Genomic DNA, 56477 nt, shown 5'->3' on the forward strand with positions numbered 1-56477 from the left:
ACGTTCGCCACGCCCTGACCTTTTGCTTCTTTATTCTTATTGCTATCTGTATCTGTTAAATCATCAACGATTTGTGCTGTTAAGAATGTCTCAAGTAAACCAACAACTGCTAGAGCCATTGAATATGGGAAAATAATCGCTAATGTTTCAAAGTTCAATGGAATACTTGGAATTAGGAATAATGGTAATGCTTGCGTTAATTCACCCATATCCCCAACCGTTCGAACGCCACTACTAGTTGTAATCGCAACAATTGTAATCACAACGATCGCAATGAGTGGTGATGGAACAGCTTTCGTGAATCGTGGAACGATATAAATAATTGCAAGAGCACCTGCTACCATCAAGTACATTGGCCATGATTCACCAACGAAATGCGGCAGTTGAGAAGTGAAAATCAAAATCGCAAGTGAGTTCACAAACCCAATCATAACGGAGCGTGGTACGAACTTCATAAAGCGAGCAAGCTTAAACACGCCAAGGAAGAATTGAATAACCCCTGTTAAGATCGTTGCTGCAAGTAAATATTGTAGTCCATGATCCGCTACAAGCGTCACCATTAGAAGCGCCATGGCTCCTGTTGCTGCAGAAATCATTCCTGGTCTACCACCAACAAATGAAATTACTACGGCGATACAAAAGCTCGCATATAATCCAACCATCGGATCTACGCCTGCGATAATGGAAAAGGCAATCGCTTCTGGTATTAAGGCAAGTGCGACAACGATTCCGGCGAGGGTATCGTTTTTCACATTGCCAAACCAATCTTGTTTAATAGAAGATAAGTTCAATGTTGCACCTCTTTCTAAATCTAGTATTGTGATGACTCCTAACTCTCATAGAAGTCGGGTCCGTTTACAACAAGATGAAGTTTAGCATAGAATCTATGAAAATGGAAATAAGGATGTAAGCGAAAATCATACGGTAAAAACTTTAATTTACTCTTATTTACTCTCGAATACGTGTGCGTTTAATTTTGATAATTTAATAGTAGAACACTAAAAGCGGATGATTCATTCATCTTTTGATCTAATTTAACCTAATTTGATATAACCTGTTATAATAAGTTATCGTATTAATAGAGTTTGGGTCCATAAGTGGAAGAACTTTGTTAGAATAGGGTGATAGATTGATAAGGAGCGATAACATGAGTCAGGATAATGAGCATCATGATATTATGACGATCTCTCAAGTGGCGAAATATTTTCAAATTAGTGAGATGACCACATATAAATTAGTTCAGGATGGCAAAATCCCGGCGTTTAAGATTGGCAGTCACTGGCGTATTCAAAAATCTGATCTTACCGAATTAATTAAAAAGCTTAAGAATGGTGAGCGGATATAACGGAGACGTTGCTCAAAAAGAAGACCCGCTGATCCAATGTGGATGAGCGGGTTCTGTATGCTTGTATTACGTTGAAGCTTTTCCTCGGAGGTCATTTTCAATATCTTCAAGGCTTCTTCCTTTTGTTTCTGGTACATATTTCATGACAAAGAAGAAGGCAAAGACACCGATAATGGCAAAGATTACGAATACCCATGCTGTTCCGAGCGCTGAGAGTAGAACAGGAAAGAATAAGGAAACAACTAAATTCGATGCTGATAGCAGAAGTGTAGTAAATCCTGTCGCTGCACCACGGGCTTTATTTGGGAAAAGTTCCGGTAGCATAACCCAAACAACTGGGCCCCAAGTGGCGGAGAAAAAGATGATAAAGAGCCCAAGAAAGACGACGGTTAGCCAGGCAATTGTCGTTGTAAGTTCTGCTGTAAAGAGAATCGTTGCAAGAATAATTAAGCTTAACGACATCCCGATATTTCCTAGTAGCAACAGTTTTTTTCGACCTAGCTTATCAATCGTAGCGATCGCTACAAGCGTCATCAACACATTCATGATTCCTATTCCAAGCGTTCCGAGAATAGAAGCTGAATCTCCAAGACCAGCTTTAGTGAAAATGGTTGGTGCGTAGTAGATCACCGCATTAATACCAATAAGCTGCTGGAAGATGGCGATACCGCTTCCGACAAGAAGCATTGGACGTATCCATTTGGATTTAAGTACATCCCACGTGCTTTCCTCAGTTTCCTCAATTTTTTTCATTTGCTTCATTTCTTCATCTATTTCACTTTGTTCTCGCGTTAATGCCATCACTTTTCTGGCCTCTTCTTCACGGTTGCGCTTAATGAGCCAGCGCGGACTTTCAGGCATAAAGAGAACACCGATCATTAATACGAGCGCTGGAACGGAAGCAAGACCAAGCATCCAACGCCATCCCTCAATTGGTGCAAATGCATAGTTAATGAGGTAAGCGAGCACAATTCCAATCGTGATCATTAACTGATTAAGCGATGCTAGTGCGCCCCTTGACCTTGTTGGAGCCATTTCTGATAAGTAGACTGGTACAATCGCTGTCGAACCACCAACAGCAAGTCCAAGTATGATGCGGCCTATAATGAGAACGGCTGCGTTAGGAGAAAGAGCTAAGACGAGTGAACCAATCAGGTAAATGAGTGCGATTGCAAAAACGACGCGCCTTCGTCCAAATCTATCAGATACATACCCACTCATTCCGGCACCTACAATAGCCCCGCCTAATAATGAACTAACGACAACCCCTTGTAGAAAATCGGATAGGGGAATATCTTGTTCAATAAATAATAAGGCACCGGAAATAACTCCTGTGTCATATCCGTACAGTAAGCCTCCGAGAGCCCCGAAGAAGAAAATCCATCCCTTGCTAATGTTTCTGTTCATCACAGTAACCACCTTTGCATAACATTATTCCTAAAAAATAGTTTCCACTCTTTTTTTGAAAGCAAACATTATCATTTAATAGAGTGTGCTGCTTATTTATGGAGTTCACTTTTCTTGACATGTGACACTGTGTCACATATAGTAGGTTTGGCGATATGACACGGTGTCATAATTTTAGTGGTAGGTGATTCAATGTGCCAAAAGCAACCTTTTTTAATTTGAAAGAAGAGAAAAAGCAAATACTAATTGATGCAGCAAAAAAAGAGTTTTCTAGAGTATCGCTCTATGATGCATCGATTTCAAATATCTTGAAAACCGCAGGTATACCAAGAGGGAGCTTTTATCAATATTTTGAGGATAAAGAAGATGCTTTCTTTTATTTATTAAATGAACATGCAAGAGAACGTCATGAACATTTAATTGCCAATCTAAAGAAGTTTGAAGGAGATCTCTTCAAAGCAATTAGTGAGATCTTTAGATCTACATTAGAGCATTCAGAGGATACTGGTCAGAGGGACTTTATTCGAAATGTACTGCTTAATATGAACTATAAGATTGAGAATACGTTCTCCCAGTATTTAACCGAGGATGTAACAAACCATCGCTATGATGACATTTATGACCTCGTTGATCATGAGAACTTAAATGTTTCAAGTAGGAAAGAGGTGTTTCATATTATGCAGATTTTAACAGCCGTTACGTTTCATAATTTGATTCACAGTATCTCTAATAACTTATCCATTCCAGATGCGATGGCAAAATACCAGACTGAGCTTAGACTTCTTCAATCCGGTCTACTTCGAACACCTTCCTGAAGGACATCGGGAAAATAGAGAATCATTGAGAAAGAAGGGAGAACATGAACGACACTAAACAATCATCAGAAGGAATCGGTTCTTTTAATAAAGTACCGCTCTTAATCGTGCTATTATCAGGTGCGTTTGCAGCGATTCTAAATCAAACGCTACTTGCGACGGCATTGCCACATATCATGGTCGATCTAGACTTGGAGGCAAGTACAGCCCAGTGGTTAACCTCGATTTTCATGCTAGTTAATGGCGTGATGATTCCAATTACAGCTTTTCTAATAGGTAAATTCACAACAAGAACACTATTCTTAACCGCGATGGGGCTATTTGCGGTTGGTACAGCTATTTGCGCCGTTGCCCCGAACTTTCCACTCTTGATGGTAGGGCGTATCATCCAGGCATCTGGAGCCGGGATTATCATTCCGCTTATGCAAACGATCCTCTTTTTAATTTTCCCTGTTGAAAAAAGGGGTACAGCGATGGGGATGTTTGGGCTTGTGATTTCCTTTGCACCAGCGATTGGGCCGACTTTATCAGGATGGCTTGTGGAGCAATACCCGTGGAGAAGTTTGTTTTATGTGATTTTGCCGATCGTGATTATTGACTTCTTTATTGCGTATTTGATTTTGAAAAACGTAACAGAGCAAACGAATCCGAAGCTAGATATTCTATCGATCGTTCTTTCATCGTTAGGTTTCGGTGGATTATTGTATGGATTCAGTAGTGCTGGGACAAATGGTTGGGGAAGTGAACAGGTGCTTATCGCCATGCTCATCGGTAGTGTGACATTGTGCTGGTTCATCTTACGTCAGTTAAAACTCAAGCAGCCTGTGCTTCAATTTAGAGTGTTTCAATATAAGCTATTCACATTAACAACTGTGCTTGGGATGGTTGTCTTTATTGCCATGATCGGCGCTGCGACTGTTCTGCCGCTTCTTATGCAGAATATGCTTGGATTCACCGCATTTGAATCAGGATTAATGCTATTGCCAGGGGCTCTGATTATGGGCTTTATGAACCCGATTACTGGTAGGATATTCGATAAATTTGGAGCAAAGTGGCTTGCGATCATTGGTTTGATTATCGTAACGGTGACGACATTTATGTTCACAAATTTAACAGCAGAAACGACGTTCGCTTATTTAGCTATTGTGAATGCGATCAGAATGTTTGGGGTAGCGATGGTGATGATGCCAGTTACAACGGCAGGATTAAATCAGCTTCCTGCTCACCTCATTCCACACGGCACAGCAATGAACAATACAATGCGTCAAGTTTCAGGGGCAGTTGGAACCGCGCTACTCGTAACTGTGATGTCTCAGGCAGCTCAGCCATCACGTGGAGTTGAGGGTCTTGTACATGGCGTTAACGTTTCCTTTATCGTAGCAGGTATTTCAGCTATTATTGGACTTGTTTTAGCTTTGTTTATTCGAAAACCGAAAGCTACTAATGAAGATTCTGTTCAGAAAAGCAAAGTGGCTACTGAAAATTAAAGCAAATAGCTAGCGAATTAAATTATGCAAACATTATTCTAAGAAATGAGAATGGCCCTCTAGAAGAAACTCTTCCTAATATAAATAGGAAGAGTTTCTTTTGTGAGAGGAAACCGTCTGGCTGTCCCGAAAGATGTAACCTTTTTCCCGCTCATTCGTAAAGATTAAGACAATCCCTTAATAAGGAGAGATATTTGTGAGTAAACCAAAAAGTGAAAGCAGGATGGGTTTAGGCGTTGGTCTTGGAATAGCCATTGGAGCAGGAGTAGGTGTCGCCTTGGATAATATTCCACTTGGACTTGGTGTTGGAATCGCCCTTGGGGTTGGGTTTGGTTCTACTAAAGGAAAAAAGAATGATTAAGAAAAGAGCTCAACTTCTTAAGAGGTTGAGCTCACCTGTTTGGTGATTTCTACTTGTGTTGATCAGCATACACTTTCATGGCATCTCGCATAAAAAGCGCGAGACCTTCTCCATATTGATCAATATTTTTCGTGAAGCGCTCATCGTCTACATACATTTGACCAAGTCCTTCAAACGCTTCAAGCGTATAATGGTATCCGAAATTTCCATTGAGAAATTCATACCAATCGTGAATCGCTTTCTGCGCTTCATCTGCTTCCGGTGAACCCTTTCTAAGATCAGCCAGTCTTTTATAAATGGAATCAAATGAGTGACCGAGCGCATTTTTTTCGTCCTTTGATAAGCTGTTGAGCTTTTGTTTAGAACGATTGATGGCTTCATCTCCATAACGCTCGCGTGCCTCTTGTTCATATGGGTTCTGGCTAAAATCGAATCCAGCAAATCTCTCTTGATCTGTCATTGATCTTTCTCCTTTCACGTTTTGGATCGTTTTATCAATCATGTTGATCATCTTATCCAGACGTTGTTTTTTTTCATGCAGAATTTCTTTTTGATAGTTGAGCGCTTCCATTCGATCAAAATTAGGATCCTCTAGAATGGTTTTGATTTTCTTCAGCGAGAAATCAAGTGCTCTAAAAAAGAGAATTTGCTGAAGCTTCTCAAGATCGTCCTTCGAATAAAGACGGTAACCAGTTTCTGTAGTAGCTGGTGTTAAAAGTCCGATTTCATCGTAGTAATGAAGGGTTCGAACGCTGACTCCAGTTAATTCTGCTACTTCTTTCACTCGTTTCATCAGCTAAATGCCCCTCCTTTCAAATTTAACTTTAGAGGATAACGCAACGTAAGGGTCAAGAGGTAAGAAGAATTCATTTATGATCTTTTCAATTTCAGTGTTTTCCTTCTATTCTGAGCGTTCTTTTTAATTTCATCAAATTTCCAACTAATAATGTTATTATTTAGGGGGAGATAGCAAGCTTTACTGTAGGGAAAGAAAATAATTGTTAGTGATGTTCACCTTCTCATCCATTTTGCGATAGGACAACCACAAGGAGGAGCTTATGCAGGAGAAGTCGATGGTTTTAAGTGATGGAAGAAAACTTGGCTATTGGAAGTATGGCGATCCTACTGGTATACCGATTATGCTTTTTCATGGAACACCAGGGTCACGCATCTGGTTTTTAGAAGATGATGAACTGGCCAAAGCGATGGGGATTTACTTAATTTCAACAGATCGACCGGGTTATGGGCTCTCCACTTTACAAAAAAATAGAACGATCCTTGATTGGGCTGTGGATGTAGAGGAGCTCGCTACGCATATTGGTTTAAGGCATTTCTCTGTCTTGGGTGTTTCTGGAGGAGGTCCATTCGCTGCGGCATGCGCTTATGCATTGCCTGAACGAATCCAAAATACAGCTCTTGTTTCTTCAGCTACGCCATTTAAAAAAGGTAGAGCCCCAAAGGAAATGGCGAAAGAAAATCGGATTGCCTTTTTTTTATCAAAGTATTTTCCTTGGCTCATTAAGAAAGCGAATTTAGCTCAAAAGAAAATGCTTGAAAGTCATCCACATAAGTATCGAAATGCTATGTTAGCTGGGAATCATCGTCATCTTTCTGAGTGGGACCGTGCCTTTTTGAGAGAAGAGGCTCTTGTGGAAACAGGACTATATCACGCGAAGGAAGCTTATAGACAGGGTGTAGAAGGAGTCATCTATGAAACGAATCTCTTATCGAAAGATTGGGGATTTGAGATTAGCGAGATTAAAGGGCCGTTAAGATTTTGGCACGGAGAGAAAGATACGTTATCACCTGTAAATGAAGTTCGTAAACTAGCGAAACGAGGACCTTTAATAGAGATGACCCTCATTCCGAACGGAGGTCATTTTCTAACAGAGAATGAAGATTTATGGGCGGATATGTTATTTTATTTAAAAAATTGGACTGTGAACACAACGGTTTTATCGTGAATAACCATTCTTAGAGGAGATAGGAGCGAGTTATATGAGGTCAGAAAAAGAAAAAATGATCAGGGGAGAATATTATCGACCAGAGGATGAGCAATTGCAGAAAGATCGTCTTCATGCACGCAAAATAACTAGGTTATTCAATCAAACAATTGAGACAGATATAGAAGATAGAACGCGGTTATTGAAGGGGTTCTTTGGTTCTACGAAAGAAAATCTCTATATTGAACCGACTTTTAAGTGTGATTATGGTTACAACATTCACGTAGGAGAGAACTTTTTTGCGAATTTCGACTGCGTGTTTCTCGATATTTGTGAAATACGCTTTGGTGACAATTGCATGCTAGCACCAGGTGTCCATATATATGCAGCAACACATCCGCTAGATCCGACGGAACGCAATTCGGGTCAAGAATATGGAAAGCCGGTTTTCATTGGAGACAACGTATGGATTGGTGGAGGCGCCATCATTAATCCGGGCGTTACAATCGGAAACAATGCTGTTATTGCTTCAGGTGCTGTAGTTGTGAAAGATGTGCCGGAGAATGTCGTGGTTGGGGGGAATCCAGCGAGGGTAATCAAAGAAATCGAATAGGTAAGAGTATCAGTAAAGCGCTTTATTTTTCACGTGAGAGTGGTAAGACAATCACCAATATTAAATGCATTGAATTCCTTCTAACGACTTGTTTTACACCAGTTGTAGAGCTATTCACTTTTGGCTTATATCGTTCGAATTACTTTTATAGGAAAGAAGAAGAGAGATTTTCTTTCATTGATGACGATCTTTATCCACCAATAATAGATTATCTCTCTACAATGCATCTATAAAATACCCTCTATTTACTGTTATACTTGAAAATATAACCATGAATCACCGACTAAGGCAGGAAGGGGTGAAGGAAGTATGGCTGTTCGAGAGCAACTACTAGACTATCTCGATCATAATCTTGAAAGCTACCTTATCAAATGGAAAGAAAAAATACGGATTTCTAAGACAGACATACACCGAGATAAAGTGGAAGCTAATGGTATTCTCATGTATCGTCTTGTTCAACAAAATATAAAAGAGCCAATTGCTCATGAGAAGATTGTGACACTTGCGCACAAAGTAGCGGTTGAGCGAGCGGAAGCGAATGTAAACATAGGAGATTTTATTTATAACGTGAATGCTGGAAGAAGCGTTCTCATGAAGCATATAACGTATTCTAAAGTGAATGTGAATGATCTTCAGAACACTCTTGACTCCATAAATGATTTATTTGATCTGTTTTCTTATCATGCCGTAACCGAATATACAAAGCTGAAGGAAAATGAATTGCAGGAAAAGATTTCTTTTATAGATGAAACCCATCAGGAGAAGCTTTCCATCCTGGGCCAGATGTCTTCTAGTTTCGTTCATGAGTTCAGGAATCCCCTTACAGCCATTATAGGATTTGTGAAGCTTCTACAAAGAGAGTATCCCGATATGAAATATGTTGAAGTGATCGATCATGAGCTGCAACAGCTAAACTTTCGCATTGCTCAATTTCTGCATGTCTCCAAAAAGGAGATTGATAGCGGACAGGAAGAGTGGCTGGAGGTTAAGGGTCTGTTTGACTCGATTATTGCCTTCATTTATCCGAGTATTATCGATATTGATGTGCGAATTGTTAATGAATTTCCAGCGAATCTTTCTGTATATGGACAGCAAGATAAACTACGACAAGTATTCTTGAATATTCTTATGAATTCGTTAGATGCTCTTAAAGCTGAAGGCTCTCCTCGCCAAATACGGATCGCGGGAGAACAAGCAGAAGGAATGTTAACCATTCGCATCACAAATAATGGACCAAAAATTTCAGACAAAACCCTGGATCGCATTTTTGAACCCTTTTATACGACAAAAGAACTTGGCACGGGCATCGGATTGTATGTGTGTCAAAAGATCATTCAGAATCACCACGGGGAAATTAACTGTCATTCTAGTGAAGCAGAAACGACATTCACGATTCGCTTACCGTTTGTTGAGAAAAAGGATGCGATAAAGTAACCCCTTAAAAATTGCTTTCTGATCAAGAAGCCTACTATAATGTGGGCAAGCAACATCTTGATGTAAGGAGTGAGAAGAATGATTACTAAAAACGCGGGAACGCTGAGTAAAGCCTATTTTAAATCTTATATGGAGCTCGTGATGAGTGCGAGAGAATGTTCATTGGAAGAAGCGAAAGGTTATGCGTTTGAGCAGCTTTTTCAAAATAATGAACAGGCAAATGGGCCTGAAACATACGAGAAGTTTAAAATGGCTTATGCAGAGCTGTTGGATAAAGTGTCTGCTGAGGAAACTGATACATTAAAATGAAAATGGATTGGGATTAAATAGAGGCTTAGTGAAGTCTCTTTTTTATTCCCTTTATTAATGATAGGGGGCATAGAATTGTTTGGATGGGAATACGTTCCTGATTGGTTCCCCTGGTTTGCGGGCGTTGTGGTCTTGCTGTTTGTTTTATTAAGTGAATGGTGGATTAGAAGATAATAAAAGAAAGGACAGGGGAGATTGAACTGCCCCTGTCCTTTCGGTGTTGTTTCATTAGGCTCCAGCGCTTGTCGGACCTACCGGGCGCTTGCGCTTTTCTGATCTAGCTCCAGCGCCCAGGTCCTCGAGTCGCTTCGCCTTTTACGGCGTGTTCAAATTAAAAGGCTCCAGCGCTTGTCGGACCTAACCGGGCGCTGGAGCTTTTCTTTTATTAAAGCATTTTATATTCTTCGTGTCTTACGACGATTCGTTTTGATTCGTCTTCTGAGTATTCTTCCCATTCGGCTACAATCGTATTGTTTAGTAAGCTAACGACTTTAGCTTTTCGGTTATCGATTTCGACTAGACTTCCGATTTCAGGGAGAATGATTTCCTGTTCTTCCTCCATGTAAATCCCTCTTTTCCATTTAAACTGATTTATATAATAACATAATTCATATAGGATGCCTAACGATCTGAAAAAATCAATTGTATTTTTGTTAAAAAACCACTTTGGGGTTGATAAGCCTCGATAAATACAAGGAATATCGAGCTTAATCGCTAATTTTCGCGAAATCCTCCGTTACAGTTAACATAGCTAAGAGGAAAGAAGGTTTTGTGTTTTAGCATATGAAGAGATGTATTAGCATAGAGTGATGTATAGCCTATTCTCTCCCCCCTCTTTGTGAGGGGTATTTTTGTTTTCTGAACGTTTCTCACTTTATTTGCTCAAGAATGAGGTGTAAAATGAATGAAGTAAAGAATGAATACATATTCAGGAGGTTATTTGATGTTTCGATCACTTGAAGATTTTGTACGAACATGGGAACGTGAGACGGCTCAAACAGTTAAACTAATGGATCATCTAACAGATGAATCTCTTTCACAGCAAGTAGCGCCAGATCATTTTACACTTGAAAAGCTAGGTGTTCACTTGTCACAAGCGATTACTTATATGATGTCGAGTGCTGGGCTCGATCTTCAACCGATGAAGGAACGTGAATCCTTTAAGGCAGAAGAAATCTCAGCTTTGTATAAAAAAACTGCTGAAGAGTTCGTGAGCACTCTTCAGGAGCAGTGGAATGATGAGAAGCTAACAGGAACAACCACATTCTTTGGCAGTGAGACAACTTACGGAACGATTCTTCTTCTCTTGCTCCAACATCAGACGCATCATCGAGGACAAATGACAGTGCTTATGCGCCAGGCTGGTCTTACTGTACCTGGAATGGTCGGACCATCTCGTGAAGAATGGGCAGCAATGAAAGGGTAAACCTTTAAATGAAAGAGACTTTCTTTAGTAAAAAGAAAGTCTCTTTTTCTATGATATAAAACGCTTTAAGTGAACGGTTATGATCGTTAGGGATTAGAGGAATAAAAGAAACAGACAAATGGACAGCCTCTTGTACATATACTGCCTGTGAAAAGAGGTGGGGACGTGGAGCATGAAGAGCAGCAATTTTATCACCGACTAAACTGCGCACAAACAACAGACAAGGCGCCATTATTTCGTGCTGAGGCCTTTGATCCGATTCAAAAAGAAATAAAGAGAATCACCTTAGAGGATTACCGGGAGAAATGGGTCATTCTTTTTTTCTATTCTAGCGACTTTACCTTTGTCTGACCGACAGAATTAGCAGCGGTCGCTGCTATTTATCCTGAGCTTCAGGCTATAAATACGGTAGTCTTAGGAATTAGTACAGATAGCGTTTATGCACATAAAGTATTCACCGAAGTTTCCCCGGCTGCATCTAAAGTGAATTATTTGCTTGTGAGTGATCGAAATCATAAAATCAGTCGAGATTACCGTGTATTAAATGAAAATGCGGGTGCTACCTATCGAGGAACGATTATTATTAACCCAAAAGGTGTGATCGTCTCAAAAATGGTTTATCCTGTTGAGGTAGGTAGAAATGCATATGAGATTCTAAGACTAATTCAGGCACTTCAATATAGTGAGAAGACAGGAAAAAGCGTTCAAGCCAATTGGGTACCTGGTTTGCAAGGGATCAATCGGAACGCAAATTATATAGGAAGAGTATAAAGCTACGGTTTACCGTAGTTTATTTTTTTGCGGTTTTTCTATCTAACTATTGAATTCTTGGTATCATTATAAATAGAGTTCTTTTTAAGGGTAGGAATGGTCATAACTATCGGACTTTTGATCAAGAAAGGCAGGATGATTCATTATTAATCCATCCAAACAATCAAAGATATTCGACAAGCACGCAAAGATGTATGAGAAAAGAAGAAAGAAAACAACCATAGATACAAAATTTCGAAAGAAACTTTTAGCTAAAGCGAGTGGTGATGTTTTGGAATTATCGGTGGGAACAGGAACGAATTTTCCACTATACCCTAATATTCATTCACTAACAGCAGTTGATTTTAGCGAAGAGATGGTTCGCTATGGAAGAGAGGCTGCAAAAGAAACGCAGTATCCCTGTACGATTATTGAGGAAGATGTAGAATTGGTCGATTTTAAAGAAAATACCTTTGATACGGTCGTCTCTACCTTATCTATGTGCTCCTATCCTCATCCGGACGTTGTATTGGAGCGAATGGCGAAGTGGTGTAAACCAGGTGGACAAGTATTATTGTTTGAACACGGAATAAGTTCGAATCGAGTAGTTTCACATCTTCAAAGGAAGTTTGATCCAATAGTATCAGAAAAAATCGGATGTCACCTTGATCGGAATATAGTCCAACTTGTAGAAAATTCTAGTCTTCGTGTGACAGCAGTGGAAAGCCATTTCTTGGGTATATTTCATCTCGTTTTTGCAACAATAGAATGATAAGTAAACCTCTCTCTGAGCTTCATAATGAGAGAGGTTTTTTCTATAGATTTCATTCAATTTCTCTAATTATGTCGAAAGTTGACTTCTTTTCGGATTAGCTTTCGAATTGAAAGTGGAGTGTGATTTAATAGAAGGGATCACTTCCAATTAATTTCCTAGATAAGACGAACGACTTCTTTCCACTAATTGATAACAACCTACTTCTCCTACTACCTCTCGAATAAAGAAAGCTACCGCATTTATAAATCAGATGAAACATTTAACAAGTTGAAATCGTTTAATAGATTGAATTCTTTCCGAATTAAATGACAGATACTGTCATAAATGCAGTCGATCTAACGAATTTTTATAACGATAAGGTTACGGTTAGATTACAACCATGTTACAATGGGAGTGTTAATTCAAACGAAAGTGTGGCTACAACTATGTGTGGTTTTGTTGGAGTGTTACGTACAGAACCAGGAAAATCGGACCGTTACGATCATTCGGATTTTGTGAAAAGGAATCAAATTATTACACACAGAGGACCAGATGACGAAGGTTATTATACAGATGAATCGATTTCTCTTGGTTTTAGAAGGCTTAGTATTATTGACCTTGAAAGTGGGCATCAGCCTTATCATTACGAAAATAAGCGATATTGGATGGTTTTCAATGGGGAAGTTTATAATTATGTAGAACTTCGTGAACAGTTGAAGAGAGAAGGTTACACGTTTGACACGGAATCGGATACAGAAGTGGTTCTTACGTTATTTGTACATAAAGGGGAGAAGGCGTTCGCTGACTTAAGAGGAATGTTTTCGATTCTTATTTGGGACAAGCTAGAAAAGAAATTAGTGGGCGCTCGCGATCCTTTTGGAATTAAACCCCTTTACTATATGCAGAATGATGAGGAGCTGATTTTTGCTTCTGAGAAAAAAAGTATTACAATGATAGAAGAATTCGAAGCCGTGAATCCTTCTGCTCTTCAACATTATTTAAGTTTTCAATATGTACCAGAACCGCTAACGATGACGGAAGGAATAAAGAAGCTTGAGCCTGGTCATTATTTTGTTAAAAAGCATCATGAGCCCATGGTGATGAGACGCTATTTCCATGCGACATTTAAACCGATCACGACAGAACGAAATTGGGTGAAGGACATTCAGAATGTTCTTTATGATTCCGTTAATGTTCACATGCGAAGTGATGTCCCAGTTGGCTCGTTTTTGTCTGGGGGGATAGATTCTTCCATTATCGTTTCGATGGCCAAGAAATTTAATCCTCAAATTAAAACATTTTCTGTTGGCTTTGAACGAGACGGATATTCAGAAGTTGATGTTGCCAAAGAAACAGCTGATAAGCTGGACGTTCCAAATTATTCTTACATGATTTCTGCAAAAGAGTATGTTCAAAAGTTACCAAAAATCATGTGGCATATGGATGATCCACTTGCTGATCCAGCTTGTGTTCCGCTTTATTTTGTTGCAAGAGAAGCACGGAAGCATGTAACGGTTGTCCTCTCAGGTGAAGGGGCAGACGAACTCTTTGGTGGATACAACATATACCGCGAGCCCGATGCGCTCCGTCTTTTCAAGCCTATGCCGGTAATGATGAAAAAAATGGTGAATCGCGTTGCTCAAGTTTTTCCTGAAGGAATGCGAGGAAAGAGCTTTCTTGAGCGTGGATCCACACCGCTCTCAGAGAGATATATTGGAAATGCGAAGATGTTCGAAGAAAGTGAAAAGAAAGAGCTTTTAACGACTTATTATCAAAACGAGCATTATCAAAAGATCACAAAACCGTTCTATCAGAATGTGAAGAAAGATAATCTAGTGAATCAAATGCAATATGTTGATATTCAAACGTGGTTACGAGGAGACATTCTTTTAAAAGCGGATAAGATGACAATGGCAAATGCGTTAGAACTTCGTGTGCCGTTTCTTGATAAAGAAGTGTTCCGAGTAGCACGTGAAATTCCAGTTTGTGAAAAAATTGCAGATGGCACAACAAAATCAATTCTTCGTAAGGCGGCACGAGGTGTTGTGCCAGACCATGTTCTTGACCGAAAAAAACTTGGTTTTCCTGTGCCGATACGTCATTGGCTAAGGCAAGAATTGTACGAATGGGCGAAGCAGCTTATTCATGTGAGTGAAACAGATTATTTGATTGATAAATCACTTGTGATGAGACTTCTTGAAGCGCATAAAGCTGGAAAAGGTGATTACGCAAGGAAAATTTGGACCGTGCTAATCTTTATGCTCTGGCACCAAATATTTGTTGAAGGCGTGTATTCCTTTGAAGAGCTTCAGCAGGAAGATGAAATTGTAAGCAAAGTAGCAACATATCGCTAAATGAAAAAGGTGACCTCTGGAGGTCACCTTTTTTATATGAATTTGAATTTGTATCCTTACGAGTGCCGTTGTTCAATTTGGATTAAACGTTTCTCAATGGGCTTGTAATCTTCCTGATGCCCTGTAAATACAGCGAGATCATAGAGACGCTGCAGGAGATAATCTCGATCAAGATCATAGATGAATTCTTTTGGAATGTGATCCATTGAATTTTTGGCGAAGTTCCATACAACATCCAGTTTGTCCTTACTAATGGATTGTGAAACCATGCTAAGTGCTGAAATGATTTCCGTAATGATTGGATAGTTATCACCGGCGTAGTGTCTTAAGTACCCAAATCCTCGATAAAGGTAATAACTGAAGTCTTCAGCATCCATCACAACTCTTACTTGTTTTTCATGATCGGCAAGGTACGGCGTGAAGGTAATGTCTCGTTCCACTTCAAGAAGGAGGTCAGCCATTTGATGAATAATGGTGATTGAAGTTTGGGGGTCATCGTTACCGAGTGATTTCACACCAATTTCTGATAGCTTGGTCATCCCCATCTTTAGGTCCTGAATCTCTGTTTCTTTATAACCTAATTCAATAAAGCTGCAATATTTTTCTGGGTTAACTCGTTCAGCCCCGGCACCCCAATATGAGAAGAAGCGGTTACCTTCTAGAACATAATCTCCTACTTTGTTATGGAGTTTAATAATGACTTGATCTTTCCGAGCTTCGTCGATCATCGTTTTGAAATCAATGAGCTGAATATAGCCAGATTTAGGAGCTGTAATAAGCGTTTCGGTCTCCCGTTCTTTTTCCATTAAATCTCCTGGTTCTTCAGCACGGAATTGTTCGAGATCGTTTCGAAGCGTTTCTCTTACAATGGAAATGGATTCTTCCTTCATGTTTGTAGCTATATTGTGTACTTGCATCCAACTCGTAGCGTGGTTAATAAAGAAAATAAACGTCACAACGGTTATAAATGCGAGTAGTACGGTCATGCCGGGTATGGCTACAAAATATTCGTCTTTTTTGCTCGTAATAAATAAGAAAATGACGAGAACATAAACAAAGCTACCGTGGAATATTCCAATGAAGTGCTGTGTCGTTCGGTCAGCAACGAAGTTAAGAAGCATTCTAGGTGAGAATTGCCCGCTGAACGTTGTGAGAACAACGAGTAACGAGTTGAGTGTAAAGGCGCTAAGAGTTAAAATACCGCCTATGAGGGCACTAATTAGCAATCGTGTTGGCTGAGCTGTTGTGCGAAACATCTCAGGCGCATATCTAGATAGTTCAAAAACTAAATCAAAATAAAGTGTGACAGCTACAAATACAAAGGCTCCTAAAATGTATAAGCCAGGCATATACCAAAGCGTGGCCTGAAGTTCATGCTTTCGAATGCGTTTAGACATTTCGAAATATTTTCGTAGCTGCCATGGTAATAATTTTTTTATCATGGCAAGGGGCTCCCTTCAATTTCATCACTAACACTTTAGAATTCCCCTAAGAGTGCGGCGTTAAACCGTGTGAGCAGGAATTCCTTTCTTTTTTTTATATCTGGTTCAAAGGGATAAACCCTGTCCCTCGTTCAACTGTGAATATGAAGATGGGATAGAGGAGATAGTAATAGAATAGAGGATTAAATTGAAGGTGATGAATCATGATATCAGAAGAATCAATACTGTGGATTTTAATTAGTATTGGTGTTCTTTTGTTTGCTTACAGTCTTAGAAAGCCGCCAATAAAGGAATGGCTTCTCTTCTTTTTATTAACAGGCTATTTGTCATCGATTATTGGTGTCATTGTGGTTGAAGAGAATTTGCTTTCCTATCCAGTGAACTTGTTTAATACGCATTTCGATTCCAGTTTTACATATGAATATATCTTATTTCCTGTATTAGGAATTTACTATTATCAAAGTACTTATCGATCTGGGTGGTTGGGTTTTATCGTGAAGGCTGCAGTGTTTTCTTCTATTATTACTATTATGGAATACTTTTTAGAAAGATACACAAATCTTATACACTATATAAGCTGGACTTGGATGTATACATTTATCAGTACAATCTTTGTGTTAGTGCTCATCCGCATGATTGTCAAGTTCCTGCCACCCGTTAAAAATTAGCGAAGGGATTTAACTGGTATGTGAATGATTAGAAGGAAAGGAATGAATACTATCTTCAGAGTAAACTGAATGGAGGTAGTTACTTTGTTAAATAAACTGATTGCCGTCTTAGGAATGACTTTCATACTCCTTGTTCCGATCGCACAAGTTGGAGCTGAACCACCTTCTTATGCGAAGTGGGGGAAAACAGCGATTCAAGAGACGAGTCAAAGGTATCCCGATCAACAAATTACAGACTACAGATATGATGGGAAGGTTTTTATATCCGATGTACGTGAGCAATACGATTTTGAATTTACGTTAAAGCAAAATGGACAATCAAGGGAGATCAGAGTGTATGTCCTTGTTAACCCTAAGAAGGACCAGTTAATCGATGTGAAATATGATGAGATTGAAGAATTTCAATAATCCTTATGAAAAAGTCAGCCATACCGGCTGGCTTTTTGTTGTGTTTTTAGGAAAAAAGGAATTTAGCGAGTTAAATCGAATGATATATGAATACAGAGAGGGTTATTTATTGAGAAGAGGAGAGGAAGACCATGAACATTATTAAGCGTAAAACAGATGTTGAGACGTTGTTGAAGAATTTTGAGCAAATTGCTGAATTTGACCAAATAGGTCAAAAACATTACCTCGTTTTTGACGATACAGAAAGAGAAGGACAGTGTACGGTCATGAAATACCAAGGTGCTTCATTTTCCGTGCATTGCAAAGGAGCCTTTTATTGTGATGATCAGGAAAAGTATTTAGATGATCGTGCACTAATAGGTTTCTTATGGAAGCGACGTAAGGGCGTTAACATGATTCTTCGAGAAGCACTTAAGGAAAAGGTTTCTTAACAACCGCAGCTTCAATCGTGTGGAATCATCTAGGAACTCTTTCGAATAAGCATACGTCCTGAAGAAATGCTCTCTTTCATGTAAACTGTATACGTAGATAAAATGCAGTACTGAATTGAGGGACTCTTTGTGATTGGTGTATTTATTGAAATTATTGTACCCGTGTTCATTCTCATTGGCATCGGTGTTTTACTGCATCGTATTTTTCAATTTGATTTGTACACACTTGCGAAAGTAAATATTTATTTCATTGTGCCAGGCTTTATTTTCTTGAAACTGTATGAAACAGCTTTTTCGCTATCGTTGTTTTTATCGGTGCTTACTTTTTTTAGTTTGTTAATTGTGATTTTATATGTTGTTTCTTATTTAATTAGCCGTTTATTCGGCTATAGTAGAAGTGTACGCGCATCGTTTACAAACAGCATCTTATTCTACAATTCAGGGAACTATGGCGTACCGGTAAATGATCTTGTATTTAAGCATGATCCGTTTGCTATGTCGATTCAAGTTATTATCTTAACGTTTCAAAACATTCTCACGTTCTCATGGGGAATCTTTTCTTTAAAGACGGTAGAAGGAAATAAATTAAATGCGCTTCTTGGGTATTTTAAAATGCCTGTTTTATATGCGATGGTTCTTGGAGTCGGATTTAATTTACTCCATGTAGAACTGCCTGAATTTGTATTAATACCTGCCGGGTACATTGGTGATTCGATGGTGGCGATCGCTTTGTTAACGTTAGGAGCTCAGGTGGCTCAGCTTCGGTTCGCGAAAAATTTATCTGTTGTTTATGTAAGTTTAATGCTACGTCTGTTGCTTGGACCTGCCATTGCACTGGGGATTATTTTTGTACTAGGTATTGACGGGATTACGGCCCAAGCGTTATTGATTTCATCAGCCATGCCGACAGCTGTGAACAGTGCTATTATTGCTCAGGAGTATGAAAATGAGCCGGAACTCTCTGCACAGATTGTACTTGCCTCAACCGTTCTCAGCATGATCACAGTTACGGCTGTTATTTCATTAAGTCGCTGGTTGTTTTAGATGGACTGGTACTCTTTTGTCCTACTATTGAAAGGGAGAAAGTGTACGGAACTGGAAATCGCAACCATTGATTTTTAGTAAACGAAGGTGTAGAGTATAGTCATAAGCAATACCCATTTCCTGCAACGCACGTTAACAACGGTTGTCTCAAACCGATGCTAGTTTTCCGGGAACTCTAAATCCAGTTGCTAATAACAAGCCGGCCTTCTGAGCGGGACGTTAAAGGTAGCTGTGCGGGTACCCACCTGCTTTTACGCGGGCTTTGAGACACTTATAGTGACGACGAAGCGGGGTTGGGTTTAAATTTGCTTATTTTTTCTTTTTAAATTAAATGGTGCTGTACCTATAAAAGGCATGGAAGCGACTTCGCTTCCATGCCTTTTTTGAGTAATAGTGTTTCGACAGGGTTCGAGTTAAAACGGGCGGTGCCTGTCACCGCCTAAGTCCTTACGTGAAATACTCTAGCTTTGCATTTGGAAAGAACTTATCTATATAGCTTCCGAATGTGTCTTTCATGTCCTGCTGCTGATCCTTCTGATAAACGTACTTTCCAATACCATATTTCCCCCATTTATAAAGGCGATCTTCTTCTTCCATTTCAAGCTTAGACATTGGGTAATTTTTTTGAATAACGCGCTTAGCTGGTTTTGTGAATCGATGCTGGATGAGTTCAAATGTTAAGTCCTTCGTTGCGCTCTTAGGAAGTTTGGCTTCTAACTTCTCAAATAGAGTCAGATAGCCCTGCTTCCAATCATCGTACAAATAGATAGGCGCGATGATGAAGCCCAGTGGGTAGCCTGCTTCAGCGACTTTAGCGGCTGCTTCGATGCGCTCATCAAGTCTGGAAGTTCCGGGTTCTAGAAATTTAATAACGTAATCTGCATTCATACTGAAACGGAACCGTGTTCTTCCCTGATGATCCGCATCTAGTAGATGATCCACATGTGCAAATTTCGTCACAAATCGAAGACGTCCATGATCAGATTTTCCAAAGTACTCAATCGCACGTTTTAATGTATGCGTTAAGTGATCAATGCCCACGATGTCTGATGTACAGGATGCTTCAAACCGGGTAGGTTCAGGTGCTCGTTCTTGCATATACTTTTCTGCAGCATCAAAAATATCATCTGTATTTACATACGTGCGTATGTAGGGTTTGCTGCCCATCGTTGTTTGGAGATAGCAATAATGACAGTGCCCCATACAACCAGTTGCAAAAGGGATCGCATATTCCGCGGAAGGTTTAGACGTATCAAATTTCAACGTTTTCCTTACCCCAACGACGAGAGTAGATTTAGCGACTCGATATTGCTGGAAGTGATTATCCCCAGGAAGGTTTCGTACTTGATTGTGTGATGTTGTTTCCCTAATCTCAATATCCATTTTAGAGAACTTCTCGTGTAGTTCCCTTCCAAGTGGATATTCTAACGCTCGTGGTTCCATGTAGACGAGCTGTGGTACAAAGGGTTTGACCAATGGAAGCCCTCCTATTCTATGGATCCAAAGTATGTGGCATAGGCCTGTTCAGCTTCTGCTTCTGAATGATAGATCGCCATATCAGAATCAAGCGGGTAGTATGTTTCATACAAAAATAAGGCAAGCTTACCAGGTTCATCAGGATCGTTCACAACGGCTGCTTCCTGAATGTTAGCCACGCTGTAAGTATGAGGATTGCGGTACATCACATAGACAACATCACCTGCTTGGTAGTCTTGTCCTGACTCGTAAGTGGAATCGTGCAAGTCCATTCTTTATCACTCCTTCAAGTTCTTCTTCCTCATTGTTCCACAAGAGTGACATTTCCTTTCTGGTAAATAACGCCTATTTTAGTCATGAAGTCTAAAACGAGCGCATACGATGTTCTGTTGACTTGAAAGTAAGGGAGGTGCGTGAAGGCATGATGAAATACTTGAGGAAACTATTGCCTTCACTAAGTTTTAGTGACAGAGTATTTGCCCGTTTAAAGCTATATCGAAAAATGAAAGGTGGGGTATGGTACAAAGTTTCTGATCGTGTCGCTCCGAAGAAAAGCACATGGGTGAGAAAATTAGAAAATCCAGAAGCGTATTATGTATGGAAAAGAGAAGGACATTAGAGATATTACAAAGACGCCGAATTCAACGGCGTCTTTGCTTATATACGACACAATATGACAATTAACGGGTGGTGACAGGCACCGCCTACCTATTGCAACCATCCATACAATACGTTACTCAATGGTTCGAGTATGAAATTCACGATCGTAAGTGGGGTTGGGATATGGATGTGAAGTTTATTTAGAACTAAGAAAGTAAAACTGATACATAGAAGGATGCTATATACCCAAAGGTCTTTCAATTGCTTTTTCTTTCGTAATTTGGCTGCTTCCATAACGGTAACTAGAATCGAGGCTACACCGACAGCGATAATAAACCACATCGTTTTACTCACCATCCTTTCTTTGAACAGAATCGGTGATGTTTCCGGTACGTTGAATGGTTGCGTGGATGGTGTAATCCACTTCGACGTTTTTAAATTCCTCATTCCAATGATTTTTCAACATTCGCCACTGATCTGGATGTTCGCGATGAATGAGGGCCCCAAAACCTAAGATGTCACTGTTGAATTTATCTTGACTTGCAGAAACAGCTGACTCCATTTTAGATTGAATGTCTTTTTCGACCATTGCTTCAAACATTCGTATTGTCCTTGGGTTTGTAAGATCCACATTACATTCCAAATCACCTACATTTCCATCTACTCGAACGGTTGCCTCGATATGTGGGACGTTCTTCTCCATGTGTCCCTCAATGGACAATTTTGCACTAATGATTTCAATGGAAGCATTCTTCTGTGAACAAGGGACATTTACAATAGTACTTGTGACATTGTTGATAAAATAATTAAAACCTTTACTTTCATCCTCGTTCAACCAGCCGATTAGTTTATCTCCTTTGAAGACTCCGATATGAGCAATTTGAATAGTTGTTGAGGGCTCTGTTTTTTCGAGGTTTTTGCTATTCTTGCCTACATTAGGATCGCCATTGACAACAATCCCAGTAAGTACAGCCTCAATTCCTTCATTAGACAGCTTATTTAATAATTCATCAAGCTTTACTGCATAAGTAGGGGCCCAGTTTTGTTCAGACATTTTGAGTGAGGAGACAATTTTGCTAGACGAAATTTTATCCATAGGTGTTAAAATGTTTAGGAGTTGACCGGCGCGTGTGTCTTTTGCGATAACAAGAAGGAAGTCCGTTCTCATCTCATGGTCTCTAGAAAGAAAATCAAGCGATTGGACAATGCCGCTTTTGGCTGCTTCTTCACCAAACACAATCATTTGAACATGAGAAAAATAAACCTTTCGAGGTGCTTGCACCGTTAATCTCCGAAAAGCTTCAAATAGCGTTTCGCCAGAAGAACGATATGTTGTCGTAGCCGTCCGATTTGTTGGACTATCTGAGGCGATTTCTCCTGGATTAATGATTTGAACGGTCAGCAAATAACCTTCATCGCTTTTGTCAATAGCGATGGCTGTAGCAATCGCTATTTCGTTAAGCTCTCTACTACTCCAACAGCTTGTTAACAGAAATAAACATGTTAACAAAGTGGCAAGTCGATATACGTAAGCTCTCATGTCCATGATCACCTTCTTATTATCCTCAAATTAATTTGATTCTGGTTTTGGTGGAGGAGTGGTATTTCTTGTTTCATCGCCTTTGCTAATGAACGAAGGGCGTGTCCGTAGTTTCCAAAGCGGCGCACGTAGAATACTATCTTTTTGGTCTTTCGGGATAATGGGCGCCATAGGAGACATATATGGCACGCCAAATGAGCGCAAACTGCATAAGTGAAGGACCATTGCAATAATACCGATGATAATCCCAAATAAACCAAATGTTGCAGCAAGAAACATGAACGGAAAGCGAAGCACTCGAAGAGAAATGGCTAAGTTAAATGAAGGCATAACAAAGCTACTAATAGCTGTGATTGAGACGACGATTACCATTGCAGAAGAAACGATACCTGCTTCAACTGCAGCCTGTCCAAGAACTAGTGCGCCAACAATAGATATAGCAGAGCCAACAGCGCGAGGCATACGAATACCCGCTTCACGTAACACCTCAAAGGTAAGTTCCATTAACAAAGCTTCAATCAGTGCTGGAAAAGGCGTCCCTTCTCGCTGTGCTGCTAAGCTAATGAGAAGGGAGGAAGGAAGCATCTCTTGATGAAAGGTTGTCACAGCAATATAAGCAGAAGGTGTTAATAAAGCAAGGAAAAAGGAGATATATCGCAAGAAACGAACCATTACGCTTATATCAAAACGTTGATAGTAATCTTCACTTGATTGAAAGAATTGAACAAATAAAGTTGGGACAAGAAGGACAAATGGTGTTCCGTCAACGATTATGGCTACTCGGCCTTCTAATATGCCAGCAGCAATCGTATCAGGTCGTTCAGAGTTGAAGATCGTTGGGAAGGGAGTGTAGGTATTATCCTGAATATATTCCTCAATATAGGCACTTTCCAAAATGCTATCAGTATCAATTTTCGTTAACCGATCGCGCACTTCTTTCAAGATACTCTCATCAACAACACCTTTTAAATAAACGAGGGCAACATCTGTTTTGGTCTTATGGCCGATTGGGTTCGTTTCGATCCAAAGAGAGGGATCTTTGATTTTTCGTCTAAGCAGCGCGGTGTTCGTTCGTATTGTTTCCGTAAAACCATCTTTCGGCCCTCTAATGACAGTTTGGGAAGTGGGTTCATTAACGTCGCGATCCTTCCAGTTTCTTGAACCAATAGCAAATCCTTTAGACTCACCTTGAATAAGTATGATTGTATCTCCAGAAAGGAGATGATCATATAAGGGTTGAAAACGATGAACCTCTGTTAATTCACAGGCAGCAAGAGAGAAATGCTTTAGGATCTCATAAAAACTAGCATGTTGTATGACGTTCACCGCTATATCCGTTTTTCGAATATCGAGCATCAATGGATCAATGACGCTTTCCTGGACCATTACTTTGTCTGCAAGTCCATCAATAAAAATGACAGCGATAAGTTTTGTCTCATCTGTACCAGAATGAATCTCTCTAATCGTTAAATCAGAACTTTCTCCTAGCATTTTCTTTATGTTCACTATGTTTTTTTGAAGATCCAGGCTAATGTCTTTAGAAGTACTATCGGTGGAAGAGTCCTTTTCATTACGTTTTTTGTTTTCCCTTAACCGCCTTATGCGTTTCATCACAAATCCCCCACATTATTTTCTTCATTAAGTAGGTTTTCACATCGAATGGTTTTTATCCACCTCAACGTCATAAATCGATATTGGCATAAAACTGAGCGAAAATTCCCCTATTATGCATAAACGGCTCCGAAAGATGCATACTACTTTTGTATAAATATGTAAAAATGTTTTTGCTATGGTAAGTAGCGTATCCTTATCCAAAATAAACATGATGATACGAAACACATACCGTTATGAATTAGGTGAATAACAATGAACATTGTCCTCATTATCACGCTACTGTTTTTTGTTTTTTGGAAAGGTGATTGGAGAAATTGGGAAAAATACTATCCTAGTATGCTTTATATTGCTTTAGCAGCAACCGTTTATGAAACGATATCGTATGAAGAATTTCATCTTTGGGAGTTTAAAAAAGACATTTTCTTTAGTAAATTTAATGTTCATTTACTACATAACCTCGTTGTTAATCCTTTAGTTGTTCTACTTTATCTGTCTAATTATCCAATGCATAAAAGAAGGTTTCTGTACAATGTGAAATGGATTTCAGGATTTTGGCTTGTGGAATGTATAGCTTCTAAAGCTGAGATGATTACTTATCACAATGGATGGAACCTGGCATGGTCACTATTATTTATTATTGTGATGTTTCCGATGGTGCACCTTCATCACCGGAATAAAACGATTGCACTTCCATTATCGATAGGCATCTCGATGCTTCTATTAGTCATTTTTCATTATGTATAATCGATAAGGAAGAAGTAAAACTATAAGGTTCCAGCTATCAAAAGGAGCGTCTGAGCGATGGCAAAGGAAATCATTAATACGCGTCAATTCTCATGGTTAGTTGCCTTATACATAATTGGAAGCTCCATCTTAATTATTCCTGCGGGTCTAGCTGCTGTAGCAAAACAAGATGCGTGGATTTCAGCGATCGTTTCAATTGGAGTCGGAACAATGCTCGTTGTTTTTTATGGGTATTTTATGAAGAAATTTCCTGATATGACGATTGTTGAAGCGAGTGAGAAAGTACTCGGCAAATGGATTGGTCAGATTGCATCGCTTTTATTTTTCACCTTTCTCTTTCTTCTTGCAGCTCTTGTCCTCAGAAATATTGGAGACTTTTTAACGACCCAAATCTTGATTGAAACGCCGCTATATATTATTTTCACCATCTTTATGATCGTCGTTATTATGGGCGCAAGCCTGGGGATAGAAACCATTGCAAGAGCATGTGAAATCTTTTTCCCTTGGATTTTCTGTCTGCTCATTTTGCTAACCATTCTACTTATGCCTGAAATGCAATTTGAAGCGATTAAACCGATAATGGAAAACGGTGTTAAGCCAATTATCAAGGCTTCTATTCCCTTTATTGGTTTGCCATTTCTCGAATTAGTTGCCTTTCTGATGATCTATCGACACGTAGACAAACATAATAAATTGAGCATTTCATTCTTAAAAGGAACTGCGATGGGTAGCGTCGTTTTGTTTGTTATTATTTGTGCAACAATCCTTGTATTAGGAGCGGATTTCACAGCAAGATATACGTATCCTACGTATATTCTTGCAAAGAAAATTAGCATCGGGAAAATCGTCGAACGAATTGAAGTCATCGTGGCGATTGTTTGGATGCTTTCTATTTATTTTAAGTTAGTTCTTTTGTTCTACACCTCAGCACGTACATTAACGCATATCTTTCGCGTTCAAAACTATCGACTGCTGTTATTTCCTCTTGGAATAGGGAGCTTGGTTTTAGCACAAATTAGTTATCCTGACATTATTTATATGCAGGATTTTGTATCGAAAACATGGACCCTTTATGCATCGATCTATGGAGTTGGATTCCCCATGTTATTAATTCTAGTTGCAAAAGGTAGAAAGTTGATTTAATAGAACGAATTGGAGAAGAGCGTGCTAGCCTTAGTGTAGGTTTACCGTTGGTTCTTTACCATCTCCGTCCTAAAAGAAATAAGACCTATATTCTCTCTGCAGGTGGTACCTTTAGGTATCGCCTGTTCTCTTTTTTACTGTGGAGAAAAAGTTTATGATAATGGAATAATATGGTTGGTGATTAGCGGACAACTCATAATTAAATGTTTGTATCTAAGAGTCATCTTACGACTATTTTTGAATGGAAAATCGACTTTTAAGGGGACGAAAGAGAGATTAGTTACATATAAAGAACAATAAGCAATGCTACAATCACGATTTTTCGCACTTACTGACTCAAGGATGTCATAGCATCTTGGAAGAAGGAGGATATCATTCATGGATGCTTATCAAATGATTACGTTCATTAAGGAACTTGAAAGATTAAAGGATACGACAAGAACTGCCTACATGAGAAGCGGTCGACGAGAGAGCGTGGCCGAACATTCCTGGAGGCTCGCAATGTTTGCTTTTGCTTTAAGCGATCAGTTTCCAGAGCTTGATACAAAACGAGTACTGATTATGTGCCTTGTTCACGATCTTGGAGAAGCATATGACGGGGATATCTCTGCTACGGTTCAAGTCGATCAAAAGGAGAAAGTACAAAAGGAGGAAGAGGCTGTTCAACGACTCACATCATCCCTTAGTGATAAGGGGAAAAATGACATTCTTACAATTTGTCAGGAGTATAATAGAGGCTCAACGAAAGAAGCTAAGTTTGTAAAAGCTCTTGATAAAATGGAGACGATTATACAACATACCCAGGGCACGAATCCCCCTGGTTTTGACTATGAATTTAACCTTACTTATGGGAAAGAGTACGTGAAGGATCACGCTATAATAAAATCCATACGTGATGAAATTGATAAAGAAACGATTAAGAAAATGAATGAGGAAGCATGAGCTAATAAAGGTAGGGATGGGATCAGGTGAAAATAAGTTTAATACGACAAGGAAAATCGGTCTGCGATTTTTCGAACCGGTTAACTAGTGAGGCTTATTGCCAATGGGTTAGTCAATATAATAGAGAAGGAATATGTGATGAAGCTCCGAAACTTGTTCAAGCTATTTTACAACAAGTACCGTTAGTATTAACGAGTGACTTGCCGAGGTCTCTAGAATCAGCGCAGCAGGCAACTACGATTCAAAGCGATCCGATTTTCCGAGAACTAGAACTCCCCTTTTACAACATACGCTTCCTGAAGATCAAACCTCAAATGTGGACAGTCTTTTATCGGTTGCTTTGGTTTATTGGTTTATCAAACCAAGCAGAAACTCGAAAGGAAGCGAGAAAGCGTGCTAAGTTAGCCGCTGATGTTTTAGAGGAATGTGCAATGACAAAGGAATCTCTCGTTTTAGTTGGGCATGGCTTTTTCAATCGCATTATTGGACGGGAGTTAGAGAAGCGAAGCTGGAAGTTACAGGGAGATAAAGCCTCAGCCAATTGGGCTTGTGTTACGTATTGGAAAGAATAGAACGAATCATTTTACTTTTTATTTTTTGATCAGTTTTTACTATGTTGAAATATTTTCAGTAATGTTGTTTGCTTCAATAAACACTGTGTAGTTAATATAGTATGCGAGGTTATGAGATTACTAGTTACATGAAGTGATGAATCAAATAGTAATTCGCAAGAAAGAGACGCTATCTTAGCAAAATGTAATTGGTCAATTATTAAATTAAATCTGCTAGTTTATAAAGGGTTTTCATAAAATAGAGGGGTTGTCAAAAAGAAAAAAGCAGGTAAAATGGACGCAAGGTTAAAGAAAATATTCGTTTTGCATCATAGAAAAGCATGCGAAACATATCATGGAAGTATAGAAAACAAACTGTTCCATACAGGAACTATTACAAGCTGGAAAGGGGAAAGAAACCATGAATCGTTCAGTGGTCTGTCCATGTGAGGGAGTTATCGAGAAAGTATTCGTCAAACATGCATCTCGAGTATATGAGTGGGAGCCAATGTTTGTCATTCGCAATGGACAGGGCAATACCGAGAAAATTACGCTTGGAGTAAGCGGGGAAATTTCTGAACTTCATGTGAAGGAGAATGATCGTGTAACTGGCGGTTACATTCTTGCCTCAATGAAAGAAGATGATTTTGTAACAGGAAGCGACTGATGCTCGCTCATAGCTGAGCACTGTGCTTGATGATCATAGAAGGAGCGAGATCTGACGCAAGCATGTTACGGTTTACCGTAGCGCTTGCGTCTTTCGTTTTTTTGATCCGATATGAGAATAATATCCAACTTATCCATATAATACTTTGTTGATCAAACTTTCTTATTTGTTTCTAACGAATATGTCTTGCAGGATGACTCTTTTTTTAGTAAAGTACACATATATTACACCTGAGATGGACAAATGTTTTTGTATGGAGGACACTATGAAGAAAATTGGACTGTTGCCACGTATTCTTATTGCCATTGCCCTTGGAATTGTTATTGGAGCTTATTTCCCTGAATGGACCGTACGATTATTTGCTACATTCAATGGGATTTTTGGAAACTTTCTAGGTTTCGCGATTCCTCTCATTATTATTGGATTTATTGCACCGGGAATTGGTGAAATTGGGAAGGGTGCAGGGAAGTTAATTGGGGTTACAACGTCAGTTGCGTACCTTTCTACATTTCTAGCTGGTTTGCTAGCTTTCTTTGCTGCACGAAATTTATATCCTTTATTCCTTGAAACCGGGGGAGCCGCTTCAGAGATGGCGAATCCTGAAGAATCGTTATTAAAGCCTTTCTTCGAGGTTGAGATTCCTCCTATGATGGGCGTTATGACGGCACTCGTTCTAGCGTTTACACTTGGACTTGGCATGGCTGCGATGAAGGGGAATATGCTAAAAGGGGTTATGATTGAGTTTAGAACAATCGTTGAGAAAGTGATTAGCTACGTCATTATTCCATTACTACCGCTTCATATTCTTGGCATTTTCGCAAACATGACAAGTGCTGGACAAGTCCAAACAATCTTAAGTGTTTTTGCCAAAGTGTTCGTCATGATTATTCTTCTTCATATGACAATGCTTTTGATTCAATATAGCATTACTGGTGCAGCGACATCTCGTAATCCTTTCAAACTTCTGAAAGGAATGATGCCAGCGTATTTTACAGCGCTCGGTACTCAGTCTTCAGCGTCTACAATTCCAGTCACGCTAAGACAAACGAAAAAGAATGGTGTACGAGAGAAAATTGCTGATTTCAGCGTTCCGCTCCTTGCGACTATTCACCTTTCCGGGAGCACGATTACGATTGTCTCGTGTGCGATGGCGGTTATGCTTTTGAATGGACAGGAGCCTACATTCGCTGCGATCATTCCATTCATCCTTATGCTTGGGGTTACCATGATTGCGGCGCCTGGTGTACCAGGTGGTGCTGTTATGGCGGCGATCGGACTGTTAGAAACAATGCTTGGATTCGATTCAACGATGGTCTCACTAATGATCGCTTTATACCTTGCACAAGATAGCTTTGGTACAGCTTGTAATGTAACAGGTGATGGGGCTTTGTCAGGCCTTGTGGATCGATTAACATCGAAGAAAGCAACTTTGAAAGACACTGCAAAAGCAGGATAACATTTAGGACAGGCAGATGCCTGTCCTTTTTGATGTTCTCTCGCAATCTATTTCGTTCATAATAAGCCACCGCTGCTGTAAGGTTTGTTTGAGAAAAAGGATTCTCCTATTATCCTCTCGAAATGAAAGTAGTTGGAGGAGGAGAGGAATATGAAAAATACGATTTTGGAACAAAACAAAGGAAGTTGGAATAAAGTTGCTCATCATTTTAACGGGGTAGACGCGCTACCTGCGTATGGCCCTTTTGCTCAAACGGAGAATGAGCTCCAGCTATTTGATCAGCTTGAGAAAAGTAAAGTACTTGAGATTGGGTATGGTAGTGGGCATTCATTACGGTATATGGCGAATAATGGAGCAGAAGAACTGTGGGGCGTCGATTTATCTGAAGAACAAAAACATAAGGCTGAGGAAACGTTATCAGGTTTATCCCCCAATCTTTTTTGTGCGCCAATGGAAGAAGAGATTGGCCTTCCTAAAAACTATTTTAATCATGTGTTTTCTATTTATGCGATTGGATGGACAACAGATCTAAGGAAAACTTTCGCATTGATTTACTCTTACTTAAAGGAGGGAGGAAGCTTTGTTTTTAGCTGGGATCATCCTTTATATGTTCATTTGAAAAGTAAAGAGGGGGACGTGACACTTAACGGTTCTTACCAAAATGAAGGTCTTCATACATTTGAAGATTTCAAAGGCGAAGGCGTCACCATGACGATTCATAAACGGAAAATGGCGACTTACATAAATGAATTAATTCAGGCGGGATTTACGATAAAAAAGGTGATTGAAAGTGATGTTTCTTCTTCTATGTCTGAGGAAGACATAACTGTTTCAGATCGATATTATTCTTTGTACAAAGCAAAGAAATTTCCAACTACGATGATTATTAAAGCGGTTAAATAAGTTAGTAAGCTCTGGATTTTGAGGGAGATATTATAGTTTTTCCATCGGATGATATGGAACTTATTGTAAGCTGATCCGTACTTTAAGAGAAGCATTTCTTTCGAAGCAGAAGCCACTATCTCTTAGAGGATGTGATTAATCTGGTTGTAAAATTCTTTTTTTGCATGGGCTTTTTAATAGTAGCTGTTTCAGTAGCAGGAGCGTTAAGTAAGATTTCTGCGTTCATTGAAAAACATTTGTTAAGTAAACTTGGCTCTTTTAACCGGTATGGGTTGCTTCTCGTTGTTACGCTACTGTTTGAGAGTGGATTAGTGGCCGCCATATCGGTCATGAGCGGCTGGAATTTCATCGATTCATGGTTCGTAGGAAGTATTTTGCTTATAGCTATTATTTGGCTACCCGCTTATTTTAGACCCTTTCAAGAAAACGCAAGTCGCACTGTTGGAAAGTTTCATAGTGGTTTTGAATCAGGTGCGGTTGCCATACATAGGGGAGGATCACGTCATCCTTTTTTTGTTGGAACACTTCTTTTTACGACGGTTGGACTCTTTGTTTCTTTCGGATATTATTTTCCATATTTCATTTAACGAAACGAGCACTCTTTGAAAGCAGATAAGTAGAGATGATTACCTTAATAGGTATAGGAAACACCTGAAAAATGGTGTTTAAGAAGTAAATAGACCGTCATAACGACTATTAGGAGCTGAGTGATTGTTGAAATATTCTCTTTGTATCGGTGCTTATCCTGGTGACGATGTGATTACTCATTTGGAGAAAGTGAAAGAACACGGCTTTCATGGACTCGAATATTATGATTGGACAGAGCTCGATCTAATAGAAGTGGCTAAAGCACAACGTCGTATTGGGGTTGGAATTACAGCAACATGTACAAGGTCTTTCAATCTAGTTAATCCTGAAATGAGTGAGCTTTTTCTTAGTGGACTAACTGAAACAATTGAAGCATGCAAAAGGCTTAGAACAACTTCAATAATTACACAAACGGGGAACGTTATGATTGATGCGCCAATTAAGATGCAACAAGATGCCATGATTGATACTCTTAAGCGGAGTGCAGCGCTATGTGAAGAGTCTGGAATGGTGCTTGAAGTAGAACCTTTAAATGGCCTTGTTGATCACGAAGGGCACTTTCTTCAATATTCGGATCAAGCGGTCTCGATCATCGATCAAGTTGATAGTCCTCATGTAAAGCTTCTTTTCGACGTTTATCATCAGCAAATTACGGAAGGGAATGTGATTCGAAACGCGACGAACTATCGGAATCGTATCCATCACTATCATATCGCTGATAACCCTGGGCGAAATCAGCCAGGGACAGGTGAGTTAAATTATACGAACATCTTAAAAGCAATTAAAGAGACAGGGTTTGATGGTTTTGTTGGATTGGAATGCGGCTACACGATAGAAACGGATCGAGCTTTAGCGGAATTTAGAGAGACCATTTTAGAGCATGTTGAATAGTGGTTAGAAATCATAAAGAGCTACAAAAACCAGTGTTCCACTGGGAGTTGTAGCTCTTTATGGTATTATCCATTTAGTTTTCGTAATCCGTGAAGGTCGAGTAGACCAAATCCTACTTTCGAGAATATCGGAAGAACGATAAAGGCTAGAGTATCAATAATGCCTGCAGTTACGCCAACTCCTGATGACCCGAAAAACCATGCGGTAGGGTAAAGAACCCAAAAAGATGTTAAGTAAATCGCTACTCGCTTATAATGCTTTGCAAGTTGCTCGTTTGAACCATCCGCTATTTTCTTGAGCGGTCCCCATATAATGACTAATATGATGACGAGAGCAACTAGTCCCATTGTGTACCAAACATATTTTAGTGATTCCGATGAAAAATCTGCAATGAGACCAGTTAAAATCATGAATACATCAGCTGCAATCAAAGAAGCGATGAGTGTGCGATTGATTTTACTTTGGTAGAACATAGCAGTTAAGGCAAGTGATAGTAGTAAGAGAGGAGTCGAGACGACCCAATCTAAATAGCGTGCAAAATAAATTGTTTTTTCCGGTCTTTCTAATATTCCTTGCCCTAAAGCAATCGATAAATAAGCGACCCCAGACCATCCTGTGATTAGAATGGCAACAACATATTCATACAAGGGAACGCCTTTTGGGTTTCGACTTAGGAGATAAAAATAAATGGCGCTTGAGATCATGACGATAAAATAAAAAATGTGTAGCGAAATATCAATTGAATTCATGGTTTCACCTCTATATTCTTAACGTGATATCCATTATTGGCTTTGGGAAAGAATTTATTCATTATTAATAGAGTAATTATGGAATTTTGTTACTAAATACAAAGGCTAGTTATATTGAAACAATCAAATAGGTAGACGGATTAAGGAGAACATTTTAAGATGGAAGTATTGAGTGATAAAGGAGTTACGATATGAATTTCGTTGCACTAGATTTTGAAACGGCTAATTCGCAAAGAGGAAGCGTTTGTTCCATTGGTCTCGTAGAATACGAGAATGGGGAGCTTATTCGAGAGTACTATCGATTGGTGAGACCAAAACAAAATTATTTTGCAGGCATTAACATTAGCATTCATGGGATTACAGAAGAGGACGTAGCCGACGCGCCTGAGTTCGACGTTCTATGGAAAGAGGAAATTCGTGAGTTAGTAGAGGGGAAATTCCTTATCGCGCATAACGCTCAATTTGATATGAGCGTCTTACGCGCTGTTCTCGATCAATATAGCCTACCTTATCCGATACTTGCTTATAACTGTACGGTGAATTTATCGAAAAAAACGTGGGCATTACCCCGATATAAATTAAATGTTGTGTCTGATTACCTTGGGATCGATCTTGATCATCACCACGCGCTGGATGATGCACGTGCTTCGGCTCTGATTTTCTTGAAAGCGGCAGAGACATTAAATGCAAGCGATGTAAATGAACTTGTGGATAGAACAGGTACGGCAAACGGTGTGTTGTTCGATAATGGGTATGAACCAGCAAAGTTAAATAAAAAACGAGTGACAAAGAAAACCCCATCACCAAAAATTCGCTAACGAATTTGGTGATGGGTTTTTTTAACCTATTTTACTTCTGCAATCGTTTAGAAGAAGTGAATGAGGAAGGATAATGTATCAAGCTCTCTCGCCAAGTCAATTTGCTGTAGGTGAACGTTGGCGGGAAGTTGCAAGTAGGCCGAAGAAAAATTCATTATCCCAATAATTCCTGTCTCAGATAGTTTTTCAGAAATTAACTGTGCTGAAGCGGCAGGAATAGCGAGAATAGCAACGGTGACGGTGGGGGTTAAGCGGTCATACATTTCATCGATATGATAGACCGGAACACCAGCAATCGTTTTGCCTACTATTTTTGGGTTATTATCAAACGCCATTTTGATTTTAGGAGTCGACTTTCTTAAATGGTTATAGTGAAGAAGTGCTGTCCCAAGGCGACCGGCGCCAATTAGCGCAGCTTCAGGTTCAGTCTTCTCGTTCACGATCAGGTGAAGGTGGTTGACTAACTTTTTCACTTCATATCCAGCCCCTTTTCGTCCTGGGGCTTTTATCTTAGAAAAATCTCTCCTTACAAGGTCTGATTTATAATTAAGTGCATTTCCAATCTCTACAGATGAAATCGATTTTTGTCCCGATTTCTTAACGCTTTTTAAGTAAGAGAGGTAGAGTGGGAGCCGCTTAATGGTTGCATTTGGAAGCTTATTCTCTTCCTTTTTCATAACATTACCTCCGTCAAACTAATACGCTTTCCCTTCTATTATAATCTTAATCTAGCAAAGTGCAATTTGGAAAATAATCCAAAAGAACTAGAGGGGATAACGTGCAATAAAAAAGTTAAGTTAATCCCCAAAAAAAATCGGCCAATTAGGCCGATTTGATAGCAGCTTTATTCATTAAGTTCTTTTTTACATAAATACCAGTCGATGCATTCGAGATCATCCTCATTTTCACGTTGCTTCATTGCTTCCTGTGTCTTAGGAGGAGAAACGAGCACTTTATCTCCTGGCTCCCAATTTGCGGGAGTTGGTGAACCGTGATCATCGGTTGTTTTCAAAGCTTTAACTAATCGCATGATTTCATTCATATTCCGTCCAGTAGTAAGAGGATAATAGATAACAGCTCGAACAACCTGCTTATCATCTACGACGAATACGGCCCGACTCGTTTCAGTTTGACTTTCATCAGGCATAATCATGCCATATCGTGTTGCTACGTTGCGATCAAGATCCGCTATTACGGGGAACTCAATTTCGGTGTCAAAGTTTTTCTCGATGTTACGCACCCATGCAAGATGAGAGGAAACGCTATCTACACTGAGTCCAATTAGCTCAACGTCAAGTTTACGCAACTCAGGATAAATTTCCTGAAAAGCGACAAACTCTGTTGTGCATACAGGTGTGAAATCTGCAGGATGGGAAAATAGGACAAACCATTTACCTTTATAATCGTCTAATGAAATCTGTCCGTGAGTTGTGTTTGCGGTAAAATCGGGGGCAGGTGAACCGATCCTTGGAAGCTGGTATGTGACTTCAGTTTGTTGTTCTGACATCTCAAAACATCCTCCTTCAATTTGAATCTATGAATGGTGTTCCCTTCTCATTTTGAAATAAACAGTCGATTTTGTGACAAATGTTAAAATTAGTCTTTTTCTTATAGAAAGTAAAAGATAGAATGAGAGAGAGAAAAATGATTCCAAATTATGAGAGGGGAGTAAGGAGATGCAAATCGAATTTCTTGGCACTGGTGGCGCTATGGCGATCCCGCGCCCACTCTGTCAATGTGACGTGTGCAAGGAAGCAAGAGAAAAGGGACTTCCTTACAGTAGATCTGGTCCAAGCGTGTTTATTCATGGGCCCAATGTTTTGATTGATACACCTGAAGATAGTTACATGCAGTTAAATCGATCACGTATTTCAAACATTGATGGCGTCTTTTATTCCCATTGGCACCCCGACCATGTAATGGGGAGAAGGGTACTCGAAACAGTGAATGCCGATTGGATTAATCATCCTGCAAAAGGAACAACGACGGACGTTTATCTTCCAGAACAAGTAGCCATCGATTTTCAAACAAGATTAGGCACAGCTGAGCATCTAACTTTCTTTGAAAGTCAGAAGTACATATCGCTTCATGAACTGAGTGATGGAGACAAGGTGAGTCTTAATGGGGTAACGATTACACCGTTTCGCCTTTCAGAGGACTATGTTTATGCCTTTTTGTTTGAGGGGGAGGGCAAACGTATTCTCATTGCGCCTGACGAGTTATTTGGTTGGGAACCACCGGAGCTTGGAGAATTGGATGTTGCGGTGCTGCCTACAGGTGTTTGCGAATTTCACCCTCTTACTGGGAAACGTCAAATAAGCGCTGATCACCCTGTACTTAAAGAAGAAGCAACGTTTCGTCAGACGCTTGAAATCATTGAGAAGCTTCAAGTGAAAGAAGTCTTTCTAACACATATCGAAGAACCCGATCAATTAAGCTTTGATGATCTAAAACAAGTGGAAAACACCCTTCTACAAAATAAGAAGATATCCTTTGCATTCGATACGTTAATCGTTGATCTCACGTAAATAACATAGATGCCCAGTTTAGAATGTAAAACTAAAGGGAAACATTTTTCTAGAAATGAGGTGAACGTATGGAAATGTCATTTGGCTTTATTGTAAATGTGGTTATCGCCATTTTCTTATTTATAGATGCTAAGAAACGAGATAAGAGTTCCTTCTTTTGGGCCATTATCGGTTTGATATTTGGACCAATCGTACTTGGGGTTTATTTCATTCAAACAGGTAGAAAAGGAATCGGTTGGCTTATCGTTGTTCTTGCGGTGATCTGGTATATTATCGCCATCGTCTTTGGCATCCTGGCCGGAATTATTGGCCTCTTGTTTTAGTACGAACCTGAAGCCTTTGCTTCAGGTTTTTACATGAATTGGGATATTCTTTGAAAGTAATAATAGAAAAACAAGTGAGATATGTCTTAAACAATAGAGCACTTTCGGTGGATGGGCGTCATGGTGTAGAGAAGAAAGTGTAGTACACATTCACCTATCAGTAAGTTCTCGAGGGGGAAGTAATGGATGAGGAAGCAAAAGTGATCGATTGGATCACTTCCGAAGTCGAAACAGAATCATGCACCATGCAGGATTATCCAGTGTATCATTGGGGTAAACGAGTCATCGATCGAAGCGGAGATTATCTCATTGTTTACTTCCATCCGTTGCTTGAAAAAGTAGTCTATACATTCAAAGGCGTGGAGGATTGCTTTTTTATTGCTCATTGATAGGAGTATGTTTTTTGATGAAGAAGAGGTTGATTCCTTGAACGAAAAGGGGAGCGCGAATGTTGATTCGCGCTCCCCTTTTCGTTAGTTCGGCATGAGTTGAATGCTTTCTTCAATTTCTTTTGATGAGAGCAGAGAGAGTTGGTTAAGTAATTCAATTTGAAAATCTCCAGGCCTGTTTCCAACGAGATGAGCGGCTTTTTCACTAGCCACTCCATAGAAAGCAAGAACGCCATAGGCTGCGAGCATAGGGTCTGGTTCAACGGCTGCAAATGCCCCAAGCAGGGAAGAGAGAAGACATCCAGTGCCGGTTACTTTCGTTAAAATGGGATGACCATTTCCTAGTCTTATTGAAGTGTTGCCGTCTGAAATGGTATCAATTTCCCCAGTTACAATCACAACACAGCCAAACATCTTGGCAGCTTTTCTAGCAAGAGCTTCGCGATTTCCGTCCCCTTCGATGGAATCAACGCCTTTAATTGACCATGTTTTTCCTGCAACATTAGCGATTTCTGCGGCATTTCCTCGCAAATATTGAACGTCGACTTCTTTTAAAATGCGGCGAGCAGTTGACGTTCGATAAGGAGTAGCACCGGCTCCAACTGGGTCGAGTATAACAGGGGTGTTCAATTCATTTGCTGCTTTTCCTGCGAGTAGCATCGCTTCAACGGTTTCCTTTGTAAGTGTACCAATATTTAAGACGACAGCTCCAGCAATTCTCGCCATATCTGCCGCTTCCTCTCGTGCATACGCCATTACAGGGCTAGCTCCTGCGGCAAGTAAACCATTTGCAGTATAGTTCGTAACAACTGTATTCGTTATATTGTGAACGAGAGGAGAAGTCTCTCTTACTTTTGTAATTAGTTCTGCTGCGTGTTGCTTATCCATGGCGCACACCCTTTCTTGTGAATCAATGATAAGTGGTTTCATTTCCTCATTGTACCAATAAGAGGAAGAAGTGAAAATAAAAAAGAGGGGGAATGCTCCCTCATCTTCTATGGTTTTGAATACCGATTCCAGAAGCGCAGAATCCATGAAAATGGAAAAGGCAATCGATAGCCTGCTCTTTCAAGTTGTTTAAGAAGGTTAATAAAGGCACCGCCAACGCGTCGTTTTTGCTTGAGCTCTTCTTCATTTCCTTTCACTGTAATACGATACCCATCTTGAAGACCTTGCACTTTCACTTCAGAGCGTCCGAGCTTTTCACTTGTTTCCTTCATTACTTTTTCATCATTCATTTTTACTGCTCCTTTTTTTCCATAGTCGCTTCTCGAAGGTGCCTGCAAGAAGTATGACGAGTAAACTGATTCCTCCAGTAATCATAGTAGGGAGGAGTAACGATTGAATTTCAAAGGCTTCACTAATAAAGAATCCGATTAGACTGAGGCAAAAAAGGATAAATCCATAATGCTTATTCCACAACATGCTTTTTGCTTTAACTTCTCGTTGCTTCATCGATTCTTCCCATTTTCGATGTTGGTTGAACTCATCAGACAATCGGTCAAGAGGGTTTTCAATGGAAGTGATTCTCGCATAAAGTTGTTTCAAAATTTTCTTAGGATCATAGCGCTTATCAGTTGATTCTTCCCGGTTGATCCATTCCTGCACAATCGGCTTTCCTTCTTCAATTAAATCAATCTCTGGGTCCAATGTGTACAGAATACCTACAATTGTTGATATCGCTCTTCCTAGAAAAGCGAATTCACTAGGGAGTTGAATGGGCTGTTTATTCACAAGGGTTTGCACTTCTGTCAGCACTTGATCTGCCGTATCTTCATCCATCATCGTTAAATCTTGTTCGACAAATAACGTGACAAGTGTCTGGATAGCTTTCTCAATCTGACGCTTGTCTGAATTAGGAAGAAGAAACCGAAGTTCTTCAAGGGCATCCGTGACATCACGATACTGACTTAGTACGATTCCAGTAATCAGCTTGCGAATCGATAGAGCATCTCTTGCTTCAATATGACCAACCATTCCAAAATCGATAAAAACAACTGTGCTATCTTCTTGGATTAGAATATTCCCTGAATGTGGGTCGGCATGAAATTGTCCCTCTTGAAGAAGCTGTTCAAGGTAGCCCTTCAAAAGTTTACGTGCGAGCTCTTGTCGGTTTATGTCTTTTTCTTTAATGTAAGAAAGATTCGTAATCCGCGCGCCTTCCATCCACTCCATGACAAGGACTTTTTTCGTTGACCATTCAGATACGTAATTCGGTACGCGATAACCTGGGCTGTCTTTGTAACGTTCCTGGAAGTGTAGTCCGTTTTTTAGTTCCTTTTTAAAATCGAGTTCATCTTCAATCACGCTTCGAACTTCATCATAAAGTCTACTAAGATCGAGCTGTTTTCCATAAGAAGTGAATGTATCCATTAACCAAAAGACAATTCGGAGCGCTTGAAAGTCAGCTCGTATGATTTTACGGATATTTGGACGACGGATTTTGATAGCAACATCTTCACCTGATTTTAACGTTGCTCTGTATACCTGACCAATAGAGGCAGAAGCAACTGGTCGTTCAGAAAGCTGCTCAATGACATCTTCGTAATCAGATGACCATTCTTCTTCAAGAGTCTTTTTTGCTTTCTCCCAAGAGAAAGAAGGGACGCGGTCAACAAGATCTTCAATTTCTTCAAGAAAAACTCTTGGAAGAATATCAGCTCTTGTAGAGAGGAACTGTCCGAGTTTCACAAGTAATCCTTCAAGACGAATCGCTTTTTCCTTATATTCTCTCGCTTGTTTCTTTAACAGCTTCTGCCAGCGTTCCTGGTCCCATGAATGCTTGCTTTTTCTTCTGAAATGCTCGAGTTGAATGAAGAACTTAACCGACATCCAAACGATCACAATGATCCGATACAGCGAATGATATTTCATATGCGACTCCTACTCCTGAATAAATGGCGTTTAGTGTTTAACATAGCCTATTTTCGTTCATTAGAAACAATTATTACAGCTAAAGAACACATTGAAAATCCCTATCTCTACAAGAGACAGGGATGAGGATTATCTTTCCTATTACTTCAAAAGATGTTACCTATTAATAAACCTTTTTAAATAACTTTGTTAGCTCATTCGAGTGAAATCTTCATTATTTTCGTCTCTTACTGAGCCACTTTTGAATAAGAAAAGCTATGACGGCTGAAACCGCCATGATAATGATCGTCACAAGAAAAGAATTCTCTGCGCTCGTATAATTTCCAAAGCTTGTATAGGAGGGGGATTCGACTAACATTGTTAAAATGATCCCCGATAGAAGTTGTAGAAAAAAGAATAATAAAATAAAACTACTTGCAAAATACATATAATTCCTCACTTGAAAAGTTCCTTTCCGTGCTCCAAACAGCATATTTAATCAAGTTTCTCTTTACATGAGTTCGAATACCCCATTCTATTATAGGGGAGAGGAAATGTTTGTCATATGGTTTTATAAAAAATCATATATAACGACTAATCTGAGAAGGATTTCTATGTATCCACCAATTTGATAAAATCCTACTGTTTCAAGGCTTAGAAAGAAGGGAACGAACTAAATAGATTTATTATTTCTGTTTTAGGGAGGACGTTGCTGTGAAGCGAGCCATGTTGATTATTAATCCATCTTCAGGGAAAGAAAAAGCGATGAAATATGAAGATGAGGCTTTAGCCATTTTAGAACAAAACCATGTAGACGTGACGGTGAAGTATACCGAAAAAGAGGGAGATGCTGTTCGTTTTGCAAGAGCTGCTTGTGAGAATCACTTTAATACAGTTGTTGCAATGGGAGGAGATGGAACGATCAATGAGGCGGTGAACGGTTTAGCGCGTGAAACAGAACGCCCTGATTTTGGTTTCGTGCCCCTTGGAACAGTGAATGACTTTGCAAGAGCACTCAACATACCGATGCAACCTAAGAAAGCGCTAGAGGTTCTATCTGAGCAGCATACAAAACCGGTTGATATTGGACGTATAAATGATCAATACTTCATGAATGTACTTGCAGTTGGCGCCATTGCAGAAGCTGTATATGACGTTACGGCTGATCAAAAATCCAAATTTGGTCCACTCGCTTATTTAATTGAAGGTGGCAAAGCATTAAAGGATAAAACACCATTCGATTTGAATATTACATATGACGGTAAGCAATGGGATGGGAAAGCTTATTTAATGCTGATCGCGTTAACAAACTCAGTTGGAGGAATACAGTCATTCGCTCAGCATGCAGAGGTGAACGATGGCTACTTTCATGTCTTTATATTAAGAGAGTTTTCTCTACCAAAAGTGTTTAAAATCATACCAGATCTCTTCATTGGAAAGTTGCAAAATAATGCTCAAGTAGAGTATTTTCCAGCCTCGAAATTAAAAGCGGAATCGGGTCATGAACTTGTTGTAAATATCGATGGCGATGAAGGCATTCACCTTCCGTTCGAAGCAGAAGTGATGCATAACGAATTAAATATTTTTGTACCAAAAGAGTAGGGAAACCTACTCTTCTTTAGAGCTTATTAATATGAAAAAGCTTTTCCTCCTAATATTCACCTATCCAATTGCCTTGCTTCTTAATTTACAGCGATGTGAATATGTTAGTTATGATAAGTATGGGGATGAGGTGAAGGAATGGGGCAAAAGGTCTTGTTTTTTGGAGATGTAGGAATCGATGACACGGTCGCGCTTTTATTTGCTTATTTATCAGAAGGCGTGGATGTTATTGGTATTGTAGCTTGCTACGGAAACGTATCAAAAAAACAAACGACCCGTAACGTTCGCTACTTACTTGAAGAAGTTGGCCGAACGGATATCCCTGTAATGGGTGGGGCAGAAAAGCCTATGACTGGAGAGGTGCCGATTTATTATCCTAATGTACATGGGCCGGAAGGATTAGGTCCTATTACGCCACCGCCAAATGAAGCTGCCCCTTTAGAGAATTTCTTTCAAGTGATTTCAATAATTGAAGAGTATGACGACCTTGTGATTGTAAATGTTGGGAGGATGACTTCTCTTGCGACGCTCTTCCTCTTGTATCCAGATACGATGAAAGGAATTAAATCATTTTATATAATGGGCGGTGCATTTAACGTACCAGGAAACGTGACGCCGAGTGCAGAAGCTAATTTTTATGCAGATCCAGTTGCGGCAAATATTGTGATGAAATATGCTGAGCATGTTTTTTTATTTCCACTAAATGTGACGGAGCATGCGATTGTAACGCCGGGAATGGTTAATTATGTTCATGCAAAAGGGAAGGCGCCTCTTATTAAGCCACTTTTAGATTACTATTATGAGGAATTTTATAAGAAAATGGTTCCAGACATTGAAGGTAGTCCTGTTCACGATGCGCTTACGTTAATGGGGGTTGAAAAGAAGGACATTTGCACATTCTACCGCACTCGCGTAGCAGTAGAAATTACCGGAGAAGCCCGGGGCCTTAGTATTGGTGATTTTAGGAAATCCTTTGAACAAGATGAATTTGATGGAAGACCCATTCATTCAGTCGCAATATCAATGAACTATTTTGCTTTCTACCAATTATTTATGAGTACGATGACCGGAGAAACTTTCTAGAGATCTGAAACATTTCCTTGTGTTCTTTCGTAAATGGTGTAGGATAGTCTTAAAAATGAGATTTCTCTCAAACAAAGATTATACCTCTTGTGTACCTAAGCTATTATATAAACTTGGTTTCTATTGCGATCCAGGCGGTTCACCCTTATACCATGCCATCTGTTGCGAATAGGTGTAAAGATAGAGATCGCGTAACAAATGCGAGAAATGAAGAGGGTGTTGTCATTTGAATGACATTGGAAGAATGGTTCAGCAAATTGAGATATCTGGAACAGAGGTTCTTCGAAAACCAGAAGAGCTGAAGCTAATCGGTAGAGGTAGAAGTGCAGTCGTATTTAGAATACCTAATGAACAAAAGGTTCTTAAGGTTTTCTATCCTGACTGTGCTCATCTTGCTATGCAGGAAGCTTCGATTTATCAAGTACTTCAAGAAAATAACCACTTTCCTTTTTATTATGAGGGAGGAGAGGGGTATGTGGTTTTAGAATACTTGGACGGCATTACATTCTACGAGTGCTTAAGACGAGGGATTATCATCACTGATGATATGCTACTGCAGGTGGATGTGGCGCTCCAGTATGCCCGTTCTAAAGGGTTGAATCCTTCCGATACACATCTCCAAAATGTGATGCTTCTCTCGAATGGAGAAGTTCGCGTCATCGATGTTGTTCGCTTCCGTCAATCAAAGGAGTGTACGCACTGGGATGACTTAAAGATGGCCTATGATCGCTACTACCGACGTCGCTTCTTTCCGAAGAAATACCCCGTTTGGTTTATCGAGATGATCATTCGTCTCTACCGTAAAGGCTTCATCAAAATGAATGAAAGGAAGTGATGATCGATCATGCAGCAATCACGATTGTTTCGATTCTTTATTTGGCTCCTCCTTATTTTTACAGTGATTTGGGTAGGGAGTAAAATCGAATTTATTTTTCGTCCACTTGTGATACTTGTAACAACTTTAGCATTCCCAATCATCGCTGCAGGGGTGTTTTATTATATTCTTAGACCTGTTATCGCCCTTTTAGAAAAGTGGAAAATTCCTAGACCGCTTGGTATTCTCCTTGTCTATCTTGCCCTTGCTGGTGGTGTGACTGGTTTAGTTCTGAGCATTGGTCCTGTTCTAGTTGATCAATTTAATAGTCTTGTCCAAGGTGCACCGACCCTTATCAATGATCTACAAAAGGCGACCAATGAATGGCAAAGCAACCCATACATAGCGAGAATTCTTCAAAGTGAAATGGTTGATATCCAGGAGTTAACGGATCGTATATCTGGTTCTATCGGAGAAATTAGCTCCTCTTTCGGAAACTACATTTTCTCCATATTAAATGTTGTGACGAATGTATTAGTAGGAATTGTGCTTCTTCCTTTTATTCTGTTTTTTATGTTGAAAGACGGGAAGAAATTGATGCCTTCTTTACTTAGCGTTGTGCCTCGAGCTCATCGAAAAGAAGGGGCGAAAATACTAGAAGACATGGATGATGCGTTAAGTGGCTTTATTCAAGGCCAGCTGATTGTAAGTATCTTTATTGGAACCTTTGTTTACATTTGGTACGTTATTATTGATCTTGATTATGCCTTAATTCTAGCGCTCATTGCCCTGTTCCTTAATGTTGTACCGTTTATCGGTCCTATCATTGGGACGGCACCTGGGGTTATTGTAGGATTAATTCAATCACCGCTTACTGCTCTATGGGTTGTTCTTGGTGTGATCGTAATTCAACAAATAGAAAGTAACCTTGTTTCACCTCTTGTGATGGGAAGAAAACTTGATATCCATCCACTAACGATTATTTTATTACTATTGGTTGCCAGCAGTCTCGCTGGATTCCTAGGACTCATTCTTGCGATTCCAACTTATGCGGTGTTAAAAGTAATCTTTACACATACGTATCGATTAATTAAACTGCAGCAGCGGGGAAAGCATGCAACGAATAAATCATAAAGAAAGAACAGGCACTCCAAATATGGAATGCCTGTTCTTTTTCTTATTCAATGACGCGTATTTTAACATCTTTTCGTCCCCAATTGAGGGCGGCTTGCTGACTTGGAATAAACACATCAATACGATTGTGATTAATATCGCCACCAATGTCTGCAGCAATGGCAGTACCATATCCTTCAACTTCCACAATGGAGCCAAGTGGAATCATATCCGGATCAACGGCGATCACTTTGGCGTCCGGGTATTTGTCTAAATTGATTCCCATCTTAGTCACACCGGAACATCCGGTGCAATCGGCTGTATATGCGGTGCTTTCTGCCGTGAATTCTTTCCCTGCAGCTGAACCTGGTGCAGCCATTTGATCTAACGCTCTACGTGTGGATGGCCCTGCAATCCCATCAGCTGAAAGGCCATTGTCTCGTTGGAATTCCTCTACAATTGTAGCTGTACCTGAACCATAAATCCCATCTGCATCGCTCTCATATCCCGCTTGATTAAGCTGGCTTTGTATATGTATGACTTGTTTTCCAATGTCTCCACGTCTTAGGACTTGAAGGGCCTGTTTTGTTTCTGGTCCTGCAATCCCATCTACTTGGAGATTGCGATTCATCTGAAAATTCTTCACGGCTTTTTCAGTGATCTCTCCGTAATAGCCTGTTGCAGTGTGGTAGGGGAATAGCCCTTTCGTCATAAGATAGTCTTGCAGTTCCTTAACTTCTCCACCTGAGTCGCCTTGTTGGTTGACAGAATCAAATGCTGCAGAAGCAAATGAAGGCGTGGCTACAAAAATGATGCTAGAAATAAGTAGCGCTGCTACGAGTTTCATTTTGTGTTTCATCTTTATTCCTCCTTGAATGATTGTCCTCTACAAGAGACAGCATTCGGAGGAAAAGGAGTCTATTCGACGATTTTGATCAAATACCCGACGATATGATTAGAAAAAGACCAAATTATGGAGCAGAAAGAGTGAAGAAAAGAAGGATGCTGTTTGAAAAGCCCTCGTCAAATTGATCGTTGACTCTTCATCAATAGAGATGGAAAATAGAATAGTTAGTGAAATCGGTTCTTTCAGAAAGGAGATACATTTCTAGTGAAAGCTCTTGAAAGAAAATGGATTCATCTTATCAATATTATTCTTGGAGTCATTATTGTTCCATACTCTATTTTAGAACTCCTCGGTGTTTTAAAGTTAGTTGAAAATAATAACTATCTGTTCGTTCCAATCGGATTATTTGTTCTTTGGATCGTTCTTTATATCCTCCAAATTAAGAAGAAAAACACTCTTCTTGTTATGAGTGCCATCTTTCTCAATGTGTTCTATTTGTTTTTCATTATCCCTCAATTGTTATATTAGAAAATTTTCTGGATTCTTCAAACCCATGAATACTTTTCTGAACATCGGGTATTGTACTAAAGTGGTCATAAAGACTAACAAGTACTTAGAAGATAAAGGAGAGGAATTCATATGACTAAAGTATTAATGGTCGTAACAAATCATACAGAAATCGATTCAGATCACAAAACAGGACTATGGCTTGAGGAGTTCGCTGTCCCTTATAACATCTTCAAGGAAAAAGGGTATGACATCAAAGTCACTTCCATTCAAGGTGGCGAAGTAGAGCTTGATCCAAATAGTATCCCAGAAGAAGATCCGAAAGAATGGGAAGACGCTCAAAACCAACTGAAAAATACAACTAAGGTAACAAAAGAAGATGCAAATAACTTTGACGTTGTCTTTCTACCGGGCGGTCACGGAACGATGTTTGACTTCCCTGATAGCGAAGTTCTTCAACATATCCTTCAGGAACAAGCTGAAGCAGATAAAATTATCGGATCCGTTTGCCACGGTCCAGCAGGACTTGTGAACGTAACTTATAAAGACGGTACACCTCTTGTAAAAGGGAAGAAAGTAAGTGCCTTTACTGATTCTGAAGAGCGAGAAATGGGGCTTGTTGAACAAATGCCATTCTTGCTTGAAACCAAATTACGTGAAAAAGGTGCTAACTTTGAGTTAGGCGAGAACTGGTCAGTTTATACCGTTCGTGACGGTAATTTAATTACAGGACAAAATCCACAATCAAGTGAAAGTGCTGCAAATAAAATTATTGAAGCGATTGAAGGCAAATAAAGAAAAGATAAAATGATTGAGCTTAATGCTTATCATTAACTGATACGAAAGAAGGGGGCGGACCAGTAAAGGTCTGCTCTTTTTCTTTATTACCCTTTCTCTTAAAGAGGAACTGAGTGATAATATGTAGAATGATAGAAGAATAGGATGATGAACTTGAAATTTATTTTATCTCACCCATTTATCAAGGTAATTCGAAAAATGGAACGTACGGAACAGAAAACGCTAGAGCAGGAGCACGATTTAGAACTATATGAAGATCGGATAGTTGTTGGACATAAACATTTTGCGATCAAAGATGTCTTTGATATGTCCTATCGATTTCAATCGACGCTTTATGGTTTTTTATATCTTCATACAAATAGTGGTGTTGAATCATTTATTATCAAAAAGGATCCCACTGTTTTTATTAATGAATATCGCAAGCTTGTGTAAGGAATAGCGTAGCGTCTTAAGAAATAGTGTAGAGAAGGAAGTCAGATTTCTTTAGAGATAAAGGTGATTGAAGAAGGAGGCGAAATAAGATGGGGATTGAGAAAACGGTTGTTCTATCAAACGGTGTTAAAATGCCTTATCTTGGTTTTGGTGCTTTTAAACTAAAAGGGGAAGATGCCTACAGCGCTGTTAAAGTTGCCATTGAAACCGGGTACCGCGGCATTGATACAGCTTCCTATTATGAGAATGAAGAAGCAGTAGGTCGTGCGATTAAGGATTCAGGAATTCCACGCGAAGAGCTGTTTATTACTTCTAAAGTTTGGAACGATGAACAGGGCTATAATGCAACGCTTGCTGCTTTTGAAAGATCGTTGGAACGATTGAGCACTGATTATCTTGATTTGTATTTAATTCACTGGCCAGTTCCTCACTTATTTCTTGAAACATGGCAAGCGCTAGAGAAGCTCTATCATGAAGGAAAGGTATGTGCTATTGGTGTTAGTAACTTTGAGACGCACCATCTAGAAGCCATTTCTCGTATCTCAACCGTCAAACCTGTTCTCAATCAAATTGAGTTACACCCTGAGTTAATACAGGGTGAACTAAGAGATTACTGTCGATCAAAAGGAATTCAGGTCCAGGCATGGTCACCGTTAAAACGAGGTCAGGTGTTAAAGAATCCGGTGATTCAAGCAGTTAGCGAACGTTATGGTAAAACACCTGCACAAATAGTTCTTAGATGGTGTCTTCAGCATCAGATTTTGTTGAATGTGAAGTCCTCCCATAGCGAGCGGATTAAAGAGAATGCAGCTATTTTTGATTTTAATTTAACTGATGAAGAGATGCTTTCCATCGATTCTCTTCATTCTGACAGCCGTATAGCGCATCATCCTGATAACCTGGACTTTTACGAAAGAACGGTGCCAGGTTTTAAGAAATCTGAATATACTTCTTCCTAAAAAAGACGCCTATAAAGGCGTCTTTTGCTATGTTCTAGCGGCCCCAAACGTCAAGTAGTGGTCCATTAACACCAAAAATTGGATCCGTTGCAGGTAATGGAACGTTCTCAATGTTATCGATGGCTTCTTTTCGTTCATCGGCTTTTCCTGTTCTAAGATCGTGGGGCATACCGTTTGGATAAGCCCCTACTACGCGGAAATCGGTCGAGGATGCTTCTTTTTTATGTCCCACACCAGCTGGAATGACTACGACATCTCCTACTGTGACTTCAACTGTCTTTCCGTTTTCTCCTCCAAATGTGATGGAAGCTGATCCTTCGATCACCCCAAGTACTTCGTGGCTGTTACTGTGATAATGATGGTAAGAAAACACGCCATTCTCCCACGCATTAGTCCAATTGTTTTCTTTGAAAATCTTCATACAATTACCGGGATGATCTAGCGCTCCTGGATAGAGAATAAGCGGATGGAACGGGTTGTTTGGAATGTTACCATCATCTTCAAACGTTATCGTTTTTATTTGGTGCTTTTCCATATGATCACTCCTTAGTCCTTTTGTATACGTTTTCGAGAAATTTGAAACATGTATCAGCGTTTAGGATATGACAATCAGGGAAATTATTTATCGAATCACATCTTCCCCCCTTAGAAATGTGATTTAAAAGTTGAGTATTATAGTTGACTAACTTGTCTATACAAGATAAACTGCATGTGTAAGCTAAACTTGTATAGACAAGATAGAATATAAATGAAAGCGGTTGAAAGGGGAATGTTCTTATGTTGAAAAAACTATTTGGTAAAAAAGAAAAGCCTTCAGAAGAGGTTATTTTCGCTCCTTTAAACGGAGATGTTGTTGAACTTGAAAAAGTTCCAGATCCAACATTTTCACAAAAAATGATGGGAGACGGTGTTGCGATTGAGCCAAAAGACGGAAAAGTCGTTTCACCAGTCAACGGGAAAGTAATCCAGTTCTTCCATACGAAGCATGCAGTTGGAATTGAATCTGAATCAGGTCTTGAAATTTTAATCCACGTTGGTTTAGAAACAGTTAACATGGGTGGAGAAGGATTTGAAGGTCACGTAAAAGAAGGCGACAAGGTAAAAGTTGGCGATCCTCTCATCACAGTTGATCTTGATCTTGTTAAGGAGAAAGCAGCGAGTACGATCACTCCTGTGATTATTACAAATGCTGATGTTCTTGAAAATGTTGAGAAGAAATATACAGTCGGCGCATCAAATGAGACTGAAATTATGACAACCAAAGTAAAAGGATAAAGTTATGAAGTTCCTAAGAGAGTGCGCTATACATCAACTCTCTTAGGATCTATCTAATTATTTCTAAGGGGGAAGAAAACATGGCGATTAATCGAGAGTCTGTCGAACAGATCCTGGAAGCCATAGGCGGTAAGGAAAATATTTCGACCGCAACACATTGTGTAACCCGTCTGCGTCTTGTTTTGCATGATGAAAGTAAAGTAGATACAAAAGCACTTGAAGAGAATGAGCTTGTCAAAGGTTCTTTTTCGGCGAATGGGCAGTTTCAGGTAGTTATCGGTCAAGGAACCGTTGATAAAGTATTTAAGATCTTTGCTGAGATGGCAGATATTGAAAGCGCGTCCAAACAGGACGTGAAAGATGCGGCTGCAAGTAAACAAAATATCCTCCAGCGCGGTGTGAAAACACTTGCTGATATTTTTATACCGATTTTACCTGCAATCGTAACAGCTGGTTTGCTTCTTGGGATTAATAATATTCTCACAGCACCGGATATCTTCTTTAGTGATCCACTTGTAGAGGTGTATCCACAGTGGGCAGATTTAGCGAGTATTATTAACCTGATTGCTAACACAGCCTTCGTCTTTTTACCTGGCTTAATTGGTTGGTCAGCAGCGAAGCAATTTGGCGGAAGTCCATTGCTCGGTATTGTACTAGGTCTTATTCTTGTTCACCCTGATCTCCTCAATGCATGGGCATATGGAGAAGCCGACGATATTCCAACATGGAATTTGTTTGGACTTGAAATAGAGAAGATTGGGTATCAAGGGCAAGTCTTGCCTGTTCTTGTGTCAGCTTATATATTAGCCAAAATTGAAACGTTTCTTAACAAGCGGATTCCAGATTCCATTCAAATGCTCATAGTGGCTCCTGTTGCCCTTCTTGTAACTGGATTCCTAGCGTTTACTCTTATTGGACCGGTGACATTCTGGATTGCGAATCTCTTAACGGATGGTTTTATTGGATTATTTGATTTTGCACCAGCTATTGGTGGATTAGTGTATGGGGCTTTATATGCGCCACTCGTTATCACGGGAATGCACCATACGTTCCTTGCTGTAGATTTGCAGTTAATCGGCAGTACGGGAAGCACATTCTTATGGCCGATGCTAGCACTTTCCAACATCGCCCAGGGTGCAGCGGCACTTGCGATGATGCTGATTACACGTAATGAGAAAACGAAAGGACTTGCAGGTACTTCGGCTGTCTCTGCTTTCCTTGGCGTCACTGAACCTGCGCTATTCGGTGTGAATTTACGCTTTAAGTTCCCGTTCTTTGCAGCAATTATTGGTTCAGCTGTGGCTGGTCTTGTTATTACGGTTAGTGGTGTTGAAGCGACATCGATCGGTGTAGGTGGTATACCAGGCTTCCTTTCAATCTTTAAAGAATACTGGGGTGCTTTCTTTATGGGGATGGCCATCGCACTCGTCGTACCATTTGTTTTAACATTCTTGTATGGGAAAGTTAGAAAAGTAAGCGAGTAAATAAAAAGGAGCGATATCATCAGGCACTTAAGCTGCTCCGATGGTATCGCCTTTGTTTGTTTTTTCAAGTATACAATTAGGAGTTGATTGATATGCAACAACCATGGTGGAAGAAGTCAGTCGTTTATCAAATTTATCCGAAAAGCTTTAACGATACGACTGGTAACGGTACGGGGGATATTCAAGGCATTATTGAAAAGCTGGATTATTTAAGTGAACTTGGAGTGGATGTCGTTTGGCTAACACCAATCTATGATTCACCTCAGAATGACAATGGATATGATATTCGAGACTACTTTAGTATTTATGAAGAGTATGGAACAATGGAGGATTTCGATCGTCTTCTTCAAGAAGCCCATTCAAAAGACATTAAGATCATTATGGATATCGTTGTGAATCATACGTCTACCGAGCATCAGTGGTTCGTCGAGTCTCGTAAATCAAAGGATAATCCTTATCGAGACTATTACATCTGGAAAGATGGCGTAAATGGAGCAGAACCAACAAACTGGCAGTCAAAATTCGGTGGTAATGCGTGGCAGTTTGATAAAGAAACCGGTCAATATTACTTACATCTTTTTGATGTCACACAGGCTGATCTTAACTGGGAGAATGAAAAAGTAAGAGATGAAGTGTATGATATGATGACATTCTGGTTTGAAAAAGGGGTCGATGGTTTTCGTCTCGATGTGATTAACCTTATTTCGAAAGATCAGAATTTCCCAAATGATGATGGTTCTGTAGCTCCTGGAGACGGACGTAAATTCTATACAGATGGTCCAAAAGTGCATGAGTATATGAACGAAATGAATCGCAATGTGTTTATGAAATATAACAGCATGACGGTTGGAGAGATGTCTTCCACAACGATTGACAACTGCATTAAATACTCTAATCCTAAGCGAAATGAATTGAGCATGACATTCAATTTCCATCATTTAAAAGTCGATTATCCTAATGGCGAAAAGTGGTCTGTAGCCGATTTTGATTTCCTAAAGCTAAAAGAGATTCTATCAACATGGCAGGCGGAAATGTATGAAGGTGGAGGCTGGAATGCCCTCTTCTGGTGTAACCATGACCAGCCCCGAATCGTATCACGCTACGGGAATGACGGGGAGTACAGACGTGAGTCAGCCAAAATGCTAGCGACAACAATGCACCTGATGCAAGGTACTCCGTATATTTATCAGGGAGAAGAAATTGGGATGACGAATCCAAAGTTTGATGCGATCTCATCTTATCGCGATGTAGAGTCGTTGAATATTTACTCCATTCTTAAAGAGGAAAAAGGGTATAGTGAAGAGGAAGTACTCGAGATTTTGCGTCATAAATCAAGAGATAACTCAAGAACGCCTGTTCAATGGAATTCAGAAGCTAACGCTGGGTTTACAACAGGGGAACCATGGATACCCGTTGCGAAAAACTATGAAGACATTAACGTCGAAGATACACTTAATGAGAGTCATTCAGTATTTGAACATTATCAGAAGCTAATCGCACTTAGAAAAAATATGGATTTGATCACATACGGTGACTATGAGCTTCTTTTAGCTGAACACCCACAGCTTTTCGCTTATGTAAGGAACGGTGAAAATGAAAAGCTTCTTGTGATCAATAATTTCTATGAAAGTGAAGTAACGTTTGAACTTCCGGAAGATGTGGAAGTAAATGGTTATCATGCAGAGGTTCTATTATCGAATTATGAAGACACCCCTAACACTTTCAAGAAAGTGTCATTGCGACCATATGAGTCGATTGCTTATCATCTAACTAAGGCAAGGTGAGTCTATGAAGCAAACCAAGTACCAGCAAATATATAATGATCTCTCTCTGAATATACAAAATGGTACCTATCAACCGAATACTAAATTACCTTCAGAACACGAGTTAGCGGAAGCGTACGGAACATCGCGAGAGACGATTCGTAAAGCTCTTAATTTGCTTTCTCAAAATGGTTTGATTCAGAAAATTAAAGCGCGAGGATCTGTCGTTCTCGACCTTAACCGTTATGAATTTCCGGTTTCTGGTCTTGTGAGCTTTAAGGAAATCTCTCAAAAAATGAATCGCTCTTCTCGTACTATCGTTCATGATCTAGAAAAAAAACTTCCGTCGAAATGGGTTAGTGAGCAGTTGGAGCTAAAAGACAATGCACAAGTATGGCATGTTGTAAGAGCTCGTGAAATAGATGGAGAGAAAATTATACTTGATCGCGATTATTTTCCAGTAGAATTTGTTCCAGAGCTCACAAAAACAATTTGTGAGAATTCGATCTATGATTATTTAGAGAATGACCTTGGCCTTGTCGTAAGCTATGCTAAAAAGGAAATTGTAGTGGAAGAGGCGGATGAAGAGGATCGTCTCTACCTGGATTTGCATGATTACAATCATGTTGTCGTGGTTCGAAACTACGTTTATCTAAATGACACCACATTAATTGAGTATACTGAATCAAGGCACCGGCTTGATAAATTTAGATTTGTTGATTTTGCTAGACGTGAAAAGCAATGAAAGAAGCGCTCCTATAATTAGGAGCGCTTCTTTATCTTACTGTCATATTGAATTCTCTTAGTTGACGAGTAATAATGAACAAAAGAGTTAGGTTGGAGAGGAGTCTTTCATGTGAGGGTTAAAGAAGAAAACATCTATCTTGTGAAAGCTGAAAAAGATCATATTAGTGCATTGAAATCATTCACTCTAGATGAAAGGCAGCTCGCTTTCACGTCGATGCCAGTCCCTGCATATGAGAAATGCCAGATCGATCATGATCGCTTTCCTGTGGTTATTATGGAAAAGGATCAGCCAGTTGGCTTTTTCGTTCTAGATCGTGGGGATGATACCTTCTCGTATTCAGATAATACTAAGGCCGTTCTGTTAAGAGCGTATTCAATCAATCGACCTGAGCAAGGAAGAGGGATTGCGAAAGCCTCTTTACAGCTGCTAGAACAGTTTGTAAAAAGGCATTTCCCTAATTGTCATGAAATCGTTCTTGGGGTTAATGAAGACAATGAAGCAGCTAAGAAGATTTATTTAGGAGCGGGGTTTATTCATACTAATAAGAAAAAGAACGGGCGCTCAGGGCCTCAGGCTATTCTAAAATATCCAGTTATATAGCTTCGTTCTTTGCAACTAAAAAGCCAGGAGAATTTACTCCTGGCTTTTAATACACGCTTTTTGTAGGCTATATTCTATTAAGAATGCTTGGAATTCTTCTTTAGTGACATAAGCTTCCATTGCTTCTTCCACGACAACATGCCATTCTTCAGGCAAATAAGCGTTTTCTTTCAAGACTCATTCCCCCCTGCGACAATAATGTTAACCATTTATGTATATTTGGTTAACATTATCATAGCGGTAGATCAATCGAATTGCAATATAAATTCCTCAGCGTAATTTGAAGGAGTCATTCTTTTTATAAAGAAGTATTTTAAAGGGCAAAGGAAGAGATAGAAAGGAAGATGGTAGTCTTGTGGAATGAAACTCTCGTAACTTCCATATTAAACATCGAATATCCGATCGTACAGGCGGGAATGGCCGGAGGGGTGACAACACCTCAATTAGTTGCTTCTGTATCGAATACGGAAGGCTTAGGCAGCTTAGGGGCTGGGTACATGACACCTGATCAAATGAGGGTCGCGATAAAAGACATTAAACAGTTCACGTCAAGGGCTTTTGCTGTTAACTTGTTTATTCCTGAGGAGGATCACTCCTCCAATGAAGTGGTGGAGCAGACGAAGCAGGTGCTTCAGCGCTATGCTACAAAACTTGGTATAGAAGACTATAGTTATAAAGAGAAGACTTTTTCGGTTTTAAAAAAAGAATACAAAGAAAAGCTTAAGATTTTAATAGAGGAAGATGTACCTGTATGTAGCTTTACTTTTGGAATTCCTTCAAAAGAGGATGTCCAGCAACTAAAGCGTAAAGGAATTATCCTTATCGGAACGGCAACGACGGTAAATGAAGCCATTATCAATGAAGAAAGCGGAATGGATCTTGTGGTGATGCAAGGGGCAGAAGCGGGTGGACATCGCGGCACTTTTGAAAGTGAAGTTGATTCTTCACTTGTCGGTATTTCCTCTCTTATCCCACAAACGGTTGATGTCATAAATATTCCTGTTATAGCGGCTGGTGGAATCATGGATGGACGAGGAATTCTCAGTATGCTTGTTCTGGGAGCTGGAGCTGTTCAGATGGGAACAGCATTTGTGACGTGTCAAGAAAGTGGGGGTCACCCTCTTCACAAACAAGCGATATTAACGAGCACGGAAGAACAAACAATGATCACACCCGTATTTAGTGGGAAGTCTGCTCGTGGTATAAAAAATGATTTTATGACCGAAATGACTGAATCTAACTTACCCATGTTTCCTGGTTACCCAGTGTTAAACACTTTAACAAAAGAGATTCGTAAACAAGCAGCTGAGCAAAATCATCCTGAATGGATGTCATTGTGGTCGGGGCAAAACCCACGGTTGAGTACTTCGAAATCCGCGGAGGAAATAATTCGAGATAGCGTCTCAGAGGTAAATAACATCATCAATAGGATTTCGTAATCAAGATACATCCAGCTTACTAACCATATCCAAATGAACGTGAAGAAGCCCTTCTCAAACTAGTGAGAAGGGCCACTTCAATGACTTGCATTGATAGGCCGGTCATCTGACAGCACCTTTTATTATGAAAAGATAATGACCGGCTGTATAATGAGTTTGGTCATAAATTCTGAATGAAATACCTGTTTGTTTAGAAAGATATCGGGGAAACGCAGAAGAATGAACAAGGTAATTTGAATTAGATCCAGGAAGGGTGTTTATTCATGAAAGCAGTTGTGATTAACGAATTTGGAGCACCATCAAATTTTCGTGTAGAAGAGCTCTCATCAAGAGAATTAAAAGCTGGTGAAGTGAGAATTAACGTGAAAGCAACAAGCGTTAATCCAGTGGATATAAAAATACGATCTGGTCAAGCAGAAGCGTTTGCTCCAGCATTTCCAGCCGTTCTACATGGAGATGTAGCTGGCATTGTGGAGGAAGCATATGAAGGAAGCGCGTTTAAAAAAGGTGACGAGGTATATGCTTGTGCGGGCGGGGTAAAAGGTCTCGACGGAGCACTCCGTGAACAAATGATTGTTGATCAAAAGCTTGTAGCTAAGAAACCAGCGCGTTTATCTATGATAGAAGCTGCCGCATTGCCGCTCGTATCTATCACGGCGTGGGAAGCGCTCATTGATCGAATCAATGTAAAGCCAGGACAAAATGTTCTTATTCACGGTGCGACAGGCGGCGTTGGGCACATCGCTATTCAGATTGCTAAATCACTAGGTGCCATCGTCTATACGACAGCTTCAACGAATGAGAAAATGAAGCTGGGTCAAGAACTCGGTGCTGATTACGCGATCAATTATAAAGAAACGTCTGTCGAAGAATATGTTAATCACTATACAGATGGAAAAGGTTTCGATGCTGTTTTTGATACAGTAGGCGGAGATAACATGGAAAAGTCATTTCAAGCAGTGAAAAATGGCGGCGACGTTGCCTGTATTGTTGGCAGTGGTGAACACGATATGACACAACTTTATGTGAAAAGTGCTTCGTACCATGGTGTTTTAATGCTCGTTCCGATGTTAACGAATGAAGGAAGAGAGCATCACGGAGACATTCTAAACCGCGTTGCGCATATGGTAGATCACGGCATATTAAAGCCGGTTTTGGATGAACAAAGCTTTACTTTTACTACAATCGGTGACGCTCATGCACGACTTGAATCAGGAAAGACGATTGGCAAAGTTGTTGCAGAAAAT

65 protein-coding genes and 1 other RNA gene (2 of these 66 running past the window's edge) are annotated in these 56477 nt (G+C 39.7%); 46 read left to right on the top strand and 20 right to left on the bottom strand.

Annotated features, from left to right (window positions below):
* Nucleotides 1-791: the 5' portion of a SulP family inorganic anion transporter gene (locus AC0VYH_RS07425; RefSeq protein ID WP_475373589.1), read on the bottom strand. Its footprint begins 661 nt before the window's first position; 791 of the gene's 1452 nt are visible here — the first part of the coding sequence; it begins with the start codon at nt 789-791; its stop codon lies off the left edge, out of view.
* Between the two features lie 356 nt (nt 792-1147).
* Between AC0VYH_RS07425 and AC0VYH_RS07430 the strand changes: the two genes are divergently transcribed.
* A complete protein-coding gene (locus tag AC0VYH_RS07430) occupies nt 1148-1345 on the top strand; it encodes a helix-turn-helix domain-containing protein (protein ID WP_098442909.1) in 198 nt (65 codons plus the stop codon).
* A 66-nt stretch (nt 1346-1411) separates the two neighbouring features.
* Here the strand turns inward: AC0VYH_RS07430 and AC0VYH_RS07435 are convergent, their stop codons facing one another.
* Nucleotides 1412-2752: a sugar porter family MFS transporter gene (locus tag AC0VYH_RS07435; RefSeq protein ID WP_475373590.1), complete on the bottom strand. Its 1341-nt coding sequence runs from the start codon at nt 2750-2752 to the stop codon at nt 1412-1414.
* A gap of 194 nt (nt 2753-2946) precedes the next feature.
* On the opposite strand from AC0VYH_RS07435, the gene AC0VYH_RS07440 reads away from it, so the two are divergent.
* The 3 genes from AC0VYH_RS07440 to AC0VYH_RS07450 all read left to right on the top strand — a co-directional run bounded on the left by AC0VYH_RS07440 (nt 2947) and on the right by AC0VYH_RS07450 (nt 5415).
* Nucleotides 2947-3567 carry a TetR/AcrR family transcriptional regulator gene (locus tag AC0VYH_RS07440; RefSeq protein ID WP_194220975.1) on the top strand — a complete coding sequence of 207 codons (621 nt, stop codon included), beginning with the start codon at nt 2947-2949 and terminating at the stop codon, nt 3565-3567.
* A gap of 44 nt (nt 3568-3611) precedes the next feature.
* Entirely contained in the window at nt 3612-5054 is a 1443-nt protein-coding gene (locus AC0VYH_RS07445; RefSeq protein ID WP_475373591.1) for a DHA2 family efflux MFS transporter permease subunit, read from the top strand.
* A gap of 196 nt (nt 5055-5250) precedes the next feature.
* Complete coding sequence (locus AC0VYH_RS07450) at nt 5251-5415, top strand: glycine zipper domain-containing protein (RefSeq protein ID WP_430241371.1); 165 nt, start codon at nt 5251-5253, stop codon at nt 5413-5415.
* Nucleotides 5416-5464: 49 nt separating this feature from the next.
* On the opposite strand, the gene AC0VYH_RS07455 is transcribed toward AC0VYH_RS07450, so the two are convergent.
* On the bottom strand, nt 5465-6211 hold the full coding sequence (locus AC0VYH_RS07455; protein WP_475373782.1) for a MerR family transcriptional regulator: 747 nt from the start codon (nt 6209-6211) through the stop codon (nt 5465-5467).
* Between the two features lie 262 nt (nt 6212-6473).
* Between AC0VYH_RS07455 and AC0VYH_RS07460 the strand changes: the two genes are divergently transcribed.
* The 4 genes from AC0VYH_RS07460 to AC0VYH_RS07475 all read left to right on the top strand — a co-directional run bounded on the left by AC0VYH_RS07460 (nt 6474) and on the right by AC0VYH_RS07475 (nt 9714).
* Nucleotides 6474-7379, top strand: a complete 906-nt coding sequence (locus AC0VYH_RS07460; RefSeq protein WP_475373592.1) for an alpha/beta fold hydrolase — start codon at nt 6474-6476, stop codon at nt 7377-7379.
* A gap of 34 nt (nt 7380-7413) precedes the next feature.
* Nucleotides 7414-7971 (top strand): maltose acetyltransferase domain-containing protein, encoded by a 558-nt coding sequence (locus tag AC0VYH_RS07465; protein WP_475367044.1) that lies wholly within the window; start codon nt 7414-7416, stop codon nt 7969-7971.
* A gap of 309 nt (nt 7972-8280) precedes the next feature.
* Nucleotides 8281-9405 (top strand): histidine kinase N-terminal domain-containing protein, encoded by a 1125-nt coding sequence (locus tag AC0VYH_RS07470; protein WP_430241374.1) that lies wholly within the window; start codon nt 8281-8283, stop codon nt 9403-9405.
* A gap of 78 nt (nt 9406-9483) precedes the next feature.
* Complete coding sequence (locus AC0VYH_RS07475; RefSeq protein ID WP_475367046.1) at nt 9484-9714, top strand: hypothetical protein; 231 nt, start codon at nt 9484-9486, stop codon at nt 9712-9714.
* A gap of 385 nt (nt 9715-10099) precedes the next feature.
* On the opposite strand, the gene AC0VYH_RS07480 is transcribed toward AC0VYH_RS07475, so the two are convergent.
* The gene (locus AC0VYH_RS07480) at nt 10100-10276 is read right to left on the bottom strand and encodes a hypothetical protein (RefSeq protein ID WP_194220982.1); all 177 of its coding nucleotides are present in this window, start codon (nt 10274-10276) and stop codon (nt 10100-10102) included.
* 381 nt (nt 10277-10657) lie between these two features.
* On the opposite strand from AC0VYH_RS07480, the gene AC0VYH_RS07485 reads away from it, so the two are divergent.
* The 4 genes from AC0VYH_RS07485 to asnB all read left to right on the top strand — a co-directional run bounded on the left by AC0VYH_RS07485 (nt 10658) and on the right by asnB (nt 14998).
* Nucleotides 10658-11140 (top strand): DinB family protein, encoded by a 483-nt coding sequence (locus AC0VYH_RS07485; RefSeq protein ID WP_475373593.1) that lies wholly within the window; start codon nt 10658-10660, stop codon nt 11138-11140.
* A 165-nt stretch (nt 11141-11305) separates the two neighbouring features.
* Entirely contained in the window at nt 11306-11911 is a 606-nt protein-coding gene (locus AC0VYH_RS07490) for a peroxiredoxin (protein WP_475373594.1), read from the top strand.
* Nucleotides 11912-12101: 190 nt separating this feature from the next.
* On the top strand, nt 12102-12662 hold the full coding sequence (locus tag AC0VYH_RS07495; protein ID WP_475373595.1) for a class I SAM-dependent methyltransferase: 561 nt from the start codon (nt 12102-12104) through the stop codon (nt 12660-12662).
* A gap of 428 nt (nt 12663-13090) precedes the next feature.
* Nucleotides 13091-14998: an asparagine synthase (glutamine-hydrolyzing) gene (gene asnB / locus AC0VYH_RS07500; protein ID WP_475373596.1), complete on the top strand. Its 1908-nt coding sequence runs from the start codon at nt 13091-13093 to the stop codon at nt 14996-14998.
* A gap of 56 nt (nt 14999-15054) precedes the next feature.
* On the opposite strand, the gene AC0VYH_RS07505 is transcribed toward asnB, so the two are convergent.
* Nucleotides 15055-16440, bottom strand: coding sequence for a DUF2254 domain-containing protein (locus tag AC0VYH_RS07505; RefSeq protein ID WP_475373597.1), 1386 nt, complete (start codon nt 16438-16440; stop codon nt 15055-15057).
* Between the two features lie 203 nt (nt 16441-16643).
* Between AC0VYH_RS07505 and AC0VYH_RS07510 the strand changes: the two genes are divergently transcribed.
* The 5 genes from AC0VYH_RS07510 to ssrS all read left to right on the top strand — a co-directional run bounded on the left by AC0VYH_RS07510 (nt 16644) and on the right by ssrS (nt 19289).
* Entirely contained in the window at nt 16644-17108 is a 465-nt protein-coding gene (locus AC0VYH_RS07510; RefSeq protein WP_430242401.1) for a CBO0543 family protein, read from the top strand.
* A gap of 84 nt (nt 17109-17192) precedes the next feature.
* A complete protein-coding gene (locus AC0VYH_RS07515) occupies nt 17193-17516 on the top strand; it encodes a DUF3889 domain-containing protein (protein WP_206759479.1) in 324 nt (107 codons plus the stop codon).
* 131 nt (nt 17517-17647) lie between these two features.
* A complete protein-coding gene (locus AC0VYH_RS07520) occupies nt 17648-17947 on the top strand; it encodes a hypothetical protein (protein WP_475373598.1) in 300 nt (99 codons plus the stop codon).
* 129 nt (nt 17948-18076) lie between these two features.
* Nucleotides 18077-18991: an AEC family transporter gene (locus AC0VYH_RS07525; RefSeq protein WP_430242398.1), complete on the top strand. Its 915-nt coding sequence runs from the start codon at nt 18077-18079 to the stop codon at nt 18989-18991.
* A gap of 114 nt (nt 18992-19105) precedes the next feature.
* Nucleotides 19106-19289, top strand: a non-coding RNA gene (gene ssrS, locus AC0VYH_RS07530) — 6S RNA.
* Between the two features lie 149 nt (nt 19290-19438).
* Here the strand turns inward: ssrS and splB are convergent.
* Together splB and AC0VYH_RS07540 are read right to left on the bottom strand one after the other, a co-directional pair.
* A complete protein-coding gene (splB, locus tag AC0VYH_RS07535) occupies nt 19439-20467 on the bottom strand; it encodes a spore photoproduct lyase (RefSeq protein ID WP_194220991.1) in 1029 nt (342 codons plus the stop codon).
* A gap of 11 nt (nt 20468-20478) precedes the next feature.
* On the bottom strand, nt 20479-20739 hold the full coding sequence (locus AC0VYH_RS07540) for a transcriptional regulator SplA domain-containing protein (RefSeq protein ID WP_404682603.1): 261 nt from the start codon (nt 20737-20739) through the stop codon (nt 20479-20481).
* A gap of 149 nt (nt 20740-20888) precedes the next feature.
* On the opposite strand from AC0VYH_RS07540, the gene AC0VYH_RS07545 reads away from it, so the two are divergent.
* Nucleotides 20889-21086 (top strand): hypothetical protein, encoded by a 198-nt coding sequence (locus AC0VYH_RS07545; protein ID WP_430242396.1) that lies wholly within the window; start codon nt 20889-20891, stop codon nt 21084-21086.
* 89 nt (nt 21087-21175) lie between these two features.
* On the opposite strand, the gene AC0VYH_RS07550 is transcribed toward AC0VYH_RS07545, so the two are convergent.
* The 3 genes from AC0VYH_RS07550 to AC0VYH_RS07560 are packed head-to-tail and all read right to left on the bottom strand — an operon-like array spanning nt 21176 to nt 24218.
* Nucleotides 21176-21421, bottom strand: a complete 246-nt coding sequence (locus AC0VYH_RS07550) for a hypothetical protein (RefSeq protein ID WP_475368781.1) — start codon at nt 21419-21421, stop codon at nt 21176-21178.
* Nucleotides 21414-22607 (bottom strand): Ger(x)C family spore germination protein, encoded by a 1194-nt coding sequence (locus AC0VYH_RS07555; protein ID WP_475373599.1) that lies wholly within the window; start codon nt 22605-22607, stop codon nt 21414-21416. The genes AC0VYH_RS07550 and AC0VYH_RS07555 overlap by 8 nt, the downstream gene beginning before the upstream one ends.
* 30 nt (nt 22608-22637) lie before the next feature.
* Nucleotides 22638-24218, bottom strand: a complete 1581-nt coding sequence (locus AC0VYH_RS07560; protein WP_475373600.1) for a spore germination protein — start codon at nt 24216-24218, stop codon at nt 22638-22640.
* A gap of 255 nt (nt 24219-24473) precedes the next feature.
* Between AC0VYH_RS07560 and AC0VYH_RS07565 the strand changes: the two genes are divergently transcribed.
* From AC0VYH_RS07565 to AC0VYH_RS07605, 9 genes are all read left to right on the top strand, one after another.
* Nucleotides 24474-24965 carry a CBO0543 family protein gene (locus AC0VYH_RS07565; protein WP_475373601.1) on the top strand — a complete coding sequence of 164 codons (492 nt, stop codon included), beginning with the start codon at nt 24474-24476 and terminating at the stop codon, nt 24963-24965.
* A gap of 57 nt (nt 24966-25022) precedes the next feature.
* The gene (locus AC0VYH_RS07570; protein WP_475373602.1) at nt 25023-26108 is read left to right on the top strand and encodes a GerAB/ArcD/ProY family transporter; all 1086 of its coding nucleotides are present in this window, start codon (nt 25023-25025) and stop codon (nt 26106-26108) included.
* Nucleotides 26109-26486: 378 nt separating this feature from the next.
* Complete coding sequence (locus tag AC0VYH_RS07575; protein ID WP_475373603.1) at nt 26487-27050, top strand: HD domain-containing protein; 564 nt, start codon at nt 26487-26489, stop codon at nt 27048-27050.
* Between the two features lie 26 nt (nt 27051-27076).
* Nucleotides 27077-27622, top strand: coding sequence for a histidine phosphatase family protein (locus AC0VYH_RS07580; protein ID WP_475373604.1), 546 nt, complete (start codon nt 27077-27079; stop codon nt 27620-27622).
* 400 nt (nt 27623-28022) lie between these two features.
* On the top strand, nt 28023-28268 hold the full coding sequence (locus AC0VYH_RS07585; protein ID WP_226612333.1) for a biotin/lipoyl attachment domain-containing protein: 246 nt from the start codon (nt 28023-28025) through the stop codon (nt 28266-28268).
* 265 nt (nt 28269-28533) lie between these two features.
* Nucleotides 28534-29724: a dicarboxylate/amino acid:cation symporter gene (locus AC0VYH_RS07590; protein WP_475373605.1), complete on the top strand. Its 1191-nt coding sequence runs from the start codon at nt 28534-28536 to the stop codon at nt 29722-29724.
* Nucleotides 29725-29874: 150 nt separating this feature from the next.
* Nucleotides 29875-30627: a class I SAM-dependent methyltransferase gene (locus AC0VYH_RS07595; protein ID WP_475373606.1), complete on the top strand. Its 753-nt coding sequence runs from the start codon at nt 29875-29877 to the stop codon at nt 30625-30627.
* A gap of 131 nt (nt 30628-30758) precedes the next feature.
* The gene (locus tag AC0VYH_RS07600) at nt 30759-31214 is read left to right on the top strand and encodes a hypothetical protein (RefSeq protein ID WP_475373607.1); all 456 of its coding nucleotides are present in this window, start codon (nt 30759-30761) and stop codon (nt 31212-31214) included.
* Nucleotides 31215-31338: 124 nt separating this feature from the next.
* Nucleotides 31339-32106 (top strand): TIM barrel protein, encoded by a 768-nt coding sequence (locus AC0VYH_RS07605; protein WP_475373608.1) that lies wholly within the window; start codon nt 31339-31341, stop codon nt 32104-32106.
* 65 nt (nt 32107-32171) lie between these two features.
* On the opposite strand, the gene AC0VYH_RS07610 is transcribed toward AC0VYH_RS07605, so the two are convergent.
* Nucleotides 32172-32855 carry a bacteriorhodopsin gene (locus tag AC0VYH_RS07610; protein WP_430242379.1) on the bottom strand — a complete coding sequence of 228 codons (684 nt, stop codon included), beginning with the start codon at nt 32853-32855 and terminating at the stop codon, nt 32172-32174.
* Nucleotides 32856-33046: 191 nt separating this feature from the next.
* On the opposite strand from AC0VYH_RS07610, the gene AC0VYH_RS07615 reads away from it, so the two are divergent.
* A complete protein-coding gene (locus tag AC0VYH_RS07615; protein WP_430242377.1) occupies nt 33047-33673 on the top strand; it encodes a 3'-5' exonuclease in 627 nt (208 codons plus the stop codon).
* 47 nt (nt 33674-33720) lie between these two features.
* Here AC0VYH_RS07615 and AC0VYH_RS07620 read toward each other — a convergent pair whose 3' ends face one another.
* Both AC0VYH_RS07620 and AC0VYH_RS07625 read right to left on the bottom strand, forming a co-directional pair.
* Complete coding sequence (locus tag AC0VYH_RS07620; RefSeq protein ID WP_430242375.1) at nt 33721-34350, bottom strand: redox-sensing transcriptional repressor Rex; 630 nt, start codon at nt 34348-34350, stop codon at nt 33721-33723.
* 167 nt (nt 34351-34517) lie between these two features.
* A complete protein-coding gene (locus tag AC0VYH_RS07625) occupies nt 34518-35180 on the bottom strand; it encodes a peroxiredoxin (RefSeq protein ID WP_194221007.1) in 663 nt (220 codons plus the stop codon).
* A 169-nt stretch (nt 35181-35349) separates the two neighbouring features.
* On the opposite strand from AC0VYH_RS07625, the gene AC0VYH_RS07630 reads away from it, so the two are divergent.
* The 3 genes from AC0VYH_RS07630 (at nt 35350) to AC0VYH_RS07640 (ending at nt 36913) form a co-directional block, all read left to right on the top strand.
* Nucleotides 35350-36201: an MBL fold metallo-hydrolase gene (locus tag AC0VYH_RS07630; protein ID WP_475373609.1), complete on the top strand. Its 852-nt coding sequence runs from the start codon at nt 35350-35352 to the stop codon at nt 36199-36201.
* Nucleotides 36202-36269: 68 nt separating this feature from the next.
* Complete coding sequence (locus AC0VYH_RS07635) at nt 36270-36524, top strand: hypothetical protein (RefSeq protein WP_475367068.1); 255 nt, start codon at nt 36270-36272, stop codon at nt 36522-36524.
* A 182-nt stretch (nt 36525-36706) separates the two neighbouring features.
* Complete coding sequence (locus tag AC0VYH_RS07640) at nt 36707-36913, top strand: hypothetical protein (protein ID WP_194221010.1); 207 nt, start codon at nt 36707-36709, stop codon at nt 36911-36913.
* 84 nt (nt 36914-36997) lie between these two features.
* Here the strand turns inward: AC0VYH_RS07640 and thiM are convergent, their stop codons facing one another.
* From thiM to AC0VYH_RS07660, 4 genes are all read right to left on the bottom strand, one after another.
* Nucleotides 36998-37801, bottom strand: coding sequence for a hydroxyethylthiazole kinase (thiM, locus tag AC0VYH_RS07645; RefSeq protein ID WP_475367069.1), 804 nt, complete (start codon nt 37799-37801; stop codon nt 36998-37000).
* Between the two features lie 107 nt (nt 37802-37908).
* Nucleotides 37909-38151, bottom strand: coding sequence for a hypothetical protein (locus AC0VYH_RS07650; protein ID WP_475373610.1), 243 nt, complete (start codon nt 38149-38151; stop codon nt 37909-37911).
* Nucleotides 38144-39787: an ABC1 kinase family protein gene (locus tag AC0VYH_RS07655; RefSeq protein ID WP_475373611.1), complete on the bottom strand. Its 1644-nt coding sequence runs from the start codon at nt 39785-39787 to the stop codon at nt 38144-38146. The genes AC0VYH_RS07650 and AC0VYH_RS07655 overlap by 8 nt, the downstream gene beginning before the upstream one ends.
* 214 nt (nt 39788-40001) lie before the next feature.
* Complete coding sequence (locus tag AC0VYH_RS07660; protein WP_475368789.1) at nt 40002-40226, bottom strand: hypothetical protein; 225 nt, start codon at nt 40224-40226, stop codon at nt 40002-40004.
* 254 nt (nt 40227-40480) lie between these two features.
* Between AC0VYH_RS07660 and AC0VYH_RS07665 the strand changes: the two genes are divergently transcribed.
* The 4 genes from AC0VYH_RS07665 to AC0VYH_RS07680 all read left to right on the top strand — a co-directional run bounded on the left by AC0VYH_RS07665 (nt 40481) and on the right by AC0VYH_RS07680 (nt 44399).
* Nucleotides 40481-41368, top strand: a complete 888-nt coding sequence (locus tag AC0VYH_RS07665) for a diacylglycerol/lipid kinase family protein (RefSeq protein ID WP_475373612.1) — start codon at nt 40481-40483, stop codon at nt 41366-41368.
* Between the two features lie 138 nt (nt 41369-41506).
* Entirely contained in the window at nt 41507-42451 is a 945-nt protein-coding gene (locus tag AC0VYH_RS07670; RefSeq protein ID WP_475367073.1) for a nucleoside hydrolase, read from the top strand.
* 226 nt (nt 42452-42677) lie between these two features.
* Entirely contained in the window at nt 42678-43286 is a 609-nt protein-coding gene (locus AC0VYH_RS07675; protein WP_475367074.1) for a serine/threonine protein kinase, read from the top strand.
* A gap of 9 nt (nt 43287-43295) precedes the next feature.
* The gene (locus tag AC0VYH_RS07680; protein ID WP_475367075.1) at nt 43296-44399 is read left to right on the top strand and encodes an AI-2E family transporter; all 1104 of its coding nucleotides are present in this window, start codon (nt 43296-43298) and stop codon (nt 44397-44399) included.
* Between the two features lie 43 nt (nt 44400-44442).
* Here the strand turns inward: AC0VYH_RS07680 and AC0VYH_RS07685 are convergent, their stop codons facing one another.
* Entirely contained in the window at nt 44443-45237 is a 795-nt protein-coding gene (locus AC0VYH_RS07685) for a peptidoglycan-binding protein (RefSeq protein ID WP_430242351.1), read from the bottom strand.
* Nucleotides 45238-45489: 252 nt separating this feature from the next.
* Here AC0VYH_RS07685 and AC0VYH_RS07690 point away from each other — a divergent pair, with 252 nt between their 5' ends.
* The 4 genes from AC0VYH_RS07690 (at nt 45490) to AC0VYH_RS07705 (ending at nt 47921) form a co-directional block, all read left to right on the top strand.
* On the top strand, nt 45490-45753 hold the full coding sequence (locus AC0VYH_RS07690) for a hypothetical protein (protein ID WP_475367076.1): 264 nt from the start codon (nt 45490-45492) through the stop codon (nt 45751-45753).
* A 111-nt stretch (nt 45754-45864) separates the two neighbouring features.
* Nucleotides 45865-46527, top strand: coding sequence for a type 1 glutamine amidotransferase domain-containing protein (locus AC0VYH_RS07695; RefSeq protein WP_475367077.1), 663 nt, complete (start codon nt 45865-45867; stop codon nt 46525-46527).
* A gap of 156 nt (nt 46528-46683) precedes the next feature.
* The gene (locus AC0VYH_RS07700; RefSeq protein WP_226612359.1) at nt 46684-46962 is read left to right on the top strand and encodes a hypothetical protein; all 279 of its coding nucleotides are present in this window, start codon (nt 46684-46686) and stop codon (nt 46960-46962) included.
* A gap of 89 nt (nt 46963-47051) precedes the next feature.
* The gene (locus AC0VYH_RS07705; protein WP_475367078.1) at nt 47052-47921 is read left to right on the top strand and encodes an aldo/keto reductase; all 870 of its coding nucleotides are present in this window, start codon (nt 47052-47054) and stop codon (nt 47919-47921) included.
* Nucleotides 47922-47955: 34 nt separating this feature from the next.
* Here AC0VYH_RS07705 and AC0VYH_RS07710 read toward each other — a convergent pair whose 3' ends face one another.
* A complete protein-coding gene (locus AC0VYH_RS07710) occupies nt 47956-48456 on the bottom strand; it encodes a cupin domain-containing protein (RefSeq protein WP_475368790.1) in 501 nt (166 codons plus the stop codon).
* Between the two features lie 242 nt (nt 48457-48698).
* Here AC0VYH_RS07710 and AC0VYH_RS07715 point away from each other — a divergent pair, with 242 nt between their 5' ends.
* The 5 genes from AC0VYH_RS07715 (at nt 48699) to AC0VYH_RS07735 (ending at nt 53791) form a co-directional block, all read left to right on the top strand.
* Nucleotides 48699-49196: a PTS sugar transporter subunit IIA gene (locus AC0VYH_RS07715; RefSeq protein ID WP_475367080.1), complete on the top strand. Its 498-nt coding sequence runs from the start codon at nt 48699-48701 to the stop codon at nt 49194-49196.
* Between the two features lie 80 nt (nt 49197-49276).
* Nucleotides 49277-50680 (top strand): PTS system trehalose-specific EIIBC component, encoded by a 1404-nt coding sequence (gene treP, locus AC0VYH_RS07720; protein ID WP_194221023.1) that lies wholly within the window; start codon nt 49277-49279, stop codon nt 50678-50680.
* Nucleotides 50681-50772: 92 nt separating this feature from the next.
* A complete protein-coding gene (gene treC, locus AC0VYH_RS07725; protein ID WP_475368791.1) occupies nt 50773-52464 on the top strand; it encodes an alpha,alpha-phosphotrehalase in 1692 nt (563 codons plus the stop codon).
* Nucleotides 52465-52468: 4 nt separating this feature from the next.
* The gene (gene treR / locus AC0VYH_RS07730; RefSeq protein WP_303535999.1) at nt 52469-53188 is read left to right on the top strand and encodes a trehalose operon repressor; all 720 of its coding nucleotides are present in this window, start codon (nt 52469-52471) and stop codon (nt 53186-53188) included.
* 111 nt (nt 53189-53299) lie between these two features.
* Nucleotides 53300-53791, top strand: a complete 492-nt coding sequence (locus AC0VYH_RS07735) for a GNAT family N-acetyltransferase (RefSeq protein ID WP_430242330.1) — start codon at nt 53300-53302, stop codon at nt 53789-53791.
* 33 nt (nt 53792-53824) lie between these two features.
* On the opposite strand, the gene AC0VYH_RS07740 is transcribed toward AC0VYH_RS07735, so the two are convergent.
* The gene (locus tag AC0VYH_RS07740) at nt 53825-53965 is read right to left on the bottom strand and encodes a hypothetical protein (protein ID WP_475368793.1); all 141 of its coding nucleotides are present in this window, start codon (nt 53963-53965) and stop codon (nt 53825-53827) included.
* 170 nt (nt 53966-54135) lie between these two features.
* Between AC0VYH_RS07740 and AC0VYH_RS07745 the strand changes: the two genes are divergently transcribed.
* Together AC0VYH_RS07745 and AC0VYH_RS07750 are read left to right on the top strand one after the other, a co-directional pair.
* The gene (locus AC0VYH_RS07745; protein WP_475368794.1) at nt 54136-55230 is read left to right on the top strand and encodes an NAD(P)H-dependent flavin oxidoreductase; all 1095 of its coding nucleotides are present in this window, start codon (nt 54136-54138) and stop codon (nt 55228-55230) included.
* A gap of 263 nt (nt 55231-55493) precedes the next feature.
* Nucleotides 55494-56477: the 5' portion of a zinc-dependent alcohol dehydrogenase family protein gene (locus AC0VYH_RS07750; protein ID WP_475373613.1), read on the top strand. The gene runs 18 nt beyond the window's last position; only the first 984 of its 1002 coding nucleotides appear in the window; its start codon is at nt 55494-55496; its stop codon lies off the right edge, out of view.

This window comes from Anaerobacillus sp. QJM3NY_32 (genome assembly GCF_056173645.1).

Coding starts and splice junctions, on each gene's coding strand:
- AC0VYH_RS07430 (WP_098442909.1), top strand. CDS start 1,148: ATGAGTCAGGATAATGAGCATCATGATATTATGACGATCTCTCAAGTG.
- AC0VYH_RS07435 (WP_475373590.1), bottom strand. CDS start 2,752: ATGAACAGAAACATTAGCAAGGGATGGATTTTCTTCTTCGGGGCTCTC.
- AC0VYH_RS07445 (WP_475373591.1), top strand. CDS start 3,612: ATGAACGACACTAAACAATCATCAGAAGGAATCGGTTCTTTTAATAAA.
- AC0VYH_RS07460 (WP_475373592.1), top strand. CDS start 6,474: ATGCAGGAGAAGTCGATGGTTTTAAGTGATGGAAGAAAACTTGGCTAT.
- AC0VYH_RS07465 (WP_475367044.1), top strand. CDS start 7,414: ATGAGGTCAGAAAAAGAAAAAATGATCAGGGGAGAATATTATCGACCA.
- AC0VYH_RS07470 (WP_430241374.1), top strand. CDS start 8,281: ATGGCTGTTCGAGAGCAACTACTAGACTATCTCGATCATAATCTTGAA.
- AC0VYH_RS07475 (WP_475367046.1), top strand. CDS start 9,484: ATGATTACTAAAAACGCGGGAACGCTGAGTAAAGCCTATTTTAAATCT.
- AC0VYH_RS07480 (WP_194220982.1), bottom strand. CDS start 10,276: ATGGAGGAAGAACAGGAAATCATTCTCCCTGAAATCGGAAGTCTAGTC.
- AC0VYH_RS07485 (WP_475373593.1), top strand. CDS start 10,658: ATGTTTCGATCACTTGAAGATTTTGTACGAACATGGGAACGTGAGACG.
- AC0VYH_RS07495 (WP_475373595.1), top strand. CDS start 12,102: ATGTATGAGAAAAGAAGAAAGAAAACAACCATAGATACAAAATTTCGA.
- asnB (WP_475373596.1), top strand. CDS start 13,091: ATGTGTGGTTTTGTTGGAGTGTTACGTACAGAACCAGGAAAATCGGAC.
- AC0VYH_RS07505 (WP_475373597.1), bottom strand. CDS start 16,440: ATGATAAAAAAATTATTACCATGGCAGCTACGAAAATATTTCGAAATG.
- AC0VYH_RS07510 (WP_430242401.1), top strand. CDS start 16,644: ATGATATCAGAAGAATCAATACTGTGGATTTTAATTAGTATTGGTGTT.
- AC0VYH_RS07520 (WP_475373598.1), top strand. CDS start 17,648: ATGAACATTATTAAGCGTAAAACAGATGTTGAGACGTTGTTGAAGAAT.
- AC0VYH_RS07540 (WP_404682603.1), bottom strand. CDS start 20,739: ATGGACTTGCACGATTCCACTTACGAGTCAGGACAAGACTACCAAGCA.
- AC0VYH_RS07545 (WP_430242396.1), top strand. CDS start 20,889: ATGATGAAATACTTGAGGAAACTATTGCCTTCACTAAGTTTTAGTGAC.
- AC0VYH_RS07555 (WP_475373599.1), bottom strand. CDS start 22,607: ATGAGAGCTTACGTATATCGACTTGCCACTTTGTTAACATGTTTATTT.
- AC0VYH_RS07560 (WP_475373600.1), bottom strand. CDS start 24,218: ATGAAACGCATAAGGCGGTTAAGGGAAAACAAAAAACGTAATGAAAAG.
- AC0VYH_RS07565 (WP_475373601.1), top strand. CDS start 24,474: ATGAACATTGTCCTCATTATCACGCTACTGTTTTTTGTTTTTTGGAAA.
- AC0VYH_RS07570 (WP_475373602.1), top strand. CDS start 25,023: ATGGCAAAGGAAATCATTAATACGCGTCAATTCTCATGGTTAGTTGCC.
- AC0VYH_RS07575 (WP_475373603.1), top strand. CDS start 26,487: ATGGATGCTTATCAAATGATTACGTTCATTAAGGAACTTGAAAGATTA.
- AC0VYH_RS07585 (WP_226612333.1), top strand. CDS start 28,023: ATGAATCGTTCAGTGGTCTGTCCATGTGAGGGAGTTATCGAGAAAGTA.
- AC0VYH_RS07590 (WP_475373605.1), top strand. CDS start 28,534: ATGAAGAAAATTGGACTGTTGCCACGTATTCTTATTGCCATTGCCCTT.
- AC0VYH_RS07595 (WP_475373606.1), top strand. CDS start 29,875: ATGAAAAATACGATTTTGGAACAAAACAAAGGAAGTTGGAATAAAGTT.
- AC0VYH_RS07610 (WP_430242379.1), bottom strand. CDS start 32,855: ATGAATTCAATTGATATTTCGCTACACATTTTTTATTTTATCGTCATG.
- AC0VYH_RS07615 (WP_430242377.1), top strand. CDS start 33,047: ATGAATTTCGTTGCACTAGATTTTGAAACGGCTAATTCGCAAAGAGGA.
- AC0VYH_RS07620 (WP_430242375.1), bottom strand. CDS start 34,350: ATGAAAAAGGAAGAGAATAAGCTTCCAAATGCAACCATTAAGCGGCTC.
- AC0VYH_RS07625 (WP_194221007.1), bottom strand. CDS start 35,180: ATGTCAGAACAACAAACTGAAGTCACATACCAGCTTCCAAGGATCGGT.
- AC0VYH_RS07630 (WP_475373609.1), top strand. CDS start 35,350: ATGCAAATCGAATTTCTTGGCACTGGTGGCGCTATGGCGATCCCGCGC.
- AC0VYH_RS07635 (WP_475367068.1), top strand. CDS start 36,270: ATGGAAATGTCATTTGGCTTTATTGTAAATGTGGTTATCGCCATTTTC.
- AC0VYH_RS07640 (WP_194221010.1), top strand. CDS start 36,707: ATGGATGAGGAAGCAAAAGTGATCGATTGGATCACTTCCGAAGTCGAA.
- thiM (WP_475367069.1), bottom strand. CDS start 37,801: ATGGATAAGCAACACGCAGCAGAACTAATTACAAAAGTAAGAGAGACT.
- AC0VYH_RS07650 (WP_475373610.1), bottom strand. CDS start 38,151: ATGAATGATGAAAAAGTAATGAAGGAAACAAGTGAAAAGCTCGGACGC.
- AC0VYH_RS07655 (WP_475373611.1), bottom strand. CDS start 39,787: ATGAAATATCATTCGCTGTATCGGATCATTGTGATCGTTTGGATGTCG.
- AC0VYH_RS07670 (WP_475367073.1), top strand. CDS start 41,507: ATGGGGCAAAAGGTCTTGTTTTTTGGAGATGTAGGAATCGATGACACG.
- AC0VYH_RS07680 (WP_475367075.1), top strand. CDS start 43,296: ATGCAGCAATCACGATTGTTTCGATTCTTTATTTGGCTCCTCCTTATT.
- AC0VYH_RS07685 (WP_430242351.1), bottom strand. CDS start 45,237: ATGAAACACAAAATGAAACTCGTAGCAGCGCTACTTATTTCTAGCATC.
- AC0VYH_RS07695 (WP_475367077.1), top strand. CDS start 45,865: ATGACTAAAGTATTAATGGTCGTAACAAATCATACAGAAATCGATTCA.
- AC0VYH_RS07705 (WP_475367078.1), top strand. CDS start 47,052: ATGGGGATTGAGAAAACGGTTGTTCTATCAAACGGTGTTAAAATGCCT.
- AC0VYH_RS07710 (WP_475368790.1), bottom strand. CDS start 48,456: ATGGAAAAGCACCAAATAAAAACGATAACGTTTGAAGATGATGGTAAC.
- AC0VYH_RS07715 (WP_475367080.1), top strand. CDS start 48,699: ATGTTGAAAAAACTATTTGGTAAAAAAGAAAAGCCTTCAGAAGAGGTT.
- treP (WP_194221023.1), top strand. CDS start 49,277: ATGGCGATTAATCGAGAGTCTGTCGAACAGATCCTGGAAGCCATAGGC.
- treC (WP_475368791.1), top strand. CDS start 50,773: ATGCAACAACCATGGTGGAAGAAGTCAGTCGTTTATCAAATTTATCCG.
- treR (WP_303535999.1), top strand. CDS start 52,469: ATGAAGCAAACCAAGTACCAGCAAATATATAATGATCTCTCTCTGAAT.
- AC0VYH_RS07745 (WP_475368794.1), top strand. CDS start 54,136: ATGGTAGTCTTGTGGAATGAAACTCTCGTAACTTCCATATTAAACATC.